Origin of the sequence: Roseburia sp. 1XD42-69 (genome assembly GCF_003612565.1) — a bacterium.
GTDB lineage: Bacteria > Bacillota > Clostridia > Lachnospirales > Lachnospiraceae > Roseburia_B.
Map to the genome: position 1 here is coordinate 1 of NZ_RAZG01000023.1, position 57,671 is coordinate 57,671.

A 57,671-nucleotide genomic window follows, 5' to 3' on the forward strand; every position below is an offset into this window, starting at 1 on the left:
AAATACTCTTACATATCTAATTCTTATCAGGAAAGTCTAAAGTTCATAGACACAAGATTTTTTACAGCCTCTTTGGAATTATGCTTTTTTATACGTTTTTAAATGTAGCAGTTTGGAGAATGCTTTTGCATTCCCTTTTCGGTCTAGTTCCACATATTGCGGCTTCTTCTTAATTTGTAAGCTCCATACCTCCTGCCCCCCTTAAAAGCAGGCTCTCCGCCAAATCCAGCCGGATTTTTATCTCATTCTCCGGCATTTTCCGGTAGATAGCAGCCTTTTTATTGTCTGTTTCCAATATTGGGCAGTAGTAGGCTGCACTTTCCTCTTTTTGGGCATCAAAAAGTGCAAAAAACAAAAACGGCATATCCGTCTCATACATCCTGATTACTGCCAATGCTTCCTTTGAAACTAAAAAGAATGGCTCTGTCATAATATCCGGATAACAGACATCCATCCCTGTTTTCATATCCAAAAGAACAAAACGGGGCAATTCCTGATACTCGTTTCTGTTTAGCTTTCTCACATCAATTTTTCCGTACCAGTTTTCAATCTGGGGCACGGGATTCCCATTTTGGGAAGTCAGGGTAAAATATTCCATCTCTTCGCTCCTGTTACAATTCATCTCTCATTTACACGGTAAAGTATTTCTCCTTCTCCTCTGTAATCCCCAAAAAAGACAAAGAAATCCTCTGTTTTGCTTAGCTGTAAAAATTCTTCCTCCTTTAAAATATCCTCCAGAAAATCTGTACAAAGTTTATAAACTGCCCCATGGCAGTATTCCCCACACATAAAACGCACTGCCGTCTCCTCGTCTCTGCAGAGCCTGGGAAATGTACCCTTAAGTATTTTCAAAAGGGAAGATATGTCTCTTTCAAAAAATTCCGGTAAACCTTCCGGCACCCACATAAGTTCCACTGCGTCCCTTGCCAGCCAGAATTCCTCTCCCAAAAGAACAATCCGATACGCATATGTCCGCCTTAAAATACTGGTATATAAACTGCAGATGCCAAGGCTTGCCGCCTCGTTTTCATAGTTTTCTTTCCACATCCTTGCTGCCTTTGCAAATGCCTCTGTCACAGATTTTTTATACCCTTCTGTATGATAGCTCTCTTCCAGACAAAGAATGCTCTCCCTAAAGATTTCCCTGTAAACCTCTTCTGCCTCTTTTAACAGTTCTTCTCTCCGTGCAAAAATATTTCCCATACATGCTACCTCCCCTCCACCATTTCTAAATTCAGCCACTCATCATAAAACATTCTGCCGGTGACCAGACAATAAATCAGCGATATCGGCCACAAAAAGAGAGACACCGCTTTTAAAATTGAGTGCACCAATATCATCCCAATTTCCGTCTTCTCTCCCACTGCAAAAAGACGGATACCCATGATTTTTTTCCCAACGCTGCTTCCCCAGAAAATAAGTTCCACAACAAAGAAATATCCAAAATAACAAAACATCCCATACATTCCTGTCAAGCTGATGCGTATATTAGTCTGTTTTCCCCCGGTAACTATCAATGTATAACCGGCAATCGCCAAAGCTGCAAACATCAGAATAAACATCAGAATCCCCACATCTATAAGCATTGCCACAATCCTTTTTCCTGCGTACTGCCCCTTTCTGTTTTCCTTTTCCGCAAAATGTATCACCCCCCTTTCTCCCCCAATCCCAAGCGGCCCGTCATAGGGCATTTTAGAGGTAATAAAATAGTAAAATACTGTCAGAAACCAAAGTTTTGCTGCAATTGTTTTGAAAAAGGAATGTTTTAAAATCCAATTATCCTCCAACTCCCCTGCAGATGCAAATCTGCATCCCACCATGTCCCTGCCAGGTGTGTTTCCCCGGGACAGACGGTCAAACAGGAAAGAATAGAAAAAATACGCAGAAAAAGAAATTACAAATTTTATTCCCCTAACCGTCATCCTAGACAGACTCTGTAAATCTGCCCCGTGTATCCCCTCTAATATTTCCCATATCCACCCGATAAGTATTTTACTTAATATGTAACAAATGATAAAATCAATTACTGCCGCCCAAAAACGCTTCATTTTCTACCTCCGATTATTATATGATTTTTTGGATTCATTTTACAAACAGTTACAACTTGCCACGGTCACCGCCGCCACTAATATAAAAACTATTTCACATATTGTAACCATTAGGTATTGATTGATTTCTTTCCATGATTCTTCATAAAAAAAAACCATATTAGAATTAGGAATGACAACAATCTTTATATTATCTTTATCCCGGTATTTTGATGCAAATTTTCCATATGTGCTAAGAGATCCCTTATGTATTTCTCCTTGATATTCATATTTTATATCCATAACATAACGTATTGGACCAATATCAGAAACCCTAAAATTTATTATGGTTGCCTCTGTTATCTCTTTTACCTCCTCTTTTATTTTCAATTTATAATGATTTCTTTCTACCCACTCAGAAAGTAATATCACAGTTAGTAACATTATCAAAACTGCAATTGTTACTTCTATATTATTATTAAAAAAAGCGACAATTATTTCTAATAATTTCATATATCTACCTCCTAGTATAATAATAGTGTAGTCAATCAAGATTACTTGGCTAATGAGTTTCTATAAATCAGATAACAGAAGAAGGTTTTCTTCCTTCATCAGATGTTATCCATAAATATTGATCATTTCTGACGGTTCCTGATAGACACGAGATAAAACATAAGGTATTATCCCTTAGGATAGGACAAAGAATGTATTCCCCCTTGGGAGGCTATTTTCGGCCAATACCTACAAGAAAGTCAATTAATCCATTCGACAGGATTTTATGTTTTAGCTGGTTGGGAGCCGAAAGGCTATACCCGAATAACACGTTAGGTTGTGTACCTGCCAAATTGGAAATAGATTCCTGTCAGAAAGGAGCTTTCGCTCATGTCAAACAAAATTATCTTTTATCTTGATGGAGGGTGTAATTAGGTTTGTGTCTTTGAGAATCTGTTTTCCTATGATTTCTGGTCATAGGCTATTGTTAGAATTTTCAGTATTTACAAGGCTTCGTGGGCTCTGGAATAAGGCTAAAAGCTATAGACACAAATTTAAGAACGCTACCTTTTATTTTCCTATTGACATTTATTGGCTGGACTTTGTATATTTGTAACCCACAATAACTAAACAACATCATCTTGAATGGAAAACTTCTGTTCGAAACAACTTCTTTTATCCCTCATAATTCACATCCTCTCTATACTTTCTTATTTTTTTGCACAAAAAAGCCTTTATTGATGATGTCCCTTCGGAACTTCCCCCCATCAAAGTCACAACCTGTTTGTAATACTACGTAGAAAACTCTGATTGCTTTACATGCAACTGCTATCTTGGCCTGCATTCCACCAAGTGGATTCTTCTTCCTGTTCCTGTAATAAAGGAACACATCCTGAAATGCTGGATTCCATTGCATAAGTGCACAGGCTGATTCATATATTGTCCTTCGTAGTTTTTTCTTTCCCTTTTACTGATTCTTGGCTGTCCTCTCTTCTTACCGGAACTCTTTTTGGCAATCTCCAGTCCTGCAAGCTTCTGTATCTGCTTAGGGTCAGTGAAATGTCCGATATCACCAACCTCTGCTATAAATCCGATCACAGTACTCATCCCTACTCCTTTAATGGCGAGCATTTTCTCCACATTTGCTACTTCTCTTACTTTTTCTTCCAGGTATTCATCCAGTCTTTTTAGCTGTTCTGCTTTCAAAATGCAGTCATTTACAAGTACCCAAATTTCAAGTCTTGCAGCCTCACCGGCTTCCAGTCCTACACTGTTCTGTGCAGCTTCTACCAGGGTTTGTGCCCTCTTGATTCCTGCCGCACGCACCTTTGCATCACACCATATCTGATTGATTCCTCCTGCTCCGATTTTTAGGTTGTCCCGTGGAAGCGGCGCCTCTTTCAGAAGCATTAGTCCACTAGTGGAATCCCAATCGGCATAACACTCAAAATACTCCAGGAAAACTTCTGAAGCCATCCCTGTATCTGATTCGACAGACGTACATGCTGTTTCATGATCTGGTCTCTGCAAACAGAAGCCTCACTAATCTCAACATACACACCACTTGGAAGATAAGATGTTGAATACCTTCCATCCTTCACAAGTAACGCAATCGTCTTAGAATCCTTAAGATCACTCTTTTCAGGACTGTTATCATCCAGTTCCTTACTTCTGTTGACTGTAAATGGATTGACTATCACAAGCTAAACTCCATGATCCTGTAAAACTTCTGAAAAGTAAGCCGGTAGCATCTGGTAGGCCCACAGCCGACAATCACCTTTTTCATTTCAGTCCTATTCATGAGTTCCTCTGTCCAACGAAGGAAAGTAAGGAATCCCATTCCCGTGTTGCTAAACTTAAACACTCTTCTTGAAAGTTCAAATCCTCTACAGTCAAATGCTCTACAGAAGTGAGTCTTCGATCCAACATCAACTCCTACAATTAAAGTGTCACTTGTTACTTGCTTTAGTCCGTCATTCTGTGTTAAATTCATTAAAGAAACCTCCAGTATTTATAAAGATGTTTTATTCATCCAGCCAAGATGAACACCTTTATTGTACTTCGAGGTTTTCTTTTATTCAATTAGCGTTATTTCTGAATTACAGGAATGTTCCTAACAATCTAATATTTTCTTGAAGGCTTGCGTTAAATTAATGTCAAATTGTATTCCCACTCCAAGACCTTGATTATAATTGTTCACACCAAAACTAAAAATCAAATCCCCATTTACTTCAGATATCCCCCATACACTTGAATCTGTATAAAATCCTTCTATTACTTGATCATTTAATATATCGTATTGATATTCAACTCCTTTACTCACTTCAAATTTTCCCAATGCAGCCGAACCTCCCATTCCTCCTCCAACAGTAAGAACACCATCTCCAATATTACCATTTACATAAATCTTTCCATCTACTCCTATTTTCTGTTCTCCGTCACCTATCATTAATCCAGCTTGTAAACCTATTTCTGGCGTCACCGTAATTATATTCCTGTGACTATCTGTTGGCTCTGGAACAGTAGGTCTATTCACGGGTTCTTCAACAGGCGATATGCTATTGGCCCACTCGGAGAATTCACTTAATGACAACTCACTGTCTTCTTGCGGCATAAAAAAGTTAAAGGGATTTTTAGGTTTGTCCTCCTGTGGCATAAGATAAGTCTCAATACAATTTTGAGGTTTCTCCCCATTTATGTCTACTAAATTTAAAGGCTTATTCCAACAATAAATATTTCTATTAAGTGAATATGGATACCATATATTTCCCCTTTCTACGTCTTCTGCCGTAAAACGCCCTAAATCCGGCCTATATTCCCTTGCATTTGCATAATATGTTCCACTTAAGTCATCATAATGATATCCGGTATAGCCAAATGGCTGAATTTTTCCCTGTCTAGTATAACGTTTGCCAAAAAGATTCATTTTATCAGATCTATACAACTCCCTTCCAAACTCATCATAACCATAAGATTCACCATTACCTGTTTTATGCAAAACACGTAACGGACTGCCTAATTCATCTTGCAGATAGTAATGAAGTGGTCTGTTTTCCTCTTCCATGACAACTACATTATTATCCCAATAAAATTTCTGCTTTCTTTCATCTGTTGAAATTTCTAATAGGTTTCGACATCTTTTGGTAAAATCTAACAAATAATTCTCCTCTACATTACCTGATTTCCGTCCCATCCTCTGTCCAAGAGCATTATAAAAATAAAATACTTCTCTGCCCGTATTATCCCATGCTTTTTCCAGACAATTCAACGCTCCGAAATGATAACCATAACACAATTCATCCTCTTGATATTCTCCAATCATGTTCCCGCGCCTGTCATAATTATAGCTCTTTTTTATACTACCATTCCTCAAAATAATCTCTTCTTCTCTTAACCGGTTCAATAAATCATAGGAATATATATTTTGTATATCCTGTTCGTAATCCTTCATTTCAGTACGATTGCCAAAAGAATCATACTGATAAGTACGAAGTAAAATTCCATCCTTCTCCACCTTAGTCAAACTCCCAAGATTATCATAAAAATAGGAATAGCTTCCACTTTCTTCAGGCAAACCTCTTCGTTCTTTAAAAATAGATGTTTTATTTCCAGAATAATCATATTTATACATGTATCTGTCGATAATTTCCCTACTATCCTCATGAACAAGTTCGCTAATCTGACCTAAATCATTATATGACCATTTAGTACAATATCCTCCTGAATTACGTTTCCAGATAAGCCTGTTTTCTTTGTCATACCCATATGTAATACATAGTACACTCCTTTCTTTTTCGCACTTTTCTAGTCTAGTAAGACGCATCATATTATCATAGTAATAATGCAGAATAGTTCCATCCGGGTAAATCATTTCCAAACGTTCACCTAACTTTCCCCATCTATAAGAAATTGTCTTCCCATTCTTATCCGTAATTCTTTCTGGCTGTCCCTGACGGTTTCTCTCAAAATTTGTTTCCCCCATCCAGTCTTTAATTCTTGATAAATGTCCTAGCGGAGTATAATCAAATTCTGCCCAATTTCCATTTCCATATATAACATTCCTTATCCTTCCATCAGGCCAGTAAGCATATGTTGTTTGAAATCCTTCCCTGTCTACTTTTTTTATTACTCGCCCAAGTGCATCATACTCATAAGTTTCTTCTGCTCCTAATGCATCCCTCACACACTCTATCTGCCCAAAAACATTCCTTACATAATCTTCGCCCCTATTTACCTCCCCAATTTTTCCATGTTGACACACATGAACCAACATATCCATTTCATCATAAATATATTCTGTCTTATTTCCCAAAGCATCTACAACTTCTTTCAGCATTCCACTAGAAGTATACGAATAACGAATCGTATTATCTAAAGCATCCGTCATAGAAGTTATATGACCAAGAGCATCGTAAGAATAGAATTTTTTCTGCCCCTCACTGTTTGTAACTAGAATCAACCTCCCCATCTCATCATATGCATATGATATACTGTATCTCCCATATGTTTTTCTACTTATTCTACCCAGGCGATCATATGCATACGTTATCTCCTTGCCAGTTGGATATATACTTTTTTCCAATCTTCCTCCAGGTAAATAAAAATGCTTTGTTACCCTTCCACCACCATCTGTTACCGTACAAAGTTTTCCTAAAGTATTATATTCATACCTAGTGATATTCCCTCTGATATCCGTCTGTTCTGTTAACTCTCCTGCATCATTATAACAGAAAGTTTGTCTGTTTCCTATTGGATCAGTTATGCAACAAAGCTTTCCTGTTACTCGATCATACTCATAACAGGTTTTACCTCCTATAGTATTTGTTACTGCTTTCACACGATTTAATTCGTCATACTCATAAAATATTTCTGACAATGTCTCTCTTCCATTCCCTGCACTAACATGCAACAAATTCCCTACAGAATCATATGAATACTTATAAACTGATTCTGGTTTTTCCGTATCCTCATCCTTAGTTATCTCCATTTTTATCATCCGGTTATTTTTATCGTATTGATAGGAGTATACCATTCCTGTAGGAAAAATCATTTTCTGCAAATTCCCCATCGTATCATACTTCCTTTTTGTTTCTCTTCCTTCTTTATCTTGAATTTTTTCCGGCATACCCATTATATTATACTCTATATTTATGATACCCCCATCAAAATCCTGAATTTGTATAGGTTTTCCTCTTTCATTATATATATATCTTTTAATACTTCCATCTGGATGAATAATTTTTATCAACTGATCTTTTTCATCATATTCATACTGTATTGGATTTCCTTCTTCATTAATAACTTTCTTAACCCTGTTTAAATCATCATAATCATATCTTACTTTCATCCCATAAGAATCTTTTGTACTTATTACGTTTCCTTTTTCATCATACCTTATATAAATACAGCTTTTATCAGACTGAGTTATTTGTATCGGCTGACCTTTTTCATTGTACAATATCTCCCTACTTCGCCCTAGTGCATCTTCTGTCTTTACCAAGCAGCCTTTTTTATCATAGGTATTCACTCTCTGTATTCTTCCTTCTATACTCTCCGTCAATAAATGGCCTTCCGCATCGTAAGTAAATATCCTTTGTCGTCCTAACGCATCTCGAATCTCAGTCATATTTCCTTTACCATCATAAAAATATCTAGTTTGATTTCCGTTCTTGTCAACAAAAAGAGTCCTCTGATTCCTATCGTTATAATTAAAAATTTCTTCCCCATCCTCATAAACAGTTCTTACATTACGTAAGCATTCATCACTTTCGTATATCATCATATTTCTATTTTGCTCTCGCATATATGTACAACCATTATTATATATAAGTTCTATAATTCCCCCATCCGGCAATTCCTGCTTTATTACACGATTTGCACTATCATATGTATTTTTTACTGATTGAGTCCCCATAGGTGTTTTAATGCTTTCCAGCTTTCCATTCTCATTATAAGAATATGTATAAGCAAAACCACAACTATTAACAAACTGATATAACTTACCATATCTGTACAGAAAATATATTTTTCTGCCTGCATGGTCACAAACGCTTATTATATGCCCTTCTGCATTATATATGTATGTATAGCTTCCACCGTTACTGCTTTTTACTAAAATAAGCTGTCCATTTTCATTGTAAGAGAAACGTTCTCGATTGCCGTTTTTATCTTCTTTCACTGACAGCCTTCCTGTCTCGTCAAATATATATTTCATTCCTTCATACGTGCGATAAATAAATATTTCTTTTTCTTTTATTAATTTGCCGGTATCGCCAAATACCGGTATATAAGTATTTCCTGTCGCAAGGCGATAAGGAATTTCTCTTCCATCCCCTAGACATACCTGTGCAAAATTTCTATTTTCCTGCCTGATATGCATCTCATAATTATGACGCCATCCTTCCCCAAGACTTCCTCCTTTTGTCTGATCCATAGAATTATAGAACATACGGAACTTCATCTCCATTATCCCTTTTATACCTAAATCTTCTTTCTCGCATATAAAATTTCCAATATTTACATTAATTGGCTCCCCTGCAAGTATCTGTATTAAGGTATTCGTACCAAGCCATCTTCCTATTATTTTCAAAAACGGCAAATTTCCCGCAGATTTTCTTTCTCCTATTCCGGGTTTCTGTCCTGATGAAATCGGATAAACAATCCCTCCTTTCGCACATATCAAAAAACTTTGCATCGTAATAGCATTCACATTATTCACTTTCTCTTCACCAAAAAAAGTATTCCCCGGCAAAGTTATCCATTCTTTGGTCAGACTAACACATCCGCGACAAATATGATCTTTCCTATTCATAACACACTTTCCAAACGAAGGAATATTTTCACCTGGTACGCAATCCGTTTTAATAGCTTTTCTTTTTTCATCACTTATATAAGCGCGTCCTTTTGGAATTTTAAGTTCCACAGTGCCACTCCCACTGATACATTTTAACTTCGCACCTTCCACCAAATAGTCTTTTCCCATAACTTATCCTTTCTCCTACTGCACCCTAAGCTCCCCGCCTGTGAAGGAAATCCCTTTATCCAATGTAATACTCGTCCCTTTCTGCTTCAACAAAACAGAGGATGTCCCCGCTGCAATAAGGGAACCCTTATCACTGGAAATTGTCACATCCTCCGCTGCTTCCAATACAACAGAGTGGGCGCTTACCAAATGTATCCCCTCCTTATCCGTCAGCTCAATCCTTGTTCCCTGATTATTGGTTATCACAATGCTGTTTGGGGTAAACCGGACTTCCTTTTGGTACTTAGTCTTAAGCACCTTAAAATCCGGGTCTTTCCTGTCCGGGCTCTCTGTCTCCGCATGGACGGAACTGTTGACAAAAGCCTCCCCTTCCTGTTTTCCCGGAATGGTAAGCCTTACCATATCTCCCGGTTCCGGCATACAGTACCATCCCGTTCCGTCCGGGGTGGAGTAGACAGTGGCATAGGGATAAAAAATATTAATTTCCTGCTGCTTATTTTCATCTGAGAGAATCTCTACCTGCACCTTATCCTCTTTCACTTCTTTTACCATGGCGTCCAAAGAACACCCAGCGGCATTTTTCAGCATATCGACAGGTACAGCCAGCCCCTTTTCCTGCATCAAATAATACTCATGGATCATTTCTCCTTTGATATATTTTGAGATAATTTTATAAATATAAAATTGTATTCCCTGAAACTCCATATAATCGCCAATCCTATAGTTTTCTCTTACCTGGAAAATAAAAGCCAGACAATCTGACTCGCTGATATCCAAAATTCCATTGCTCTTTTTCCGATAAAAACCAGCGAGGTCTTTCTGCATTTTATAATCCCAATTTTTTGAAAAATCAATCTTCTTCCCCCTGGGCAAACCGTAGAACAGGCGTGTTCCACGCATTTTTGATTCCGGCACAAGATATCTATTTTTCCTGCTGGAAAGCCTTTTAAAAAATTCCCAGTCTGTCTCCGCATACTGTAATACCAATTGTCCTGTTTTATCTTCCAGGGAACTCTCAAAAATAATATCAACCTCGTATTCCCCACAAATCTGCCGGAATATCTCCTTATACGTCATGTTTTGATTTTGAAAAGACCGCATATGTACCTCTCTGTCCAAAAGACAGCTTCCCGTGGTAATTTCCAAAGTCATTTTTTTCTGGTCATTGATTCTTTCTATGGAAAAATCTGTTACCAGACCCCAGAACAAAATTTCCGTATCACCTTTTTCTCCCACTGCCTCAATTTTTTCCCACACATCTCCCCTTAAAATCTTTAGGCATTCTTCCTCTTCATCATCACTGATATAACCCGTCATTGTCATTTTTCCGTGACAGTTTAATTCCTCTTCTTTCTTTATATCTAAGATTGTAAGAAATGAAATGGGTGCAGCTTTTACATTATATTCCCTCATCTGTATTTTCCTCCGTTCTTATAGTATGCAGCATTTGTAATATCCTGGAACGCCAAATCTGGTAATCCTGAAACAGACAGTAAAATGTACCCATAATCATATCCTTTCCCACTTGAAACAGAAAAAGAATATTGTAGATTCTCTCTCTTGCCGCAAAACTTTTATACTCCATCCAGTATGTTTTTCCTTCATTTCCATCACCATAGAAAACCGTGCGGCGGTCCCCCTGGTTAAGCAGCTCCTTTGCTCTTCTCCCCCAGTCTTCCGGTTCCCTGTCCCCTGCCCCGGATAGTATCTGAAATGTAATCCCTTCATTTCTTCCAGCCCTGGCAAATAAAACCGGCGGACGATTTTTAGACCAAAAAACGTTTTCCGCTTCCTCTTTCTCCATCCTGGAAAAATCCCGGGGAATCTGTATGGAAAATCCCATCTCAAAATCCGTATCTTCCCCCTGGAAAACTTCCTCCTCCATCTCCAAAAGCCTGTTTACCCTGAGAAAAAAACTGTCAAAATCCTCATTACAAATATCTCTCATCTTAATCCCTCCATTCTTTTCCCTGCTTTTTTTATGGTAGAAAATATGTACTTAAAGAGGGGACGCCATTTAAAATTATTCTCCACAGGATACGTTAAGGTAAACAGCATCATACGCTCCTCCAAAGAAAAAACTGCCTTTACATGTTCTTTCTCCAAATCTTCCATCGTTAAGAGAAACCACCCAATGGGAACTCCTGCCTCTTCCCAGAGATATTCCGGGGACGTTTTATATTCTGGAAAAGACTCTTCTGTCAGCTCCAAAATCTTTGAAATTCCCTCCCTCACTTCCGTTTCTTTTAAAGTTTTATCAAAATACTGCAGGGTAAATTGTATATCCTCCCGGATATCCTCCAAAATAATTTCCGGCCTCTCCTCGTAGGGATAAATTTCTTCTTTCCTCTGCTCCTCCATTTCCTCAACTCCCTCCGGCAGTTCCATGGAAAATTTTCCATCTTCCCATGTCCACAAAACCGTACTTACAGAATCCTGCACACATCCTTCCGTATCTCGGGAATATAACTTTTTTGTCTCCTTTCCCCTGTAAAATTTCTTCTCCATTGCCTGTCCTTTCCTACTTTTTAAAAGAAATATGAAATTCTTTCACGATACCTTTTCTTTTTTCCCACACTTCCTTGGCCCTTCCATCTTCCTTCTGAAAGGCTTTTCTTTCCAGCTCCCCTGCAGCCTGAATACGGCTGCTTAATTTATTGAGCTGGTTGATTTTTTCAATGGCAGGGCTTTTTCCCACGCCTCCAGTTTTTATGGTATTTTTCAAATCTCTCACCTTCCTTAATTACTTTTCTCCCGGTACAAAATCCACATGAATTCCCCTTATTTTTTGACTGAAATCTCCTGATAACTGCTGTGCAGGAGTGGAAGCTATAATATTTTTCTCGATTCCTTTTAAGCCATATGTCTCCTCCTTCTGCTTTTCCTCATGAAAAACAGGAAAATTTGTCCCCTCTTCCCCGGAAGTTTTTACCTCATTGGTGGCCCCGATGGAATCAAACCCATTGCACATATTGATGACCGTTGGCTCCAAATTGTCCCTTCTCACTATGGAAATCTCTTTTGGTGCCTTTATCACAAGATTCTTTCCCTGTATCCCTATCATGTCTCTGGCTGAAATCACAACATTTTTATTGCTGATTCCATTTACCCCGGTATCGTCACTTAGGGTAAGTTCCAAAGGGCTTTTTTGTTTCAGATCCCGAAAACCCATGCCCTTTTTCGTAAAATACATGCGCTTTGCCTGGGCTGTGGTAAAATACCGGTCTTCTGGTTTCATTTCCGGATTCCCCCTGCCGTTTCCGTGAACACCGTAAACGGCCTGGGCCCTTTTTCCCGAATCATCCTCCAACCGAATGTATACCTGTTCTCCAACTTCCGGCATACAGTACATCACATTTCCTGTCTCAGGGCGGAATGGATACCAGAAAGCTTTTTCTTTGGACTGATGTGCATCTATGTCAAATTTAACTTTCACCTCTTCCCCCCTTGTGTCCAAAACCCGGGCTGACAACAATCTTCCCCCATGGGATTTATTTTCATAGCGCCGGCGCACAATCTCTTTTTGGGAAATCACAGAATAATGGAAAATCAAAAGCCCTTCCTCTAAACTACAGCTTTTTTCCGCAATAGAATATATATATTCGTTAAGAGCAATCCTGTCTCCAATATCCCAGTTCTCATATCCTCTGATTCTGCGGCACAAATTTCCACTGGTTTTATCCCGCCAGACTTTTTCCCAGACAATCCCCCCCTTTGTTCCATCCTGAAATTTCTCTTCCGGCAGCCCAATATACACACGGGGCGTATCTCTTATTACATCCGGAATAATATCCGTATGCATATGGCTGGCCAGACGCCTTAAAAAATCCCAATCTGTTTCTTCCAACTGATACAGGGGAACGCCAATTTCTACGCCCTCTCCATTAAAATCCAACATGGATCGAGGCGTATCTCTTATCACTTGTTCCATAACTTCTTCATACTCTGCATGGATATCCTGAAATGTCCTGCTTTTCTTTGCCATATCAAAAAAAGCAGTGGCAGAAATCCCGTGCACTGACCCATGGTATCTGTCGCCCTCGTGTGATACCTGTACACTTTCTATCACTCCCTGAAACAAAATTTTATTCTCAATACTGACCTTTACCGGACTGCCGTTTAAATTCTGCAGTATAACCTTCTCCCCTATCTCCTCGGGCAAATCTCCCTCTGCCTCCATATGCCCGTGTTCTCCAGGCTTAATGTTCAATTGAAATCTTACGATGTCATTCAGTGGAAATGCGGTTTCCACTTTCAGATTTCCCTGTGTGTATGCTGGCATAAGTTTTCCTCCTGTGGAATTACCTTTTTATTTCAAAGAGTTGTCTTCTGTAATAAACTCCAGATAAATTACCGTTTCTGTAGGGTTTTTGCTCTGTTCATACTTTTATCTCCCTCATGCAAGTTTTTAACATCTGTCTTTTTCCGAAAAAACCGAAAAACTATATCACTGTTTCTCCTGGATAATTTCTAAAATGCTTTAAAATTGACAAATAATCATCTATCTTCCTTTCCCAATACCAGCAAACCACATTTAAGGGTATTTTATAAAAAGAACCATCCTCTCCCCTGACTTCACAAGTTTTGCTTTTATCATCCCACTCCCATTCTCCTCCACGCCGCCTGATTAACTGGTCTCCATATATCGCTGCCATTCCAAGAAGGAATTCCTCCACATCTTCAAATTTTTCATCTTTCTTCTCAAAAATCAGGCCGCACATGGTACGGATAAGTTTTGCTGTAAACTGTGTATTTTCCAGACCGTACATTTTTCTGTATGTCGTATTTAAAATTTCACGTTCTTGATACAATCGCTGATTCCTCTTACGTTTTTTTTGGATTTCCTGAATTTCTTCCGGGCTTCTTTTGCAGGCGCTGAATATCTTTTCTCCTTGCTCTTCTATGATTTTTTTGAATAAATGCAAAATCTGTTCCAACTCCTCCTCGCTTTGAAAATGCAGACTGCCACGAAGCATTCCTTTCTGGAACTTTGATTCTATCAGACTGCCCCCTTCTATATGCTCTCTTCCTATAAATGTCAGCCTGATATCCCAGCTGCCGTTATAATTATTAAATATGCTAATCCAGATGCTCTGCTTTATTTCATATTCACTTTCTTTTTTCTTCTCAAATACATAATCCGTTCCATTTCCATCCCGTGAAGCCCCTTTATAATAAAACCCCAGGTTCTCTGCTGCCTCTCCTATTATCTTTTTGATCATTTTTGCTCTGTTCATGTTATTATTCCTTATGCTCTTTTGGAATCTCCCTCACTTTTCAAAAAATGCTTCTACTGTAAATTCCAATTAAATAACTGTTTCTGTAGGATAATTTCTAAAATCATCTAATAAATAGAGATAATCATCCTTTTTCCTCTTCCAATACCCTTCCACCGTATACAATGGCATAATACAGTAAGAATACATTTCCATTCCTTTTACTATGCAGCTTTTGCTGTCATCTTTCCACATCCACTCTCCTCCACGCCTTCTGATTAACTGATCCCCATATATTGCAGCCATACCGAGAAGCAGTTCTTTCACATCTCCATAATTCGCATCCTTCTTCTCCATAAGCAAATCACTTATCCGGCGAATCAATTTGGCCGTAAACTTTGTATCTTCCATGCCGTATAGCTTTCTATAGGTTTCATTTAAAGTTTCATGCTCCTGATACAGCCTCCAATGCCTTTCATTCGTTTCCCGAACTTCATCTTCTGGCAATTTATTATCGTGAAATATTTTTTGTCCATTCTCCTCCAGGAAGTTTTGAAAAAGATATAGAATCTCCTTTAGTTCCTCCTCATCTTTAAAGTACCAACAATCTCCGGAAAAACCTTCCTTAAACTTCGATTTTATTAAATTGCAGCCTTCCACACGTTTTTTAGAATCAAGAGTCAGCCTAATGTCCCAACCTTCCATATAATGGTCAAATATTATAATCCAAATGGACTGATCTATTTCATAGTCACTTTCTTTTCTGCTCTTAAATGTATAATCTGTCACAGAGCCATTCCGTTCGCATCCTTTATAATAAAATCCCAATTTTTCTGCAGTTTCCCCAATTATTTTTTTTATCATTGTTTCTCTGTTCATATTTTTCTCCTTTTATCCATTCTTACAATCTATTGACGCAAACAACGGCAAAGCTACTGTGCCATGACTAGCAATCAATACTAATATCGTTATAATTATACCTAATGCTGCCCAACCAGCTCCTCCTTCCATAGAAACTTTGTCTAATACTTTTTCCCATACTTCTGATGCATAAAACACCTCACTATTTTTTTCCTGCGCCTTTTTCTTTTTATTTGATACACCCGGCTGATTCACATATCCCCAATAAATCATTCCTGGCTTAAAAAAATAATATGTATAATACCTAATATTTACACCTTGATGAATTTTGCTGGGAATTGTCCAACCATGGGGGTCAAACGTTGTTCCTCTTTTATTTATTGCAATTTCTTCATGGTTCCTTTTAGCAGTTTCTTCCAGTGCAAATATATACCCTTCTCTCTGCCCAACTCCATTTGTTTCTTTATCTAAATTGAGCACCTGAGAATTTGGCTTTAACTCATACACTTCACACTCCCCCTGACCATTATCCTCTAAAAAGAAATCAATGTACCCTATCCCCGAATCAGAATTAGGATAATTTTCTACTCTATGCTCTGTATCCCCAGGAAACCTTCTTTTAAATTCGGCTTGTAGTAATCGATGTGCCTCATCACCTTCTTTCACCGTATAATACCCCAACGGATCCCAATAACGCAGTGGATTACAATAACAATAAGAAAACCCATTCAAAGACTCCGGAATCCACAAACTTCCTCCAAAGGCATCCTTAGCCACAAATCTTCCCTCCATGGGCAGATATATTCCCTTGCTTGGGCAAAATAGTTCCCTGTAAAATAAGCTTCGTTCAATGCCTCACGTTCCCGATACATCTTCCAATGCCTTTCGTTTTCAGCCAAGATTTCCTCCAGCGGTCTTCTGATTTCACTAAATATTTTTTCACCTTTTTCTTCAATAATTCTTTTAAAAAGATATAGAATCTGTTCCAGTTCTTCCTCGTCTTTAAAATGCAGACAATCCCCAGAAAAACCTTCCTGGAATTCAGAATCTATCAGCCGATATGCTTCTATATGTTTCGTCCCAATAAATGTCATTCTAATATCCCATCCCCCTCTGTACCAATCAAATATAATAAACCAAATCCTCTGAGGCGTTTAATATTCGTTTTCCTTTTTTCGCAGAAAAACATAATCCGTACTACCTCCATCCCGTGAAGCCCCCTTATAATAAAAACCCAGGTTCTCTGCTGACTCTCCTATTATCTTTTTTATCATTTTTGCTCTGTTCATACTTTTATCTCCCTCATGCAAGTTTTTAACATCTGTCTTTTTCCGAAAAAACCGAAAAACTATATCACTGTTTCTCCTGGATAAATACTAAAGTCCCCTAAAATTGACAAATAATCATCTATCTTCCTTTCCCAATACCAGCAAACCACCATTAACGGTATTTTATATAAAGAACCGCTCTCCCCCCTAACTTCACAAGTTTTGTTTTTATCATCCCACACCCATTCTCCTCCACGCCGCCTGATTAACTGGTCTCCATATATCGCCGCCATTCCTAGTAGAAATTCCTCCACATCTTCAAATTTTTCATCTTTCTTCTCAAAAATCAGTCCGCACATGGTACGGATAAGTTTTGCTGTAAACTGTGTATTTTCCAAACCATACATTTTTCTGTATGTCGTATTTAAAGTGTGACGTTCCTGATACAGTCTCTGATGCATGTTTTGTTTTCTCTGGATTTCCATGATTTCTTCCGGGCTTCTTTTGCAGGCGCTGAATATCTTTTCTCCTTTCTCCTCAATGATTTTTTTGAATAAATGCAAAATCTGTTCCAACTCCTCCTCGCTTTGAAAATGCAGACTGCCATGAAGCATTCCTTTCTGGAACTTTGATTCTATCAGACTGCCCCCTTCTATATAATCTCTTCCTATAAAAGTCAGCCTGATATCCCAGCTACCGTTATAATTATTAAATATGCTAATCCAGATGCTCTGCTCCATTTCATATTCACTTTCTTTTTTCTTCTCAAATACATAATCCGTTCCATTTCCATCCCGAGAAGCCCCCGTATAATAAAATTCATATTTTTCTGCTATACTTCCGATTACTTTTTTTATTATTTTTGCTCTGCACATATTTTCCTCCTTTTATCCATTTTTACAATCTACTGACGCAAACAAAGGTAATGCTACTGTACCTTGGCTGGCAATAAATACCAATATAGCTACAATTAATCCTAATACTGCCCAACCAGCACCTCCTTCCATAGCTACTTTATCTATTACATTTTCCCATAATTCCGAAGCTTCAACCACTTCACCAATTTTTCCTTCACCTTCTTTTTTCTTCCTTCTATTTGATACACCTGGCTGATTCACATGCCCCCAATAAATCATTCCTGGCCTAACAAAGTAAAATGTATAATATCTGATATTTTTTGTACCCAAATGAATTTTACTCGGCATCGTCCAACCGTGAGGATCAAAAGTCTTACCTTTTTCATTAATATTTATTTCTTCTTTTTTATTATTAGCAGTTATCTGTAACGCCTCTATATACCCTTCTCTTTGACCAACTCCATTTGTTTCATCATCTAAATTAAATAATTGAGTGATTGGTTTTATCTCATACACTTCAGCCACACCTTGACCGTTATCCTTTAAATATAAATCTATCTTTCCTTTTCCTGAGTCAGAATTTGGATTATTTTGAACTGGATATTCTGCATATCCATTTGGAACCCTTCTCTTAAATTCATCTTGCAGCATATTATGAGCCTCCACCCCTTCCGCCGCCGTATAATACCCCAACGGATCCCAATAACGCAGTGGATTACAATAACAATAAGAAAACCCATTGAAAGACTCTGGAATCTCCAAACTTCCTCCAAAGGCATCCTTTGCCGCAAACCTTCCCTCCTTGGGCAGATATTCCCTTGCTTGGGCAAAATAGTTCCCTGTAAAAGAATCTTTGTAATATCCTGTAAATCCAAAGGGCAAAATGCCATCCCAGATTCCATCCTGCAAATTCCCAAACTCGTCATAATCATTGTTTTCTTCCATCTTGCCATTGCCGTAAAACAGACGAACCGGGGTAGCCATCTCATCCCTTAAGACAAACTGACAGAATTTGCCTCTGTCCACCCCCAAAAGCCCCTCATCCCACAAATAGTTTTTTATACATAGGTCTCTCCCTGCCTCCTCCCTCTTTTCCTGGAGCATATTGTGATATCCCCTGGTGAGGTCAGGAACATAATCCGTCCTGGTTACCACATCACCCCCGGCTTCCCTGGATATTCGTTTCTCTGCGCCTACCCGCTGTCCCATGCCGTTATAAAGATATTTTACCATAGTATCCCCTGACTGGTAACAAAAAACCCGGTTGGTCCCATCATATACATAAGCTGCAATTTTCTCCCCATTTTCAAAAAACTCTGTCAGATTCCCCCTTTTATCATAGGCATATTCCCTGTCCACACTGCCTTGTACAGAAATGAGCTGATTTAAGGGATTATACGTATACCGGCTCTCTTCCCCCTCCTGCTCCATGGATGTCCTGTTTCCAAAAACATCATATGTATAACTTCGTATCCGTCTCCCGTCCTTTTCCACTTCCGTCAAACGGTTACAGGAATCATAAGAATATCCATACCATCCCCCGGACTCTGGGATTCCCTGCCGCATTTTCTTCATAGATGCCCTGTTTCCGGCGGGGTCGTAGGAAAACTCCCACATATCCAGCACGTCCCTGTAATCTGAGTTTACAATTTTTGTAATTCTCCCGGCAGGGTCATATTCATATTCTGTCTTAACATTTCCCGGAAACTCCTTTTTCCTCAGGCGTCCGTTTTTATCATAGCTGTACGTTACCTGGCTATCTTCGGTATGTACTTCTCCCAGACGCATGTTTTTATCATACTTATATTCCACCCGCTTCCCTCCGGGATAAGTAACCGCAGTTTTTTCTCCCATGGTTCCATACTCGAATTCCACCTTTTGGTTTTTATAGTCAGTAACGCTGACTGCCCTTCCAAATTTGTCCGGATTTATAAAGGTTGTGCCCAGCCAGTCTTTTATCTTGACCAGATATCCCAGGGCATTGTACTCATACTCCACCCGTTTTTCCCCTGCATAATCCACGCTCTTTAAATTTCCCGACGCATCATAGGCAAAACTGGTTTCATAGCCCTCCCCGTCTTTCTGATATATGGTCCTTCCATAACAGTCATACTGAAAGGTTACCTGATTTCCCAGGGCATCCGTTAATACAGAAAGATTTCCTCCCGCATCACGTTCAAAAAGCGTGGCTTTATCTTTCTGTTTTATGGACGTAAGCCTGCCCATGCAGTCGTAATCATATATAGACTTTCCTCCATCCGGCTCCAGGACAGAGCAGATTTTTCCCATTGGAGAATATTCAAATTTTCTTATATTTCCGTTTCCGTCTCGGACTTTTATCATATTCCCCACAGAGTCATACTGATAGGCAATGCTTTCTCCCAGGTTACTGGTGATTTCTGTCACACGGTCCAGAGGGTCATAGGCATAGAATAAAGTGTACCCTCCCTGGTCCGTCCTCTCCGTCACATTTCCATTTCCGTCATAGCAAAATTCTTCCCAGGTTCCGTCAGGAAAGCTTACTTTTTTTAAATTCCCGCCGGGATAATATTCATACTCTGTCCTAAGGCCGTTTCCCTCTGTTACGGATAAAGGCCTCCCTATGGCATTATAGCTGGTAACCCTGCAGTTTCCGTAAATATCCTTATGCTCTGTGATTCTGCCAAGAGCATCATAAACCATCTCTTCTGTCAGATCCCCCGGATGTATAATTTTCGTAATCTGTCCCCGCCAATTATATTCATAACAGGTTTTGACGCCGTCCGATTCCGTTTTCTCAGTTATTCTGTTTAATGCATCATAGGTAAAGGATGTAACCGCACCGTCGTCATACATAATACTTGTACGGTTGCCATTTGCATCATACTCATATTTTGTCACACAGCCACACGCATCCTTATATTCTGTGACCCGGTTATTTTTGTCATAGACGTAACTCTCTTTGGAACCGTCGGGTGATATCTTCTCTGTCAAATTCCCCATATGGTCATATGCATATTTTGTAACATTCCCCTCTTTATCTGTCACCGCTTCCGCTTTATTGGAAAGACCGTATTGGACAGATACCCCTTTGCCGTCATAATCTGTAACTTCAACAATTTTCCCGTTAAAATCCCGGCGGAACATTTTTTTATCCCCAAGGGTATTTTCACTGCATACCATATCATTGTGATTATCATAGGAAAACCTGGTGGGATTTCCATTGCCGTCCCACGCCGCCGTCACTCTGTTTAACTGGTCATATTCATATGCATAGTTTCCCTGGGCAGATGACACTTCCGTAATGTTCCCCTTTTTATCATACGCAATTAAAAGTTCCGAATCATCTTCCAGCGTAATTTTTACGGGACGGGAATATGGGTCATAACAGAACTTTTTTACATTTCCCCCGGCATCTCTTGTCTCTGTGAGCAGTCCATTTTTATCATAAATATTTTTTAAGACAGTTCCCTCAGGAGTCTTTTTATATAAAAGCGGGTTCTTTTCATCATAGGCCATACTTACGGTATTTCCCATAGAATCCCGCATCTCCGTAAGATTTCCTTTTTCATCATAGAGATAAGACGTCTCATTCCCCAATTTATCCACACAACGTGACCTAAGATTTTTGTCATTATATTCGTAAATTTCTTCTCCGTCCTCATAGATTGTTTTTACGTTTCGCAGCCGCTCATCGCTTTCATACACCACCATGCTTCCATTGGGCTGCATAAGGTATGTTTTCCGGTTATCGCTGTCATATTCTATTTCTGTGACGCCGCCGTCCGGCATAGTCTGTTTTACCACCCGGTTTAAACTGTCATACTCATTTTTTAATGCCTGGATGCCATCCGGCCGTAAAATGCTCTCCAGTTTTCCATTTTCATTATAAAAATAGGTAAAAAGAAAACCGCAGGAATTTATTAACTGATATAATTTTCCATACCTATAGAAAATTACCGTTTTCCGCCCTGAATGGTCTTTTACCCGTATTAATCTCCCTTCCCCGTTGTATTCATAAAACAGCTTTCCCCCATTGCCTCCGTGAACTTCAGTTAACTGCCCTTTTGCATTATAAATATAATCGTCCTGATTTCCTTCCCTGTCTCTCTTTTTTAGCAGCTTCCCTTCTATGTCAAAAATATACTCTGTACTGTCTCTGTCACAATAGCGGTATCCCTCCGGCTCCCCTGCCAGCAATCCCCCGTCTCCAAAAAGAGGCAAATATGCTTCCCCTATTGTCTTGCGGTAAGGAATTATTCTCCCCTCCCCGGTACAAAGGTTTACCAGTCCGGTTTCGCTGTCTTCCTGTACCCTCCACTCCTGGTTATGCCTCCATCCTTCCCCTAAAACCTCTGCATTTCCTATGTCAAATGCATTATAAAAGATACGAAAAGAAAGTGTGGTTCTTCCCGGAATTACCAGATCTTCTTTTTCATAAATATAATTTCCTGTATTCATATTAATAGGATCTCCGCCAAATGCATTGCATTGGAGATTTTTCCCCAATGCCCACAAAAGCGCTCTCTGAAACCGATTTAAAAATGCCTTTATATCTATTTTATCATCATATCCCTGACCGGATGTCAGCGGCAGAATCAGCCCGCCTTTTTTACATATCAGAACACAGTCCATCGTGAGGGCTTCCTCTCCGTTTATCTTTTCTGATTTTTTCAATGATACTGCCGTATTCTGCCATTGCTCTGCCAAATCCATAAACCCTTCGCATGTATGGGTGGCGGTGTTTAATTTACACTCCCCAAAGTAAGGAATATTTTTACATTCTTTGCAGTCTTTGCAATTTGCCTTTTCCTTTTTCCCACTGGTACACACTTTTTTTCTTGCCACTTTTAAATGAGAAAGTTCGCTCCCACAGATGCATATCAGTTTTGCTCCTCTAACCAGATAATCTTTGCCCATATTCTCTCCCTGCCTTCCCCTTTCCCTTTTGGGTAAAAAATCCCATTCTTTATACTATACAATTCTCTTTCTATTTTTCAATAGATTTGTCACGAGATACAGTTTTTCGTCACGAGATACAATCTTTTTAAATTCTTCCCAAAAATATCAGAGAGCCTGGGCATAACTGCTGCCCAGGCTCTCTGGCATCTTGGGGAACCTCCCTCTTGATGTAATGAATTACCTGAAATAATTTCCCTATTTTTTCTGAAAAGAAACCTTCACCACGAAGAGGTCCGCATCCACCTCCCAGGAAAATTCCCCGCCGCAGGCTTCTGTAAAACTCTGGGCAATAGAGAGTCCCAATCCGCTGCCCCCGTCTGTGCGGCTTTTATCTCCCCGCACAAAGCGTTCCGTGAAGTCCTTATTTTTTTCAAGCTCTAAACTGGAAGTGTTTTTCACACTGGCTGTCACCCTGGTGCCTTCCTCATATAATGCCACATATACTCTGGAACCTTCCAGGGAATATTTTATGGCGTTTTGGAACAAATTCTGGAATACCCGGTACATCCGCTGGCCGTCCGCCGTAATCATAGCCGGGGAATCCGGTATTTCTGTGCGGAAGACCACCGGGCTTTTCTTTATCTCCTCCTCCATGTCCGCCATGGTCTGCCTTAAAAGTTTTCCAAAATCCAGCTCTTCCATATGCATGGGCAATTCTCCCGAGGCGGCTTTGCTCACGGCAAACACATCCATCACCATATTTTTTAACCTCTGGGATTTCTCGTCTAAAATCTTTATATAATCCTTTATATGCTCCGGCAGTCCCTCCTCCTGTTTTAAAAACTGCACATAGCTGATAATGGATGTCAAAGGCGTTTTGATATCGTGGGACACATTGGCGATAAGCTCCACTTTCATCCGCTGGCTTTTCATCTGCTCCTCCACCGCCTGAGCCATACCGTGGCGGATATCTTCCAGCTCATTCATGACCCCTTCCAAGTCATGCCCTGCAAACTGTCCCCCGGTTTCCATATAATTTCCGTCCCGTATCTCGCTGACACACTGGGAAAGTGTTTCCATATCCCTTGCCGTCTCCATATTTTTTCCGGTAAAAAGATATACTGCCCCCAGAAAACACACAGAGCCCAAAATGACCAGGACAAAGGCAAGAATCCACCCATTTCTATATCTCAAAATCTCACTTAAAATTACCATTCCCGCCGCAAAAATACTGTAAATTCCTGCTATTAGAAAAATCCCCCTGTTTCTCTTTGCCATTTTCCGGGGAAGGGGTTGTTTTATATATGCGGCGGAAAACGTGTGGCAAAGTTTTTGGGCAAGCCCCCGTTTCCAAATGATTTTATTGTACTTAAAATCATTCCATAACAGGTAAATGCCCCAGAAGAAAAGAAGCCAGTATACGGGGTTGATATTGGCCATGACTTCCTTTGCCAGCATGGGCATTTCCTCTGCCACATATGCGTATTCCACCCCGGCTTCCTGCAGATCCTTCCACTCCTGCCAAAATCCGTATTCATTACCATACCGCACCACAGGCATCCAAAAAGCGCCAAGAAAAATCAGCAATAAGAGTACTTTTACCTCTACCCAGATTTTCCCCTGGAAAACAGCAAGGCTCTTTTCCGCCTCCCTTTTGCTCTTTCTAAAAAGAAAAGACAAAAGCAGCAGAAACAATCCCAAAGCCCCGTATAAAAAATCCTGCATCAAAAAGCTGCGCCTTGCATAAAAATTGCTGTACAGCCAATACAGGGAATTATCAAGCTGTTTGGAACCGGATGTCTGATAAGAACTTTCCGTATACATGACAGGCCCATCCGCCACAGCTATACACACCGTAACATTTTTCACATTTTCATCCGTAGGATAATTCCGGTAACCCGGGACATACCAGTCGCTGTCATCCCGGTAATACCCGTCCCCATAGACGTCAATTTCTCTCCCATCCATGGTTATCCTTACTTTTTCCCCGTCAAAATACAGGAAAAAGCCGTACCCTTCCGGCCCGCCGTCTTTTTCCGATAAATCTGCGTTAGCGTAAAGTTCTTTCCCGTCCACCCTTATTTTATAGAGCAGGTTTTTGTCCCCCTTGATTTTGTCATGATACTTGTCTGCCAGTTCCTTTTTCTGTTCTTCTGTCAAGGGCTTTTGAGCATCACTTCCCACATACGTCGCCTCATTATATGTTCCGTAACCGAAATAATTATTCAGGTACTCTTCATATTCCCGGCTGCCCATCCCGGCTTCCGCTGCAGCGGCCTCATTTGCAGTTTCTTCCACAACATCAGCGCTGGCATCCGCATACTTGAAGGTTTCATACACGGTTCCGTAATCCCCGTCGTACATCCACAATACATCTGCAATATCTGTCCCCCCCGCCGCCATAACCAGGAAATTATTGAGACGGTTTGCCACATACTCCCGAAATTTTGCGCTGTTCCTGTAATCCTTCTCAAAAATCTTCCCCGGCTCATAGATTTTTACCCCGTAAGGCTTATTTTTCCAAATCTCCACTGCGCTTCCCAGGGTTAATGACACCCCCAGAAAGAATACCATAAAACTAATTGCCTTTTTCCTGTTTTTCCATTTTGTATCCAATGCCCCACACCACCTTTAAATATTCTGGCTCTTTCGGATTCAGTTCCATTTTCTCCCGGATGCGCCTGATGTGTACCATCACCGTATTTTCAGAGGAAAAAGCTTCTTCCCCCCACACCCTGCGGTAAATTTCTTCCGCCGGAAAGACACGTCCCAGGTTTCTCATAAAAAGCTCCACGATTTTCGTCTCCGTGGCGGTAAGCTTCACCGGCTCGCCGTCTGCATAGAGAACCTTCTCATCCGCCCGGTACAAAAGACGGCCGTTTTTCATCTCATCAGACCTGTTTTGGGTATGGATATCCCCAAGGCTTGTGTATCTCCTGAGATGGCTTTTCACCCGGGCCTTAAGTTCCTGGGGATTATAGGGTTTCGCCACATAATCATCGGCCCCCATGGAAAGCCCCAAAACCTTATCGCTGTCCTCGCTTTTTGCACTAAGGACGATAATGGGTATGTTCTGTTTTTCCCGTATGCGCATCACTGCGGACAACCCGTCCAGCTTTGGCATCATGACGTCAATTAACACCAGCCGGACTTCCCTGATGGAGAGAATATCCAAAGCCTGCAGCCCGTCGTAGGCTTTTAAGACCTCATATCCGTCCCCCTCCAGCAGAATACTGATTGCCTTTACAATATCTCTGTCGTCATCCACAACTAATACACACTCTCCCATGTTCTCTCCCATGCCTTTCCATCCCATATGGATTATTTTGAAACTGTACCCTTACAGCAGATACCGCTGTATTTGAGCTGATAATAGGATATAATTATTTTTTTACAACTTCCGGGGCAAGTTTCTTACAAATTTCTTAAATTCCTCCGCCATTTTTCAGCATCACAGACAAAATAAACACCTTGCCCTCCACTTTAAAATCCATTGTCCCCTGGTATTTTTCCGCCGTGCTTTTGATATTGAAAAGCCCTAACCCGTGGGTTTTCTTATCCTCTTTATCTGTCAGTGGAAATTCCTCCTGATAGTTTCTTATCAATTTTCCATCGAAACTGTTTTCCACTTTTAGAATCAGCAGATTCCCCTTCTCCATAGAACACAGACGGATAAAAGCATCCGCTTGGGGCTCTTTTTCTTTCAGTTTCCTGCATGCCTGGATGGCATTATCCAGACTGTTTCCCAAAATAACACCGATATCGTAACTTTGGATTTTTAGCTCACGGATAAACAAAAGATTGTCCGCATCCATGTTTAAATCAGGAACCGCCCTTACAGCCTCGTAATATTTCATATTAAGCAGAATGTCCACCACAGTATTCCCCGTCTGAAATCGGCTTTCCAGCTGTGAAAGACTCCTGTTTAACCCGGAAAGATAAGCCTTCAGCTCCTCTTTTTCCTCTGCCCCCTCCCCTGCTAATCCCTGAATAATGGAAAAGGTATTCTTCATGTCATGTTTCATCCCCCGAATGCCGGAATATATGCGCTCCATTTCCTCCATGTGCTCCTGAAGGCTTTCCACCTGTTTTTCCAAAATCGTTCTGCCGCTCTTTTCCCTTTGTAAATAAATCATGTCCTGAAACAGCTTCACCCCGCACAAAATAGAAAGCAGTGACAAAAGCAAAATAGCCGGGAGCACAAAAATAAGTATGGGGTATCTCTTGTATAAAAGTTCTGGTATATCATCTCTTACAGTCACAATAATAATGCGCAAAAGCACACAGACCATTAAGCCCACCACCGCCGGGATCAGGATAAACAAAAGCTCTGTCCTTGTCATACTGTAATCCTTTTCCCGGAAGTCTCCTACAATCCTTTTTATGAAACCATATAAAATCAGGGCCATCAAGAGATATTCGAAAAGCCATTCCGCCATGATTCCGATATTAACGGCTATGCCAAATGCCTGGCCGGATGTGAGTATCCCTTTCCCCGCACAAAAGTTCCAAAACCCAAGCAGTTTCTCACCCAATTCACCGAAGAGAATCGCTACCGTATAACGGCTGATATCCGAAGCCGCCAAAAAAGCACCGGCCAGAAAAAGCGTAACCGGGCAAAAACCTTTATAAAAACCCAGGGCAACAGCAAAAAGAAAGCCAAGAGACAACGCCAGTTTTCCCACTGAAATCCCATAATCCCAGGGATCTGAGGATTCCCCCCAAACCAGCGCTGCCCGGAACAATGCATACAGCAGCGCAACACAAAAACCTGTGCGCCTCTTATCCCCCAATCTGCTTTTAAGAAAACTTCCGTAAAAATACTGCAGGCAGTACCCCTGGAACAGGATACCTGCAGCCATAAAAACCGCACTTACCGCCCTATACACAATAAACACCTCCACTTTGCAGATACCACATATAGGCTTTCACAAATTCACCGTATTTTTTCTTGGCCAGATACACCCTGGCCCCGTTGGTAAGGGTGATGCTGTCCTTGCCATACTCCGCAATATAGGCAAGGTTCACAATATATCCCCGGTGGCAGCGGTAAAACTCCTCCCCCAGCTGTGCGCTTAATTCCTCCATAACTGCGTAAATCTCTATGTCTTCCTCCGCCCCGGCAGTGTGTATCCCCACCTTTTTTCCCCGGCTCTCAATGTACAAAATATCAGACTGGTCTAAGGTGAGGTTTTTGGCTTTCACAAAGAGTATTTTCCTTTCTTTCCTTTTCCCTGCTTCCGCCAAAGCCCTCTCAAGCACTTCCCCGAACTTCTTTTCATCCAAAGGCTTTAAAAGGTATTGGAATGCATACAGGTCAAGGGCATCAAAGACATACTCCTTCATCCCCGTAATGAAAATGAGAAGTATGTCTTTTTGTTTTTCCTTCAGATTTTTTGCCGTCTCAATGCCGTTTAGGCCTTCCATCCGGATATCGAGAAAAATAATGTCAAAGCGAATATTGGATTGAACCAATTCCTCCCCTGATGCAAAGGACATAAGACGGCATCCCGGGCTCTGTTTATTTATCAGGCTGCAGATATGTTGTCTGATCACCTTTTCATCATCCACTACGGCTATATTCAAAATTTGTCACCTCATATCCTGCGATTTACTTCTTATATCGGCTAGATATTTTTATTTCTTAATTTTGTGGAACGAAAAGGCTGTTTTTTTTGAACCAAATCTTATCCCCGGTTTTTACTGCTGACGAATATCCACATACCCAAGTTTCAGGGAAGTCTCCGTAAATTCACACCCTCCGGTGGTATCAAAGCTTAAATACATGTTTCCCAGTTCCTCCTCCGTCACAACCCAGGCCATATGCACAGTTGCCGTCTCACCGGGTTTGATGCTCTCAATATAGTTGTTGTGCCTCTCTCCTCCATGGACATCATAGTAAACCATCTCCCGGAACGCAGACATGCCGCGGTTCACAGCCATCTCCCATTCGTCTGTCTCTTTCGGCATTTCCTCTGTGACAATCTGCATCTGTCCCTCTGCTTCATAAATGGGCACCATATCCCCTAAAAACAGGACGTCTTTCATTTCCTCCTTCCCTGTATTGGTATATTCCACAGTGGCGTATACCAGCTTTTGGGGCACTTCCCTGGATTTCACTTCCTGGCTTAAAGCATCCATATCCCCCGCCTTCACATAGGAGATGACAGCCGGGCGAAGCTTTCCGTTTCCATCCGTTTCCTTGCGAAAATCTTCATCCAAAAGAGATGCATCCAGAAGGCTGAAATCATCCGCAATTTTCACATCGGAAACTTTCACGGTCAGTCCTTCCTCATTAGCGGGAAAACTCTCCCCCACAGAGTGGGTATTTTTCATTTCCTCTTTGGCCACGGAGGTAATTGTCTTACATCCTTCCCCTTCCCCTGACTCTTTCATAGACTCCTCATAACTGCTCCAATTCTGGGCAGTTACAACTCCATCTCCATTGGCATCCTCTGTGGGAACCAGCTTCACATTCTCCGCAATTTTTAATGCCTCCTCCTTGCTCACATCGGATGCCGCATACATTTCCATCACATAGTGCACGTCTGTAAATTCCACGTAAATTCGCTGGTTAAAGGAAATATCATCCTGGTACAGATTGGGATATTCCAGGTATACCCCCGAATGCCCATTGGCCGTAAATTCTTCGCTGGAAAGCACATCCCCATGCTGCACCTCAAATTTGTCATCCCCGGTATTCATGCGGTAAAACACCATAGAAATTCCGCCTTTATTCAAAGCATCGGAAAAACTGTATTTTCCCTGCTCTGTCTCCACCATGCCCTCCGGCAGATATCCAATTTCCATTTTCACGTTGGGAATCACAGGATTCTCCTCTTTGGCATTTTCCTGTGCCGTAATATCCACGCTGACCCCGTGTTCCCCAATCTTTTCCTGCCGCATCTCATATATTCTCACCCCTGCAAATACCGTGGTCCCGCAAAGCATTACTGCCGCTGCAGAAGCCGCAGCGATTTTTCCAAAGGCAAATCTTCTTTTCCTTCCCTGCTGTTTCACTTTTACCTGCTTTTCTACTTCCCGCTCTATCATATCTCTCATCTCCTCCGGCATCTTTGGAAAATCATATTTTAAATTTTCATACTGCATACATTGTCCTCCGTTTCATATCTGATCCATATACATTTAAATTACCGTCTGCTCCAGTTCGCTGCGCATCCTCCGTCTTGCCCTGGCAAGGCGGTTTTTTACAGCGCTTTCCGTAATTTTCAGTATCTCTGCCGTTTCCTTTACGCTGTACCCCTCCAGATAATACAAAACGATGCACATCCGAATATCCTCCGGCAGCCGTTTTACCGCCTCATAAAGGTCTGAGTAATCTTCTTTCTCCCCCGGAATTTCCTGGCACTGGTAATCCTCCAGCGGCACCACGCGTTTTTCCCTGCGCATGAAACTGTAGCACTCATTCATCAATATCCTGATTAGCCAGGTTTTTGCATAGGAATCCTGACGCAGAGTATGTAACTTTGTGAAGGCTTTCACAATGGTTTCCTGTATTGCATCCCAACAGTCCGCATCACTGTCAAGCAGTGTCTTTGCCACATGGTACAAAGTATCCTCAGAGGCAATAATTAGTTGTCCTAACTCTTCTTTTTTCATAATGTCCTTTCTGCCGGCCAGCTTTTTGTATTTACACTAATTAGACGTTGGAAAATTAGAAATGGTCTCTGAAAAAATAAATTTTTATAAATCTTACTCCTCTGTGTCAGCTAATACAAACCCAATCACAACCTTTGTCCCTTCCCCCTCCCGGGAATAGACACTAAGGCTGTGCCCCAGTTTTTTTCGTATACGGTTTACAAGATAAAGCCCAATCCCTGTGGAGCGCCTGTGGGCATGGCCGTTATATCCGGTATAGCCTTTCTCGCAGATTCTTGGCAAATCCTCTTCCCGTATGCCGATGCCCGTGTCCGCAATCACAAGAAATATATGCTTTGTCCCCTCCTTTTTCACAGAGATATTTATTTTTCCCTTTGAGGTGTATTTTATGGCATTGGATAAAATCTGCTCCGTCACAAACTGCAGCCATTTTTTATCCGACAAAACCACCTCAGAGGTCCCCTCATACTCTAAACTGATTTTTTTGTGGACAAACATCCGGGCATATTTGCGCACGGAACTTCGGATGACTTCGTCTAATTTTACGGGAGCCACCACAAAGTCCGTGGTCTCCGATTCCAGCCTGGCATAGGAAAGAACCATCTCCACGTACTGTTCAATAAAAAACAATTCCCTTAACTCCTCTTCCATTTCCCCCACAGGGCCCTTCTCCTGCAAAAGCAGCTTTAATGCGGAAATAGGCGTTTTGATCTGATGCACCCACATGGCATAATACTCCCGCATCTCCCTTTGCATCTCCAATGCACCATTTTCCTGACGGAGCTTTTCCTCAAACAAAATAGAAAGCAGTTTCTGATATTCCTGCTCTAAAATATCCTGGGGATTTTCCATGCGCTCTAAGGAAAAAGCCACGGAATATTCCATCTCCAAAAGTTTCCGGTAACGCTTCCATCTGCCGATTCCGTCCGCAAAAAATACAAGAACCAGAAGAAAAACTCCCAGAAAAACTGCATAACACACTTCTTCCCAGGGATTCCCGTTCATAACCATCAGTGTAAACAGTATGCCCTCACAGAGAAGAAATGACAAAATCCATTTTATATTACTCTTTACATAAGAAATAAAAAAATTCATCCCAAACGATACCCGATCCCTTTCTTTGTGAAAATAAAATCGGAAAGGCCCATGGCGGAAAGCTTTTTCCTGAGACGGTTTATATTCACAGACAGGGTATTCTCGTCCACATAACTGTCGCTTTCCCAGAGTTTTGTCATCAAAACATCCCTTGTCACCACTTTATCTTTATTCTCCATAAGCACCTGCAAAATCCGAAGTTCATTTTTTGTAAGTTCCATTTTCTCCTCCTGATATATAAGAGTGGCCTCCGACAGATTTAAGATTGCCCCCCGGTGCTCTATCACAATGCCCTGCCCTAAAAAATCGTAACTGCGCCTTAATATTGCCTGTATTTTTGCCGTGAGCACCTCCAAATCAAAGGGCTTTGGAATAAAATCATCCCCTCCCATATTCACCGCCATCACAATATTTAAATTATCCGAGGCGGAGGAGAGAAAGATAACCGGCACTTTGGAAATCTTTCGTATCTCCTGGCACCAGTGATATCCGTTATAAAAAGGGAGCTTAATATCCATCAGCACAAGCTGGGGAGCAAAATTTAAAAATTCCCCAAGCACATTGGAAAAATCCAGGGCAAGGGCCGTCTCATAATCCCAGCTCTCCAAATGCCTTTTTACGGTCTTTGCAATTATCTCATCATCTTCTACGATAAAAATCCGATACATACCCGTTTTCCTTTCTTAATCATTTATATGGGAAGAAATATGGAGAATACGGAGCCTTCTTTTGGTTTTGAACTGACCTTGATATACCCTCCCTGGGCCGATATAATCTGTCTGGCAAGAAACAGCCCTATGCCTGTGCCATTTTCTTCCTTCACTTCCTCTCCCCGGTAAAAGCGGCCGAAAACTTTTGTGGTTTCCTCCTCTTTGATTCCGATTCCCGTATCCCTCACATCGATACTTACAAACATTTCATAGGGCTTTACTGAAACTTCCACAAAACCCGAATTTGTATATTTTATGGCATTATCCACAATATTCCCCAATGCCTCCCCTGTCCATTTTTCATCAAACACCGCCCCAAAGGTAACGGAGTGCACATGAAACTTAAGCCCTTTTTTCTCCGCTATGGGCTGGTATTGCTTATAAATGTCGGAAAGCATGGCAGAAAGTAAATGAGGGCCAGGATTTACGGCAAGAATCCCTGTCTCAAGCCTGGAAAGTTTTACAAGATTTGTAATAAGAAAACTGAGTTTTTCCGCCTGATTGCGGATTTGCAGGGCACCCTTAAGGCACTCACCCTGCAAATCCTCCTCCAAAAGCAGCTCCGAATATAAAAGAAGGTTGGAAATCGGCGTTCTTGTCTGATGTGAAATATCAGAAATCAGGGTTTTTATCTTGTCTTTTTCCACTGCAAGATTTTTTACGGAAACTTCGCTTGCTGCCAGATATTCCCCAAGGCGGTTTTCAAGACGTGAAAGTTTTGTCTCGTCAAATACTTCCTCCTTAAAAGTGCCCTCTATGGCGTCATCCAGCATTTTTTCCATCCGGTGTATCATTTGAAAGTTGCGGCGTTTCCACCACAGAACCAGCAAAACCGACGCAAAAAAACATAAAAAAGATATATAAAACATCCACCTGTCCATTTACTCTCTCCACACATAACCAATGCCATAAATTGTCTTAATATAATCCTCACCGGAAATCTTATCCCGCAGCCGCTTTATGCACACGGACAGGGCGTTCTCATCCACATACTCCGCCCCGTCTGTCCAGAGCCGGTCAATGAGTACTTCCCTGGAAAGAGTGATCCCCCTGTTCTCCACCAGAAGTTTCAAAAGCCTCTGCTCCTGTTTGCTAAGCTCCACCTTTTCTTTTTTCACATAAAATTCCATCTGATGGAAATCAAAAATATAATCATCTATCACAGCTTTTAATCCGCTGTTTCCATTTTCCAGCCTGCGGAGCTGTGCATTGACCCTGGCCCTAAGGACGGCAAGGGAAAACGGCTTTGTGATGTAATCCTCCGCCCCAAGTTCCAGCCCCGTGACAATATCTGTCTCCAAATCATTCACGGTTAAAAGAATCACCTGGACATTTCCCGTCTCCTTTATCTCTTTTAAAAAATCAAATCCGCTTCCGTCGGGAAGATTCACGTCTAAAAGAACCATGGTACAAACATTTTCCTTAAGATATGCCCGGGCTTCTCTTAAAGTCCCCCGGTATTCCGTTAAAATTTCTTTGGATGACAAGGCCCTGCACAGTCCCTGGGCCAGCGCCAAGTCATCCTCCACAATTAAAATATGGTACATGTATTTTTCTCTCCTGAACCGATTTCAACAATTCTATTCTTCTACAACATTTTATAATAAATAAAACAATTATACAAGAAAAGAACCGCCGTAAAACTATTTGCATTCCTGCAAATAATCCTATGGCAGTCCATTTTTTTCAATCCTTAGAATCTCTTTATTTTCTTCGTGGTATTTTTTTCAAATTCCGTCTCTCTCACTTTCAGTTTATACACACGCTTGTAAAGGGGCGCCCCTTCATTGTAGGTGTCCACAATTTTTTGGAGAGCGGCGGTGATATCCTTGATTTTTTTCTTCTGCGCGTACTCATAATCCGGGAAAATCTCAGCTTCAATCACACCTTCACTGTCCCGCACCAAAACTTCCTGAACCAAACGGTCCTCCCCCAGTGCATTTTCAATCTCCTCCGGGGAAACATTTTCTCCGTTTTTGGTGATAATCAGGTTTTTCTTCCTGCCTGTGAGGAATACAAAATTGTCCTCATCCACATAGCCCAAATCTCCGGTTTTCAGCCAGCCGTCCTCCAAAGCTGCTGCTGTTTCCTCCGGCATTTTGTAGTATCCCTGCATAACGCTTGTGCCTTTTACCCACAGTTCTCCCTCCACGGTTTTTGCCTCGCAGTTTGGCATCAGTTTTCCCACGGAGCCCACCTTGCTCTCCCAGCTTAAATTGGTGCTGATCACCGGGGAGCACTCGGTCATGCCGTAGCCCTGCAAAATTTCGATTCCGTACTTGTGGAATACATCCAGGTAAGCAGGATTTAAATAGGCCCCGCCGCTGCACACGGTATGGAACTGTTTTCCAAAGACTTTGGCCCTTACCAAAGGCGCGGGAATCCAGGAAACCTCCTCTAATTTCTTTGCAAAAGTCTCAATCATCAAAGGAACCATAAGAATCATATTGGGCTCAAAAAGGGTGATATTTTTTGCAATCCGAAGGAGGGAATCATTGATGCAGATTACGCTTCCCAAGGAAATGCCTTTTAAAATATCCATAGCAAGGCAGTATGCGTGGTGGATGGGAAGCACGGACAAGATCACAGTGCCGGTTTCTATTTTCATGTCCAGGCAGGTGGCATTTTCCGCCATATTCCGGTGGGTCAGCATAACCCCTTTGCTCTTTCCCGTTGTGCCGGAAGTAAACATAATGGTGGCAAGCTGCTGTGGCTTTGGCTCATAGGAAAATCCCGGCTGCTGCTTTCCGATTAAATCCCACATGTCATGGCACTCTACATCTCCCTGGGGAGAGAGGGCTTTCTCCATACCGATATAATGTTTTAAATTGGGGCAGGAAGCCATTGCCGCAAGGGCCGCTTCCTCTTTGGATTTGTCATACACTAAAGTGGTCACATCCGCCCGGTTGATTAAATCACATAATTCCTCCACAGGAAGCAGGGCATCCAAAGGCACTGCCACGCTGCCGCTGTTTACCGTTCCAAAATAGGCGGTAAGCCAGGAGTAGGAATTAGGGCCTAATATGGCAATATGTTTTTCCTGCTCCGAGAGAGCCGCCAATGCTGCGGAAAAACATTCCGTGTCATTTTTAAACTCCGTGTAGGTCTTTGCCTCCACCACCGTCTCTTTTTTTCCGCCCTTTGACGCTTTTGCCTTATAGCGGATAGCGTCTTTCGGCCCGAACTGTGCCTCGGAGGAGACTAAAAGTTCCCGTATTGTACTGCTCTTTGTCTGCATACGCTCCATTCCTTTCTACTGTGAAATTTTTTCCAAATAATCCACAGCTTCCTGTACCGTGCGGATGTTTGCCGCCTCCTCCTGCTCTAACTCTACATCAAACTCCTCTTCCACCTCTCCCAGCATACTCATAAAGTCAAAAGAGGTAAATCCCAAATCCTCCATAAACCGGGATTCCGGCTTAATATTTTCCCTGGAAACTTCCACATAATTTACAATAATATCAGCTAATTTTTCAAACATAATACCCTCCTGATTCTACACAAGTTTTAAGATTTCATCAATTTTTAAATAGGAATTTTCAATCCCCTTAAACATAATCTTACAAATATAGTAATAAAAGTATTCCAGCTCTTCCCTTGTGTGGGCCGCAAGCTGATGCTCAAAGCTGAAATCCAATCCATTGTCATCCGGCCGGTGCATAACCGTTAAGTAAACCCCATGGGCGCAGACCCCGTTGCAGTACCATTTCGTTTTGTACTTTATATCCCCAAGCTGGCTTAACCCTTTTTCCCTTAAAGATGCGGGCTGATAAGTCAGGGAAATCGGCTCATAGGTATTTCCCGGCTTATTGGGGTAAAGCTTACTCCTGTGGGCAAAATATTCCGTGGGATTAAAATTTACATGGCGGAATGTCTCGTTCTGCTTATTTCTGATTTCTATAATTCCTTCCAAAAAAGTTTTATTCCTGTCTATCACTGTGCGAAATGGGAAAGAGTGAATCCTTGTGCCCCCGGACTTTTTCTCAGAGAGGGTTGCCCTTCTGGCATATGCCACATTCATGGAAACATCGTCGCAGTCGTTTACCTTCTGGAGATAGGTGCGGATTCCCATTAAAAGCAGGCACTGGAGGGAAATATGCTGCTCCTCGCAGAATTTCATAAGCCGCTTGGTAGGCTCTTCCTCCAAATGAAAAATATCGATAGCGGATTCCATCTGGCCTGTGGCGGAAGGAGCCGCCCTTAAATTGGGATTGTTTTCCCGCTTTCTCGCAGCCTCCAGTTTTTCTTTGCCGCTAAGGCCGTTATAGATGGGCTCGGAACCCTCAATCAAGTCATAAAAATATTTCCTGTCTTTCTCCTGAGCCCTGCTGCCGTTTTCGTAAGCCAAATCTTTCTCCACCTGGGCTATGTAGGAACTTAAGTCAGAGGGATATGCAATTCCCTCATATTTTGCATTACAGTATATCTCAATAATATCTTTTAAAAATGCAATGAGGGACTGGGCGTCCACCAGACGGTGGTCTCCCATGAAAAATACCCCCTGGTATCCGTCGGGAAGTTTGATAATCTTGATTTTATTCATGGGGGCATCCTCTTGTTGGAAGGGAACCCTTGTCCATGCGGTCATTTCAGCCTCCGCCTCCTCCATGGTTTTTCTCGTAAAGTCCACATACTCAATTTCCCGTTCTTCTTTTTCCACCACATACTGATACCACTTCTCTTCTTTTTGGTCATAGGCAAACCTTACCCTGGCGGATTCGCATCTTTCATAGGCTTTATAAATCGCCCTCCTAAGCTCTTCCACATCCAGCTCCGTCTCAATGGTAAGGCTTGTTCCAATGTTTAAAATTTCTTTCTTGGGACATCGGTCCGCATAAAAGAAATGAAATCTCTGCGCCACTGTCAGGGGATAGGTCTGGTATCCTTTTCTTGTCTTCATATTGATAACCTCTCTTCTCTATTTATTCACAAAGTCAAAAAACTCTGTCAATGCCTTCTCATAACCCTCCGTATCCATGTAATAACTCTCTGCATGGGACGCCCCCTCCACAATAAACTTCTTCTTGCGGGATGCGCAGTTCTCATACAATTCCTCACACATCTCATAGGGCACAAATGTATCTTTGGAACCGTGGATAAACAAAACGGGAACTTTTGCCCTGGCAACTTCCCGTCTGGAATTGCACTCGTCCATGCCGTAACCTGCATACTTTTTATTTATGGCATCCGCCGCAGGTATAATGGGAAATGAAGGCATATGGTACATGGATTTTAAAGCATGGGTAAACACCTCTTTCGCCGAGGTAAAGGCACAGTCTGATATAATTCCCTTTACCTGGGAGGGAAGCGCAAGGCCGCTGGCCATAAGCACCGTAGCCCCTCCCATGGAAATGCCGTGGAGAAAAATTTCCACATCCTGCCCCTCTTTTTCCAAAACCCAGTAAATCCACTTTAAGGCGTCTTCCCTGTCCAGACATCCAAACCCAATATATTTTCCCTCGCTGGCCCCGTGAGCCCTGGCGTCGGGAATTAACATCCCAAATCCCCGTTTTAAATAGTAATCCGAAAGCCCCTGGAAATTGCTGATGCCCTCCCCGGTATAGCCGTGGAAACAAATCACAACCCGCTTTTTCCCGGATTCTTCTTTTGGCAGGAAATAGGTGGCCTTTAACTTTAAGTCGTCAAAGGACTGAATGGAAACCTCCTCGTGGGGATACTCCATCATGGCAATTCGCCGCTCCCGCATAAGAGGAATATATTTGGACCAGTCCGTGCCGGACATTTTCATAGTCCGCTCTGTCTTGGCGTTGTTCCGCTTCATGGTCCTGTTGTAAAAATAAAGGGTAATCCCTGCTTCCGCTGCGCAGAGAAGCCCTGCCGCCCCTGTAAGCGCTTTTAATTTTTTCATTTTCTCTTCCTCTCAATAATCTCCTTAAACTGGAGAGCCTTATCAATATTTCCCTCTACCTTAAGCTTATGCATGGTAAAAGCCATTATGGGGTCAAGCTTTCCGCTTGCAATTTTATTTAAAACTTCAGGTTTACAGGTAAAAGCCGCATCCCTGTCGTAATACTCATAGGGTTCAATGAAAAGCTTTCCCTCTTTCGCCTCAACGTAAAAACTTCCTCCGGCCTCCTCATCTTCAATATTAAACTGAAATGCAAGATGTTCTGTGATATCGCTGATATCCGTGCCGTCAAACTTCTGCTTAAACTCATAAAAAAAATCTGCAAATGTCATGGTAACCTCCCTGATTTTCGACCATAGGTCGAATTGTTCTACAACAAAGATACCACATATTTCGACCAGCGGTCAACTATGTTTTTTTCCAAATATGTACAAATTTTAAGGAAGTTTTTTGTGAACATTTAACGGATTGATGGTTTTCAGATAACGTGCTAAAATGTATAATACTTTAGAAAGGACTAAAAACATGCCGGACTCCAAAAAATATGACAAAATTTTAGATGCATTACAGCAATTATTAAAAGACAAAAAAATGCAGAATATCTCTGTCAGTGAAATCGCCAGGGCTGCCGAGATGGGCAAGGGAAGCATCTACTACTACTTCCCCTCCAAAGAAGCCATTTTAAACTCCCTGATTGAGCGGAGCTACGAACAGCCCATAAAGACGGCGAAAACTCTGGCCAGGCAGACGGAAATCCCCCCTTTTACCAGGATGGCTATGATTTTCCAGGCCTGCCGAAACGCCTCCGCCACATTCCTGGTCCAGAGCAAAAGCTCCGGGGACACCAGCATGGAGGAACACGCTTTACTAATTCAAAAATACTCCAGACATATTATTACGGAACTAAAACCGGAGCTTACCACCATCATTGAACAGGGCATCAGTCGGGGAGAAATCGATTTTTCCTACCCGGCAGCTTTAGCTGAAATCGTGCTTATTGTCCTGGTGGTAAAACTGTCCAACGCTTTTGTGCCCTGTGAAATGGAAGAGACAGAGGAAACCCTAAAGGGCATGATTTCCCTGTTAGAAAAAGGAACCGGCATACCCTCCGGCTCCTTAGAATATCTCTCGTATCCATCTTAGGAACAATCAACACTTCTTTCTTTTCTGCACAGGGGGCAGCCATTTAACCCTTGGCTGCCCCCTTTAAAAATCAAATCAGCTTTTCTGAACTTTCACATATTTTCTTCTTCCCACCCAAAATAAAACCAGGCTTAAAACAAAATACAATATCGGAGCAAACCCCAGGTTGGTAATAGAAATCCCCAAAAACTGAAACAGCCTGCCGTCATAAAACTCCCCGGTTCCAAGAATGCCTGTGGGGATAAAATGCCACAGCCAGGAGAGGATACGGAATCGCTTAGGGATGTATATAAAAGAGGTGAGCATCATAAGCCCCACCACCACTGACATAGCGGCAAGATTGTTATTTAACCCCAGGGATAAAACCATAGCAAACATGCTCTCCAATACCCCGATGAAAACAGTAATCCCAAACATAATAAGGACTGCCTGCCCAATAGTAATGGGATAAGGGCTGTACACAATGTCCTGCTGCAAAATGGCATGAAACCCCTCCGTCCCCAAGAAGTAAAATTGAAAGGCGAAAGAAATCACATACAAAACGAACGCCCCCAAAAAGCCGAACAGCATCCCTACAACAGCTTTTGCCAGATAGACAGGATTTTTCCCGTTTTTTGCACATAAAATCAGGTTACTTGTCTTTAATCTGCTCTCCTCCGCAAAAATTCCCGACAAACATACCGCCAAAAGCATTACAAGGAGCATCCCTGTCCCCACGCATTGGTTATTTAAGATCGTTTCCCAGGCCATGGCATAGTGATAGGTAAATGGCGTCTCTATGTTTTCCATCTTTTTTTCCCAGTATGCTATCTCTTTTTCTGAAAGGAGCTGGCTTTTGAAAGAAGTTTTTATATTGTCTTTCCAAACCCCATACAACTCCTCCCCTGTGAATTCCCTGCTCTCCTCCCCAGACATAGCCCTTACCATAGAATGAATTTCAGCATATTTATCCCGGGGAGAATACTCTGCGTAAAATTGCCGCATCTCCTCCAACATAGCATCGTCTACTTTTCTGCCCTCCAAAGCCTTGGCATCCTCTTTGTCATCCATTAATTTTTCATACCCTGACCGGCCGCCGGTCTGAATCACGTTTCCATCCTCATCGCTTCTATAGCTTGTATAGTACTGCATTAGAAAAGAAAGATTCATAAAAACCTGCAAAAGGATTACCACAAGGATTGCAATTCTTACCAGTTTTTTCTGTAAAAGTTTTTTCCATTCATATTTTACCAGTATGCCAAAATGATTCATTCCTCTCCCCCCTCAAACTGCTTTAAATAAAATTGCTCCAAATCCCCTTTTTCCTCGCCCCAGGGGCCTCTGTAAATAAGCTGCCCCCTTTTCATCATAAGAATATTCCCTGCAACATGTTCAATATCAGATACGATATGGGTGGACAAAAGCACGATGTGTTTTTTCCCATACTCCTGTATCACCTCTCGAAAACGCACACGCTCTTTTGGATCTAACCCGGCGGTGGGCTCGTCTAAAACCAGGATATCCGGGTCATTTAAAAGGGCCTGGGCAATTCCAAGTCTCTGGCGCATCCCCCCGGAATAGGTTTTTATCTTATTCCCCGCCGCTTCTTTTAACGCCGTCATCTCAATAAGCTCCTTTGCCTTTTCTCCTGCCCGGCGTTTAGGAAGGCCTTTTAATGCCGCCATATACAGGAGAAAATCTTTTCCCGTAAAGTCAGGGTAATATCCAAAGTCCTGGGGCAGATACCCTAAAACACTCCGATACCCTTCCGTGGCAGCTTCCATGCCGTCAAAGGAAATACTTCCCCCTGTGGGGGCCAAAATCCCGCAAATCATCCGCATAAACGTTGTCTTTCCCGCCCCGTTTTCCCCCAAAAGCCCGTGGACGCCCCGCCCAAGGGTTAAAGAAATCCGGTCCACCGCAATCTTACTGCCGTATTGTTTTGTCACTCTGTCTATCTTTAATTCCATACGAACTCCTCCGTCTGCCTGAAAAATAAAATTGTCTCCTTTACCGTAAAAATCATAACGAAAAGACCTGCAAGCCCCCAAAACTTCACCATAGATCTGCTGTACAGGGGATACATCTGGTTTGCCACAGCCACAAGAAGACTGACAAAAGCAGGCACCCCCAAAGAGATGTACAAAACTTCCCTTCCCCGGAATCTCCGAAGCAGGGAAAGCCCCAGGGAAACCGTTAAAAAATAGGGCACTAAAACATACATCAAATCCTTTGGTCCAGGGAAAAATCCTTGGGGTATGCACAAAAAAAGCAATAGTAAAATCACGCCGTGGAAGAGCCCCAGGACGCCCAGCCTGGCCAGCATCAGGCTTTTTAAGGAAAATCTCGTGGCGTATTCCAGTTCCTCCATACCGTATATTTTTGACCTGCCGCTCTCCGTCAAAAACGTCAGGGCTAGAAAAGGGATCAGGGCAGAGATCACCCAAACCGTCTCCCTGTCTAAGTTTCTGCCAAGCATTGTCCCCAGAAAAAAGATTCCGGCGGAAAAAAGCCACATCCATTTTTTTATATACAAAAGCTGCTGCCACATAAACTGCCCCATAGAGAGATAACAGGTGTCAAACTGTTTTAAAAATTCCTGTTTTCCAAGAGGCTCAGGGGCTTCATATAATTTGATAAACTCCTGTTTTATCTGTTTTTTCTTCCATCTCATATACCTATTTTTCCAACTCCCTTCTCAATATTTTAAGAGCTTTTTGATATTTCCGGTAAACCGCATACCTGGAAAGGTGATACATCTCCCCAATGACGGCAAAGGATTCCTGGTTCACAAAGCGGAAAAACAAAACTTCCCGGGAAACATCGTCTAATTTTTCCATTGCAAGCCTAAGGGCCCCTGCATTTACGATATCATCCTCCGGCCCCTTGTTCTGTAACACTTCCTCCTCCTTCACATCCTCAAGAAACATATATTTCTTTTTCCGGAATTCATCGGTACAGAGGTTTTTTGCTATGGTATACATTACCTTCATGGGATGCTCCCCCTCCTGGTACTCTTTTTTCCCGAAAAAGCGGAGGAAGGTTTCCTGGGTGATATCCTCTGCCATTTCTCTTTGCTTAAGCTTATAATAACAGTACCGGTATATTCTGTCATATTGTTCTTCATAGTCCATGGACAAAGAAAACCTCCTTTCACAATGTATAACGGATATCATAAGAGATTTGTGCGGATTTTTCAAATTTATAAATTACATCTTTATTTGAGATTGGCGCAATGGTCTAATATTTGTAACCGCACCAAACTTACAGACCAGGGATGTGACGGAGCCCCGGATTGGATTATTAAGATTGTCTCTCCCTGCAACCCGGAAAATGATTACATCAAAAAACTGAACCTATACAAAAATGCGGGTGTCAGAAAATACTGGATTGTTGACCCGATGTGCAAACGGGTCATCGTGTACCAACTGGCTGAATCCCGGTTTGAGATGGATACTTTTTCTTTTAAGGATAAAGTCAAAGTTAATCTTTATCATGACCTGTACATTGATTTTTCAAATCTCGAACTGTAGAAAAAATATTTATTTATAAAACGACCCCCAAAGAGTTACACCTCCTTGGGGGCCGCTTTGTGCCCAATGGACACATATGCTTTCTCTGCTAATATTTCGTATTCTCTTAGCACTTTCCTGCCTTGTGGGCTTCCTCAATGGAAACTGCCACAGCCACAGTAGCGCCAACCATAGGATTATTTCCCATTCCGATTAATCCCATCATCTCTACATGGGCCGGTACGGAAGAGGATCCTGCAAACTGTGCGTCAGAGTGCATACGTCCCATAGTATCTGTCATACCGTAGGATGCCGGGCCTGCAGCCATGTTATCCGGGTGAAGGGTACGTCCTGTACCGCCGCCGGATGCCACGGAGAAGTATTTCTTGCCCTGCTCGATACACTCTTTCTTGTATGTACCTGCAACGGGATGCTGGAAACGTGTGGGGTTGGTGGAATTACCTGTGATAGATACGCCAACATTCTCCATATGCATAATTGCAACGCCTTCCTGAACATCGTCTGCACCGTAACATTTTACAGTTGCGCGGAGTCCGTCAGAGTATGCTTTCTCATATACTACGTTGACCTTTGCCTCTTTGTAGTCATATTTTGTCTCCACAAATGTAAATCCGTTGATACGGGAAATAATCTGTGCAGCGTCTTTTCCAAGTCCGTTTAAGATAACACGAAGGGGTTTCTGGCGTACTTTGTTTGCTTTCTCGGCAATACCGATTGCGCCCTCAGCGGCTGCAAAGGACTCATGTCCTGCCAGGAAACAGAAACACTCTGTCTCTTCCTCCAACAACATTTTTCCAAGATTGCCATGTCCAAGACCTACTTTTCTGTGGTCTGCAACAGAGCCGGGAATACAGAATGCCTGAAGGCCCTCGCCGATGGCTGCAGCAGCGTCAGCAGCTTTTACAGCGCCTTTTTTAATTGCGATGGCTGCACCTACCGTATATGCCCAGCAAGCGTTCTCAAAACAGATAGGCTGGATTTTCTTTACCTGCTCGTATACGTCAAGTCCAGCATCTTTTGTAATTTTTTCAGCTTCTTCTACAGAGCTGATACCATAGCTGTTCAGCACAGCATTAATCTGGTCAATTCTTCTTTCATATGATTCAAATAAAGCCATTGTATTCGTATCTCCTTTCTTACTCTACTCTAGGATCGATGATTTTAGCGGCATCCGCTACACGGCCGTACTGTCCTTTTGCCTTCTCCCAAGCAGTGTTGGGGTCATCGCCTTTTTTGATAAAATCTGTCATCTTCCCAAGAGAAACGAACTGATATCCAATAACTTCGTTATCAGCGTCCAATGCGATTCCTGTTACATAGCCTTCCGCCATCTCCAGATAACGCACACCTTTTTCTTTGGTTGCATACATTGTACCAACCTGGGAACGAAGTCCTTTTCCCAAATCCTCAAGACCTGCGCCTACAGCCAGTCCGTCATCGGAGAATGCACTCTGGGTACGTCCGTAAACGATCTGTAAGAATAATTCCCTCATAGCTGTGTTAATTGCGTCACAAACCAGGTCAGTATTTAATGCTTCAAGGATTGTCTTGCCCTGTAAAATCTCTGCTGCCATAGCTGCGGAATGAGTCATTCCGGAACATCCGATGGTCTCTACCAGCGCCTCTTCAATCACACCGTTCTTTACATTTAAAGATAATTTGCAGGCACCCTGCTGTGGAGCACACCAGCCTACTCCATGTGTAAAACCAGAAATGTCTTCAATTTTTTTAGAGTGGATCCATTTTCCTTCTTCAGGAATTGGAGCTGGATCATGTTTTGCGCCTTTTGCTACCGGGCACATGTTTTCAACTTCCTTCGTGTAAATCATTAATAAGACTCCTTTCGACTAAATAATCCTTTTTGCAGGTGCAGATCACGCTGTATCCTCTGCACGCTGTCTATATTTTCGCATATTTTCACACTTTCGTAAAGTACTTTTTGTACAATCTTTCCAAGACTTTCTGAGGAAGCGCTGATTTCATCTATCCTTTCCCTAACTTCATCCTAAACTTAATGTTTCAGAGCAATTTCCCCCTTCTTTTTGTAGATGGAATCTGCCGGAACCACCCCCCGCACCATGGACAGGGGATACACATTAGTGTTTCTGCCGATGACCGTGCCGGGATTTAAAACCGAATTGCACCCCACTTCCACATAGTCCCCCAGCATAGCTCCAAATTTCTTTAAACCTGTTTTTATTTCTTCTTTCCCATCTTTCACACTCACTAACGTCTTATCCGACTTTACGTTTGAGGTGATTGAGCCTGCACCCATATGAGACTTAAATCCCAATATAGAATCTCCCACATAATTATAGTGTGGAACCTGTACGGAATTAAAAATTATCACATTTTTTAACTCCGTGGAATTGCCCACCACGGAACCCTTCCCTACAATAGCGCTGCCCCGGATAAAGGCGCAGTGGCGGATTTCCGCATCCTCATCAATAATTAAAGGGCCATTTAAACATGCGGTGGGAGCCACTTTTGCACTTTTCGCCACCCAGATATCTTCCCCCCGCTTTTCATAGACGCCAGAGTCTAATGCAGGGCCAATTTTCCGGATAAAATCGCTGATAAATTTTAATGCCTCCCAGGGATAGGTGACGGAGGCAAGAAGCTCCTTTGCCATAGTCTCATTTAAATCATACAAACTGCTGACTTTGCACTGTTCCATATCATTCTCCTTTTATTATATCATTTTTTAACTGTTTTCTTTGTCTTATAAAACTGTGCCGCCCTGTCAAAGCTCCCCTGAAGCTGATACTGGTTGTTCAGTCCCAGCACACCCCTGGTACGGCTCTTGACAAAATCCGTAAGCTTTTTCATATATTCCTCCGTAGTAATGCTGCCCTCAGACACATAGGTGAGGCCCTTTTCCCAGCTTGCCGTTAATTCTGGATTTAATAAAGATTTAATGGACGCATTTACCACATCAAATATCATCTCCCCCATAAGGGTGGGGGTTATAATCTGTGTCTTTTTGTTTAGGGCCAGATACTTGTTATTCACCAGCTTTTTTAAAATCTCCGCCCGGGTGGCGCTGGTGCCGATGCCGCTGCCCTTAATCTGGGCCCGAAGCTCCTCATCCTCAATAAGCTGTCCCGCATTTTCCATGGCAAGGATCATAGAGCCGGAATTGTAGCGTTTCGGCGGGGAGGTTTCCCCCTCCTTAATCTCATACTCTTCCCGCTCCAGGATATCTTTCTTTTTTAAGGCACTGATATGCTCTAATAACTTCCTGTCACAGAGAGAATCTTTTTCCTCCCCTTCCCTATCCCCGGAAGATTTTTCCCCCTGCTTTTTTTTCTGGAAAGAGTAATGCATAATTTTTAAGTACCCTTCCTCAGAGAGCACCTTAAAACTTGCAAAAAACTGTTCCAGGGGCTGTTCTTTTCCTTCCAAACCAGCCCCTCCCTCCTGGAAAGAACCTGTAACGGAAACAGCAAGGGAAACCTTCTGGTAAACTGCCGGAGGGTAAAAGACGGACAAAAATCTTCTTACGATGACTTCGTAGACATTTACCGCCCTCTGATTTAGGGATTTCATTGCCCCAAATCCCTGGCCAGTAGGGATAATGGCATAGTGGTCCGTAATCTGTTTATCGTTGACATAACGGGTTTTTGCTATATTTTTGTAAGAGCCCTTCTGCAAAATCTCCTCCGCAAACATGGCGATACCGGGGATATTTTTTAACCCCCCGATATTTTTGTGAATTTCCTTTGCCACTGCCGTGGACATTACCCTGGCATCAGTCCTTGGGTAAGTCACCAGTTTTTTCTCATACAGCTCCTGAACCGTAGCAAGGGTTTCATCCGGGCTGATTTTAAAAAGCCTGGAGCAGTCGTTCTGAAGCTCCGCCAGATTATATAAAAGAGGGGGATTTTTCGTCTCCTTCTTTTTCTCCACCTTATCCACAGCCAGGGGCAGGGTTTCCAGGGATTCCACAAGTCTTTGTGCTTCCTCTTTTTGTAAAAATCCGTTTTCCTTGTAAAGTTTGGGTGAATCAGCATACCTGGAACGGGGATTTACCCGCCATTCCGCCTCTATGGTCTTTCCCTTTAAATTGATTTTTGCAAGCACGCGGTAAAAGGGAGTTTTTACAAACTCCCTGATTTCTCTTTCCCTGCGGACAATCATTCCAAGCACACATGTCATCACCCTGCCCACGGAAATCACCACATAATCTTTATGCAGGTAATTTGCAATGGCATTGCCGTACTTTAAAGACAAAAGCCGTGAGAAATTGATTCCCATGAGATAGTCCTCTTTTGCCCGGAGGTAGGCGCTTGCGGCAAGATTGTCATAGGCGGACAAATCTTTTGCTTCTTTTATGCCCCGCAAAATCTCCTCCTCTGTCTGGGAATCAATCCACACACGCTTTCTGTTTTTTCCTTTTACCCCTGCCATCTGCTCCACCAAACGGTAGATGTACTCTCCTTCCCTCCCGGAGTCGGTGCACACATAGATGGTGTCAATATCCTCCCTGTGAAGAAGGGATTTCACAATTTTATACTGATTAGCAGCGCTGCCAATCACCTCATACTTAAATTCTTCCGGGATAAAAGGCAGGGTGGAAAGGCTCCACTTTTTATACTTCATATCATAGGCTTCCGGATAGCTCATAGTCACCAAATGCCCCACACACCAGGTCACTACTGCCCCCTCCCCCTCCCGGTATCCGTTAAAACTTCGCATTTCCATCTTAAGGGCCTTGGCAAATTCCTGGGCTACACTGGGCTTTTCCGCTATATATAATGATTTGGGCATACCTTATCCTTTCCTATAATTCCGTCATATCAATGAGCACAAACCGGCTGTCCTCTTTGGATTTTTTGACTAATGCCTCATCAAATTCCTTGGCGGAAAACAAAAAGTACTGTTTTGCCTTGATTCTTGCCTGGGCCATCATCTCTTCCAGATTCTGATACCGCTCAAAAGTCATCTTCTCCTCCGACCAGTTGCAAAGCCCCACAATATTCTCCCGAATCTCATTTTGGGCAATAATATCAATATTTCCCTGTTTCCCAATCCATGTCCCGATTTTCTTTATCTTTATGGGCAATTTGCCAACCTGGTTTAAAAGCCCCATGTACTCTACACAAACTTGGATAAAATACCGGTTTAAATATTCTTCCAGCCCCTTTGCAATATGCTTGTTATAAAAAGCGGAAGGACTTAAGGCCACAAGCTCTGAGCGGTAGGGGAAAACAAACTTAAACCAAAAATTAATAAAAGTGTCTTTTATCTGGTAAATCCCTTTCTGGGCGTTATCCCACCCCCCTGTCTCAAAGGAGACCACTTTCTCGATAACCTCCAGCTCCATAAGGTTCTTTAAGTAAACGCTAATCTTAGCCCTGGAAAACCCCGTGCTGTTATAAAGATCATTTAACTTCCGATTTCCCCCTGCAATAGCCACAAGTATGGTATTGTAAACGGAAAGCTCCCTTATCTCCGTGCTGATATACCGCTCCGCCTCCCCGTAGAGAGCCCCCTCCGGTGAGAGAATCTGGCGGCAGATGTTCTCTTTTGTTGATTTTTCTGCATCCCAGTGTCTTAAATATCCGGGAATCCCCCCTAAAATACCATATAGCTCCACACTCTGGCTCACAGAGTAATCCGGGAAAGCCCGCACCACGTCTAAAAAGTTCCAGTCCAAAAGTTTATGTACACAGTCAATTTGTCCGTAGAGCTGTTTTAAATTGTCCTTCAGCTTTTCCTCAATCCACACCATGGCAGAACTGCACAAAAGAATCATGACATCCGCAGAACTAAACTGCTTTTCTTTTAATTTTACCAGGCTTTCAAAAAATGTTTCATCATTTTTTAAGATAAGCTGGAATTCATCCACCACAAAAATAAACTTCCTGCCCGTACTCCGGGCCATCTGGCTGAAACACCCCTCATAGTCCTGCTCCTTTAGGACGCTTGGGAATTGGGCGGAAATCCCTTCCACAAACATTTTTTTCTGCCAATCCGAAGATACCTTGGATGCCTGATAATAGAAGAACCTTTTATCCCGCAAAAACTGCCTTACATACAAGTGCTGGTCACAGCCTTCCCTGCCGTAAAATACAACAATCTGGCTTCCGGGCTTTTTGTACTCTTCCTCTAATTTCTTGTAATCCGTGGTTCTTAATGTCATACGCTCCTCCTGTGTTTCCACTGGCCCATCGAAAAATCAGACCGCTGAATTATCCTTAGAAAATGTAATTTTAATTATAACACACCTTAATTTTTATTCAACAATTTCGTAAAATTTTATAAGAAAAAAGGCATATCACCGAAAAATGACATGCCTTTTTGTATTTTTCACTAAAGATTTATTTTTTTTCAATGTATCCCTGGGCTTTTAAAAGCTCTGCACAAAGGACTGCTCCCCCTGCTGCCCCCCGGAGGGTATTATGGCTTAACCCTACAAACTTCCAGTCGTACACCGTGTCTTCCCTTAAGCGTCCCACGCTGATTCCCATGCCGTGCTCAAAATCCACATCCACGGTAACCTGGGGCCTGTTGTCCTCGGTTAAGTACTGGATAAACTGCTTGGGAGCGCTGGGGAGATTTAATTCCTGGGGGAGTCCCTTAAAACTCTCCAAAGCGGAAATCAACTGCTCTTTGGTGGGTTTCTTCTTAAACTTTACAAATACTGCCGCCGTGTGTCCGTTTAACACGGGGACACGGATACACTGGCAGGTAATCACCGGGCTCTTTGCAGGCTCAATTACCCCGTTTTTAATTTCACCCCAAATGCGCAGAGGCTCTTTTTCACTTTTCTCCTCCTCACCTCCGATATAGGGGATAATATTCCCCAGCATTTCCGGCCAGTCATTCCAGTTCTTCCCTGCCCCGGAAATTGCCTGGTAAGTGGTTGCAACCACCTCATAGGGCTCAAATTCTTTCCAAGCAGTTAAGACGGGAGCGTAACTTTGGATGGAGCAGTTTGGCTTCACCGCAACAAATCCCCGTTTTGTCCCCAGACGTTTTCTCTGGAATTCGATCACCTTCATGTGCTCCGGGTTAATCTCCGGAACCACCATAGGCACATCCTTTGTCCATCTGTGTGCACTGTTATTTGAGACTACAGGCGTCTCTGTCTTAGCGTAATCTTCCTCAATTCTTTTAATCTCATCTTTCGACATATCCACGGCGGAAAAGACAAAATCCACCTCTGAGGCCACCTGCTCCACCTCATTTACATTTTTTACCACAATATCCTTTACCCCTTTTGGCATGGGAGTGTCTAATTTCCACCTGTCCCCCACTGCCTGGGCATATGTTTTTCCGGCGCTTCTGGGACTTGCCGCAATGGTAGTCACTTCAAACCAGGGATGGTTCTCAAGGATAGAGATAAATCTCTGCCCCACCATACCCGTTCCGCCTAAAATACCTACTTTTAATTTCTCACTCATAATTTTACTCTCCTCAGTTTCTTTAAATTTATTATCAATAGGCGATGGCCTATTACTCCTTAAGATATGCCCTCTCGATCTCAATTACTTTATCCATGGCAGCCCGGCCGGGCGCCCCCATGGTAAGCCGCTTATCCACGCATGTCTCCATGGAAATGGCATCAAAAATGTCCTCTTCAAATACAGGGGAAAATTCCTTTAACTCCTCCAAACTCATATCGTCTATGGCAATCCCCTTGTCTATGCAGTACAGGACAATCCTGCCGATAATCCCATGGGCATCCCGGAAAGGTATGCCGTGGTTTACCAGATAATCCGCTGCGTCCGTGGCATTGGTAAACCCGCCCATGGCGCTTTTCCTCATGGTTTCTTTTTTAAACTTCATAGTGGAAATCATTCCCTCAAACAGGGCAAGGCAGCCTTTCACCGTGTCAATGGCATCAAAGGTCAGCTCTTTGTCCTCCTGCATGTCTTTGTTGTAGGCTAAGGGAATCCCTTTCATGGTAGTTAAAATAGACAAAAGGGCACCGTACACCCGTCCGGTTTTCCCCCGGATTAACTCAGCGATATCGGGATTTTTCTTCTGGGGCATAATGCTGCTCCCGGTGCTGTAGGAATCGTCAATCTCCACAAACTGGTACTCATTGCTGTTCCAGATAATAATCTCCTCACAAAAACGGCTTAAGTGCATCATAATCGTAGCAGCCGCCGCCAGGTACTCAATAAGATAATCCCTGTCAGATACCCCGTCCATGCTGTTTAGGGTGGGACCGTAAAATTTTAAAAGCTCCGCCGTGTATTCCCTGTCCAGGGGATAGGTGGTTCCTGCCAGAGCCCCGGAACCAAGGGGGCAGTAATTCATCCTCTCGTGGATATCAAAAAGCCTCTGCCTGTCCCGCTTAAACATTTCAAAATAAGCTCCCATGTGATGAGCCAAAGTGATGGGCTGGGCTTTCTGCAGATGGGTAAATCCCGGCATAATGGTATCGGTATTCTTCTCCATTATAAAAAGAATGGATGTTAACAATTTTTTTAAAAGTTCGTCTGTCTCCTTTACCTCTTCCCGGATATAAAGGCGCATATCCACAGCCACCTGGTCATTTCTGCTCCTTCCCGTATGGAGTTTCTTCCCTAAATCCCCCAGGCGCTCCGTAAGTTCCGCCTCCACAAAACTGTGGATATCCTCGTAGGATTCGCTGATTAAAAACCTGCCGGACTCCACGTCATCCTCTATTTCCCCTAAGGCGGCGCAAATCTTTCCCGCCTCCTCATCCGTTAAAATTCCCTGTTTTCCCAGCATAGTCACATGGGCTTTGCTGCCCTCAATATCCTGTTTAAAAAATTTCCGGTCAAATGAAATGGAGGCGTTAAAGTTATAAACCAGCTTGTCTGTCTCCTTGGTGAAACGTCCTCCCCACAACTGTGCCATATGCTTTATCTCCCTTCTTTTTGTGCTTCTCTCTCCTGCTTTGAAAATATACACCCGCAGTAATCCTGGCGGTACATGCCAAACTCCGCCGATAATTCCACGGAACGCTTGTAGCCGTTCCTCTTCTTAAAATCGGAGCTAAGATAAGAAACCCCGATCTCCCTGGAAAGCTCCTCCCCGATTTCATTGAGCTTGTCTGCATTTTTCAGGGGGCTTATGGATAATGTGGTGGTAAAATAATCGGCATGGATTTTTTTTGCCATGAAAGCGGTTTTCCTAAGCCTCAGGCGAAAACACCTGCTGCACCGCTCCCCGCCTTCCTTTGTCCCTTCCAGTCCCCGCACCGCTTCATAGAAACATTCCTTCTCAAAATCCCCGGGGATAAAATCCACCGGATACCTTGCCTCAAACTCCTGGATAAAACGTTTTTGTTCCTCCACCCTCTTTTCATACTCCGAATCGGGATAGATATTGGGATTGTAATAAAATACGGTAATGGAAAAATACTGTGACAGATATTCTATCACATAGGAACTACAGGGTGCACAGCAGCTGTGGAGCAAAAGCTTCGGCACCCTGTGATTTTTCTCTATTTCCTGGATTTTCTGTTCCAGCTCCCTCTGGTAATTTCTCCTGTTCATCCCAATCATCCTTGTCAAATCTAAACCTATATAATTTATTTTACCCCAAGTGTCAAAAAATAGCAACCGACATAAACTACAATTATAGGAGGAAGGCAAATGCGAAGCATTTTTTTGGATGCCTTCCGACGACTTGCCGCCGAACAAAGTGAGGGGGCGTTACATTTATAGGAGGCGGGAAAATTTATGGAATATTTAATCTCATGTCAGCATATGTTTTATACCTATCATACCCTGCAGGGAGAAACTCCCGCTTTGTGTGATATTGATTTTCAGGTAAAACCTGGAGAATTTCTGTCTATTGTAGGCCCTTCCGGCTGCGGCAAATCCACCCTTTTATCCCTTTTGTGCGGTTTGCTGAAACCGGAATCCGGGAAAATCTTATTAAACGGACAAAATGTCACCGGAAATTGCAGCATTGGATATATGCTGCAGCACGACCATCTTTTTGAGTGGCGCACCGTAAAGAAAAATATATTGCTGGGACTGGAAATTCAAAAGAAAATCAATAAAGAAACTTTAGAGGAAGCGGATGAACTGTTAAAAACCTACGGGCTTTACGATTTTAAAGATGCAAAGCCCTCCCAACTCTCTGGGGGAATGCGTCAAAGGGCGGCCCTTATCCGCACCCTTCTTCTGCACCCGGATCTGCTTCTCTTAGATGAGCCCTTTTCCGCTTTGGATTACCAGACCAGGCTTACGGTGTCGGATGATATTGGGAGCATTATCCGAAAAAGCGGCAAAACAGCCATTTTAGTGACCCATGACCTGTCTGAGGCGGTAAGCCTTGGAGACCGGGTCCTAGTGCTGACTCCGCTGCCTGCCGGCATAAAGGCCATCATACCTATCCATTTTCCACCGGAACTTTCTCCCCTGCAGCGAAGAAATACAAACGAATTTAAAGACTATTTTAATTTAATCTGGAAGGAGCTGAATTTAAATGAACCCTAATACCCTGTCTGCTGCCCAGATTGCATTCTTACAAGCCCACAAAAGAAGGAAAATCAGAATCCATCTGTACAGAATCAGTATATTAATTCTTTTTTTATTTTTGTGGGAATTTTCAACCTATAAAGGGTGGATAGACGACTTCATTTTCAGCAGCCCCAGCAAGCTGGTGTTATGCTGCTATCATATGATACTGGAAAACCAATTATTCTACCATATTGGAATTACACTGTTTGAAACCATTGTCAGCTTCCTGCTGGTAATGCTTTTCTCTCTTGTTTTTACCATCTTACTGTGGTTCAGCAAAAGCCTGACAGAGACATTAGACCCTTACCTGGTAGTTTTAAACAGCCTTCCCAAATCCGCTTTAGCCCCGCTTTTAATCGTGTGGCTGGGTGCAAATTATAAGACAATTATATTAACCGGAATATCCGTTGCCATCTTTGGAACAATATTAAATCTTTATATAGGTTTTCAGGGAGTAGACCCGGAAAAAATAAAACTGATCCGGACATTAGGCGGAAATTCCAGACAGGTGCTGCTGAAAGTTATTCTGCCTGCCAACCTAGGCAATATCATAGGGCTTATGAAGGTGAACATCGGTCTCTGCCTGGTGGGAGTTATAATCGGGGAGTTTATCTCCTCCAAATGCGGCCTGGGCTATCTGATTATTTACGGAAGCCAGGTATTCAAACTTGACTGGGTAATTCTGTCTATACTGATACTCTGCTGTATTGCAGTTCTTTTGTACAGCCTGATTGGAGTTTTGGAGCGGAGACAAAAACACAATATGTAATTCTGTGGATAAAACTACGGAAACTCAAGAGAAAAAGTACTTGAAAAAGTTACACATCAAAAAGCAACCTTATTCTTGGTCAGAATTTGAGCGGTTGCTTTTTTGATGTCTAAAATACTTTATCAAGCAGAATTTCCGGCTTCCAATCCTTATCACACCCCAGAGTAACCGCCAGGGAAAATCCGGACACAGGGAGAATGCAGGAAAGGCTTTCCCGCCCCCAGGGTTTTAAAACTCTGCTTTTCCCATATAATATCCCTTTATCCTCCGTCCCGGCAGGAGCCAGGCCATCCCCCAGGGAAAAACAAACCTGATTTAAGGGCATCCGAATCCCCTGTCCTGTCATCTTTACATAACTCTCCTTTAACGTCCACAGATGAAAAAAACGCCGCATCTGCTCCTCTTTTAACCATTCCCCCTCAATGGGGCCGATATAAGCCTTTTCCTCATCATCCATACATTTTTTTACCGTAAGGGCTTTCACCCTGCGGCTTCCCTCAATATCCACCCCTACAGGAACCTTTGAAAGGGCCGCAGCTATACCGTAATTGCAATGGCTGATGTTAAAAAAACGTCCTTCTAAAGCATATATGGGCTTTCCCTGCTCTTCCCGCATCACCTTATCCCGCAAAAATGCTTCCCCGAAAAAATCCGGGAAAGCATAATCTAATATCTTCCCTGAAATATCTTTCTGCTCCTTAAGGGATAATTTTTCCCCGGGATTTTTGGAAAAGCCACCCCCTATTTTAGATACAGGGTTATGAATGTAATAGTATACTTTACAGTCCGCTGATGTATTTTTCAATTTTTTTCTCCTTTTGGAAATTAATAGTTGCTATTTCAGGGAAAAGCGTATATAATATATAAGAGTGCAATGCCGATATGGCTCAGTTGGTAGAGCAACGCATTCGTAATGCGTAGGTCGTCGGTTCGAGTCCGACTATCGGCTTAAAAAAAGGAATCTCATGTGAGATTCCTTTTTTCTTAGCTTTCTGATTAGTAAGCAATCTGATCTTTGTATTTGTGATATAAAGACTTAATGGTCTCTTTGTCACTGTCGCTGACACTGCTCTTCACGTAGTTCTTAAGGCCTGATGCATCCCCGTTTTTCACGTAGGAAGCCACGTTTGCCACATTTTCTTTCGTGAGATTGCTGTCTATAAGCCCCCGGCATGTGTCTTTATCTTCCTCGCTCATGCTGTCATAGATATTTTTAGCCATCTGTGCAGCATCTGCAGCCACATCGGAATCAGAGTGAATAACAGACTCCAGGACATTTTCAATTAAAGCGTCCTGCACTTTTTCTTCTGCCTTTGCCACTACATAATCCTTAGTAAAGAAAATCCCCACGCCTAAAACCAAAACAACTGTCAGCACGATTGCCAGGGCCTTCCAGCCATTTCTCTTTCTTTTTTCTCGTCTTGCCATAATAATCACTCCTCTTTTTTATATTTCTCCCCAATCTTAATGCCTTTTTCTATGTAAGTCAACTCTATTTCGCATTTTTAAAAAATTTTTAAGATTATTGTTGCATTTTCGCAAAAAAGATGATATGTTTATTTCACACATTTTTCATGTGTATATCTTTTTTCTGTTGATTCATGACGTAATCCCCTTCTCACAAGGAGACATTCTATGGACTATACTACTTTCAAGCTACAGGTTACCCGTATGTTACAGGAGCATTTTAAATCCCATGCAAAAATTTTCATACAGCCCCTTACAAAAAATAACAACGTTCTAATAGACGGACTGATTATTCAGGAAAATTCTGTCAATATTTCTCCCACCCTGCATCTTCCCTCTTACTACGAAGATTATGAAAAAGGGGATTCCATGGAGAAAATTGTAAAACATATCCTGGAAGACTACGAAAAGCGCAAGCCCAGGCAAAATCTGGAACTGTCTTTTTTTACCCAGTATGACCTGGCCAAATACCACATTATTTTTAAAGTGATTCACTATGAATCCAATCGAGAACTGTTAAAGAAAGCACCCCATTTCCGTTTTCTTGACCTTGCAGTGGTATTTTCCTGCCTGCTCTTAAACACTTCCGCCGGAAATGCCACAATTCTGATTTTAAACAATCATATGGAGTACTGGAAGGTTACAAAAGAACAGCTTTTTGCATCGGCAAAAACCAACACACCTGCCCTTTTGCCTTTTCAGATTCATCCGGTAGAGGAAATTTTGAATAAAATGATGCCTGGAATGGTTCCGCCGGAATTGAAAGACACGGTTCCCCTGTATGCTATGTCCAATTCATCCAACCTCCACGGGGCATCCGCTATGCTTTATCCGGAATATATTCAGGAATTTGCCGTGGAAAAAGAATGTGACTTCTATATTCTCCCCAGCAGTATCCATGAAATATTGCTGATGCCCGCAGAAGAAGGCATAAATCCACAGGATTTAACCCTTATGATATGTGATGTTAACCGTAAACATGTCCAAAAAGACGAAATTCTCTCTTACCATCCCTACTACTATTCCCGTGAAAAACAAGAGATTACTATGCTATGATTCTGAGAGCATACGGTAGAGCTCCCTGTATTCCGCCACCGAGCTTTTCCATGAGAAATCCGCCTCCATGCCCCGTGCCATAAGCTTTTCCCACTCTTCTTTCTGGTGATAGAACATATCCATTGCCAAAAGCACTGCATCCTTCATCTCATGGGCATTATAGTTTGCGAAAGAGAATCCGGTGCCGGTGTCCAGATACTTATTGTAAGGGGTTACCGTGTCCCTTAACCCCCCTGTCTCCCGAACAATGGGCACCGTTCCATACCGCAGGCTGATAAGCTGACAGAGACCGCAGGGCTCGGTCAGAGAAGGCATCAAAAATCCATCGCAGGCTGCATAAATTTTGTGTGCCAGTTCTTCCGAGTATCCGATTGTGGCAGACAGACGCTGGGGGTTATGGTATGAGAAATAGCGGAACATATTCTGATATCTCTCCTCCCCGCTTCCCAGCACTACCATCTGAAGGTTTTCCCGCTGCAGCAATTCCTCTAAGACACATGCCACCAAATCAAATCCCTTTTGGTCTGACATGCGGGATATCATACCCAGCAAAAAAACATCCTCGTCCACCGGAAGCCCCAGTTTCTTCTGAAGAGCAGCCTTCTGTTTTGCCTTTTGCTGAACGGCATTTTCCTTATCGTAGTGATAAGAAATGTAGGTATCCTTTCCAGGATGGAATACATCATAATCCAGTCCGTTCATAATACCGAAAAGCTTGTAGGAATATTTGCGCAGAACCCCGTCTAAACCAGCCCCGCCCTCCTGGGTCATAATTTCCATGGCATAGGATTTGCTCACGGTAGTCACTGCGTCTGCAAACACAATGGCGCCTTTCATATAATTGGATTCCCCATAAGCTTCCAGGTACTTTGTGGTAAAGAGGTATTCTGGAAGCCCTGTGGCATCCTGGACGCTGTTAAGTCTCCAACGTCCCTGGAACAGGATATTGTGGATGGAAAACACCGTCTTTATATGCTGATAAAACTCTATATTTCCATAGAGCGTTTCCATATAAACCGGAATTAACGCCGCCTGCCAGTCATGGCAATGCACAATATCGGGAACAAAGTCCAGCTTTTGCAAAGATTCCACCACTGCCTTTGAAAAATATGCAAACTTTTCCACATCCTCATGGATGGGACCATAGGGACTTGGCCCTGCAAAGTAGAACTCATTATCCACAAAATAATAGTGGATTCCCTTGTATTCTGTCTCATAAAGTCCTACATACTGCTGTCTCCAGCCCAATTTGACATAAAACTTAGCTATCAGTTTTAATTTGTCTTTCCATTTTTCTTCCATGCAGGCATATTTCGGCAGAATCACCCTTACATCATACGCATCCTTGTCAAAATATCCCGGCAGGGAACCGACTACATCTGCAAGACCTCC

The 57,671-nt window shown here is 42.3% G+C and carries 55 protein-coding genes and 1 tRNA gene (1 of these 56 running past the window's edge); 6 read left to right on the forward strand and 50 right to left on the reverse strand.

Annotated elements, in window-relative coordinates; genetic code table 11:
- Positions 1-169: 169 nt before the first annotated feature.
- The 35 genes from D7Y06_RS12465 to D7Y06_RS12630 all read right to left on the reverse strand — a co-directional run bounded on the left by D7Y06_RS12465 (position 170) and on the right by D7Y06_RS12630 (position 38,210).
- Complete coding sequence (locus D7Y06_RS12465; RefSeq protein WP_120408168.1) at positions 170-598, reverse strand: hypothetical protein; 429 nt, start codon at positions 596-598, stop codon at positions 170-172.
- Between the two features lie 20 nt (positions 599-618).
- Positions 619-1,203 (reverse strand): hypothetical protein, encoded by a 585-nt coding sequence (locus D7Y06_RS12470; RefSeq protein WP_120408119.1) that lies wholly within the window; start codon positions 1,201-1,203, stop codon positions 619-621.
- A 5-nt stretch (positions 1,204-1,208) separates the two neighbouring features.
- Complete coding sequence (locus D7Y06_RS12475; protein WP_120408120.1) at positions 1,209-2,048, reverse strand: RDD family protein; 840 nt, start codon at positions 2,046-2,048, stop codon at positions 1,209-1,211.
- Between the two features lie 39 nt (positions 2,049-2,087).
- Complete coding sequence (locus tag D7Y06_RS12480) at positions 2,088-2,540, reverse strand: hypothetical protein (protein ID WP_120408121.1); 453 nt, start codon at positions 2,538-2,540, stop codon at positions 2,088-2,090.
- 807 nt (positions 2,541-3,347) lie between these two features.
- Positions 3,348-3,995 (reverse strand): transposase, encoded by a 648-nt coding sequence (locus D7Y06_RS12485; protein ID WP_120408122.1) that lies wholly within the window; start codon positions 3,993-3,995, stop codon positions 3,348-3,350.
- Positions 3,929-4,219: an IS110 family transposase gene (locus D7Y06_RS28580; RefSeq protein ID WP_120408123.1), complete on the reverse strand. Its 291-nt coding sequence runs from the start codon at positions 4,217-4,219 to the stop codon at positions 3,929-3,931. Before D7Y06_RS28580 ends, D7Y06_RS12485 begins: the two co-directional genes overlap by 67 nt.
- Entirely contained in the window at positions 4,216-4,512 is a 297-nt protein-coding gene (locus tag D7Y06_RS12495) for a hypothetical protein (RefSeq protein ID WP_120408124.1), read from the reverse strand. Before D7Y06_RS12495 ends, D7Y06_RS28580 begins: the two co-directional genes overlap by 4 nt.
- Before the next feature lie 120 nt (positions 4,513-4,632).
- Positions 4,633-9,501, reverse strand: coding sequence for a DUF6531 domain-containing protein (locus D7Y06_RS12500; RefSeq protein WP_120408125.1), 4,869 nt, complete (start codon positions 9,499-9,501; stop codon positions 4,633-4,635).
- Positions 9,502-9,516: 15 nt separating this feature from the next.
- Entirely contained in the window at positions 9,517-10,914 is a 1,398-nt protein-coding gene (locus D7Y06_RS12505) for a contractile injection system protein, VgrG/Pvc8 family (RefSeq protein ID WP_120408126.1), read from the reverse strand.
- Positions 10,901-11,449, reverse strand: coding sequence for a hypothetical protein (locus D7Y06_RS12510; protein ID WP_120408127.1), 549 nt, complete (start codon positions 11,447-11,449; stop codon positions 10,901-10,903). Before D7Y06_RS12510 ends, D7Y06_RS12505 begins: the two co-directional genes overlap by 14 nt.
- The gene (locus D7Y06_RS12515; RefSeq protein WP_120408128.1) at positions 11,446-12,009 is read right to left on the reverse strand and encodes a hypothetical protein; all 564 of its coding nucleotides are present in this window, start codon (positions 12,007-12,009) and stop codon (positions 11,446-11,448) included. Before D7Y06_RS12515 ends, D7Y06_RS12510 begins: the two co-directional genes overlap by 4 nt.
- Positions 12,010-12,022: 13 nt before the next feature.
- Complete coding sequence (locus D7Y06_RS12520) at positions 12,023-12,226, reverse strand: hypothetical protein (protein WP_120408129.1); 204 nt, start codon at positions 12,224-12,226, stop codon at positions 12,023-12,025.
- 18 nt (positions 12,227-12,244) lie between these two features.
- Complete coding sequence (locus D7Y06_RS12525; RefSeq protein WP_120408130.1) at positions 12,245-13,783, reverse strand: hypothetical protein; 1,539 nt, start codon at positions 13,781-13,783, stop codon at positions 12,245-12,247.
- Between the two features lie 160 nt (positions 13,784-13,943).
- Positions 13,944-14,738 (reverse strand): hypothetical protein, encoded by a 795-nt coding sequence (locus D7Y06_RS12530; RefSeq protein ID WP_120408131.1) that lies wholly within the window; start codon positions 14,736-14,738, stop codon positions 13,944-13,946.
- A 69-nt stretch (positions 14,739-14,807) separates the two neighbouring features.
- Positions 14,808-15,596 carry a hypothetical protein gene (locus D7Y06_RS12535; protein ID WP_120408132.1) on the reverse strand — a complete coding sequence of 263 codons (789 nt, stop codon included), beginning with the start codon at positions 15,594-15,596 and terminating at the stop codon, positions 14,808-14,810.
- A gap of 12 nt (positions 15,597-15,608) precedes the next feature.
- Positions 15,609-16,355 (reverse strand): hypothetical protein, encoded by a 747-nt coding sequence (locus D7Y06_RS12540; protein ID WP_147415659.1) that lies wholly within the window; start codon positions 16,353-16,355, stop codon positions 15,609-15,611.
- Positions 16,307-16,672 carry a hypothetical protein gene (locus tag D7Y06_RS12545; RefSeq protein WP_120408134.1) on the reverse strand — a complete coding sequence of 122 codons (366 nt, stop codon included), beginning with the start codon at positions 16,670-16,672 and terminating at the stop codon, positions 16,307-16,309. The genes D7Y06_RS12540 and D7Y06_RS12545 overlap by 49 nt, the downstream gene beginning before the upstream one ends.
- A 60-nt stretch (positions 16,673-16,732) precedes the next feature.
- Positions 16,733-16,867, reverse strand: coding sequence for a hypothetical protein (locus D7Y06_RS27650; RefSeq protein WP_256387222.1), 135 nt, complete (start codon positions 16,865-16,867; stop codon positions 16,733-16,735).
- A gap of 59 nt (positions 16,868-16,926) precedes the next feature.
- Complete coding sequence (locus tag D7Y06_RS12550) at positions 16,927-17,721, reverse strand: hypothetical protein (RefSeq protein WP_120408135.1); 795 nt, start codon at positions 17,719-17,721, stop codon at positions 16,927-16,929.
- A gap of 12 nt (positions 17,722-17,733) precedes the next feature.
- The gene (locus tag D7Y06_RS12555; RefSeq protein WP_120408136.1) at positions 17,734-22,602 is read right to left on the reverse strand and encodes a DUF6531 domain-containing protein; all 4,869 of its coding nucleotides are present in this window, start codon (positions 22,600-22,602) and stop codon (positions 17,734-17,736) included.
- Between the two features lie 237 nt (positions 22,603-22,839).
- Complete coding sequence (locus D7Y06_RS12560; protein WP_243119310.1) at positions 22,840-25,200, reverse strand: sensor histidine kinase; 2,361 nt, start codon at positions 25,198-25,200, stop codon at positions 22,840-22,842.
- A complete protein-coding gene (locus tag D7Y06_RS12565) occupies positions 25,163-25,873 on the reverse strand; it encodes a response regulator transcription factor (RefSeq protein WP_120408170.1) in 711 nt (236 codons plus the stop codon). Before D7Y06_RS12565 ends, D7Y06_RS12560 begins: the two co-directional genes overlap by 38 nt.
- A gap of 136 nt (positions 25,874-26,009) precedes the next feature.
- Positions 26,010-27,473: an ATP-binding protein gene (locus D7Y06_RS12570; RefSeq protein ID WP_243119312.1), complete on the reverse strand. Its 1,464-nt coding sequence runs from the start codon at positions 27,471-27,473 to the stop codon at positions 26,010-26,012.
- Positions 27,466-28,170, reverse strand: coding sequence for a LytR/AlgR family response regulator transcription factor (locus D7Y06_RS12575; protein WP_120408137.1), 705 nt, complete (start codon positions 28,168-28,170; stop codon positions 27,466-27,468). The genes D7Y06_RS12570 and D7Y06_RS12575 overlap by 8 nt, the downstream gene beginning before the upstream one ends.
- 114 nt (positions 28,171-28,284) lie before the next feature.
- The gene (locus D7Y06_RS12580) at positions 28,285-29,694 is read right to left on the reverse strand and encodes a DUF4367 domain-containing protein (RefSeq protein ID WP_120408138.1); all 1,410 of its coding nucleotides are present in this window, start codon (positions 29,692-29,694) and stop codon (positions 28,285-28,287) included.
- Between the two features lie 36 nt (positions 29,695-29,730).
- The gene (locus D7Y06_RS12585; RefSeq protein WP_120408139.1) at positions 29,731-30,204 is read right to left on the reverse strand and encodes an RNA polymerase sigma factor; all 474 of its coding nucleotides are present in this window, start codon (positions 30,202-30,204) and stop codon (positions 29,731-29,733) included.
- A 93-nt stretch (positions 30,205-30,297) separates the two neighbouring features.
- Complete coding sequence (locus D7Y06_RS12590) at positions 30,298-31,299, reverse strand: sensor histidine kinase (protein WP_120408140.1); 1,002 nt, start codon at positions 31,297-31,299, stop codon at positions 30,298-30,300.
- On the reverse strand, positions 31,296-31,967 hold the full coding sequence (locus tag D7Y06_RS12595) for a response regulator transcription factor (RefSeq protein ID WP_120408141.1): 672 nt from the start codon (positions 31,965-31,967) through the stop codon (positions 31,296-31,298). Before D7Y06_RS12595 ends, D7Y06_RS12590 begins: the two co-directional genes overlap by 4 nt.
- Before the next feature lie 23 nt (positions 31,968-31,990).
- Positions 31,991-32,890 (reverse strand): sensor histidine kinase, encoded by a 900-nt coding sequence (locus D7Y06_RS12600; RefSeq protein WP_120408142.1) that lies wholly within the window; start codon positions 32,888-32,890, stop codon positions 31,991-31,993.
- On the reverse strand, positions 32,891-33,556 hold the full coding sequence (locus D7Y06_RS12605; protein ID WP_120408143.1) for a response regulator transcription factor: 666 nt from the start codon (positions 33,554-33,556) through the stop codon (positions 32,891-32,893). It lies immediately after the preceding gene.
- Between the two features lie 146 nt (positions 33,557-33,702).
- Positions 33,703-35,247, reverse strand: a complete 1,545-nt coding sequence (locus D7Y06_RS12610) for an AMP-binding protein (RefSeq protein ID WP_120408144.1) — start codon at positions 35,245-35,247, stop codon at positions 33,703-33,705.
- 15 nt (positions 35,248-35,262) lie between these two features.
- Positions 35,263-35,490 carry an acyl carrier protein gene (locus D7Y06_RS12615; protein ID WP_120408145.1) on the reverse strand — a complete coding sequence of 76 codons (228 nt, stop codon included), beginning with the start codon at positions 35,488-35,490 and terminating at the stop codon, positions 35,263-35,265.
- Between the two features lie 15 nt (positions 35,491-35,505).
- Complete coding sequence (locus D7Y06_RS12620) at positions 35,506-36,909, reverse strand: condensation domain-containing protein (protein WP_120408146.1); 1,404 nt, start codon at positions 36,907-36,909, stop codon at positions 35,506-35,508.
- 18 nt (positions 36,910-36,927) lie between these two features.
- Positions 36,928-37,878 (reverse strand): alpha/beta hydrolase, encoded by a 951-nt coding sequence (locus tag D7Y06_RS12625; RefSeq protein ID WP_120408147.1) that lies wholly within the window; start codon positions 37,876-37,878, stop codon positions 36,928-36,930.
- Positions 37,875-38,210 (reverse strand): SCP2 sterol-binding domain-containing protein, encoded by a 336-nt coding sequence (locus D7Y06_RS12630; protein ID WP_120408148.1) that lies wholly within the window; start codon positions 38,208-38,210, stop codon positions 37,875-37,877. The genes D7Y06_RS12625 and D7Y06_RS12630 overlap by 4 nt, the downstream gene beginning before the upstream one ends.
- 193 nt (positions 38,211-38,403) lie before the next feature.
- Between D7Y06_RS12630 and D7Y06_RS12635 the strand changes: the two genes are divergently transcribed.
- On the forward strand, positions 38,404-39,021 hold the full coding sequence (locus D7Y06_RS12635; protein ID WP_120408149.1) for a TetR/AcrR family transcriptional regulator: 618 nt from the start codon (positions 38,404-38,406) through the stop codon (positions 39,019-39,021).
- 75 nt (positions 39,022-39,096) lie between these two features.
- Here D7Y06_RS12635 and D7Y06_RS12640 read toward each other — a convergent pair whose 3' ends face one another.
- Genes D7Y06_RS12640 through D7Y06_RS12655 form a run of 4 tightly spaced genes read right to left on the reverse strand, consistent with a single transcriptional unit; the run spans position 39,097 to position 42,134 of the window.
- Complete coding sequence (locus D7Y06_RS12640) at positions 39,097-40,272, reverse strand: ABC transporter permease subunit (RefSeq protein WP_120408150.1); 1,176 nt, start codon at positions 40,270-40,272, stop codon at positions 39,097-39,099.
- On the reverse strand, positions 40,269-40,970 hold the full coding sequence (locus D7Y06_RS12645; protein ID WP_120408151.1) for an ABC transporter ATP-binding protein: 702 nt from the start codon (positions 40,968-40,970) through the stop codon (positions 40,269-40,271). Before D7Y06_RS12645 ends, D7Y06_RS12640 begins: the two co-directional genes overlap by 4 nt.
- Positions 40,961-41,674, reverse strand: coding sequence for a hypothetical protein (locus D7Y06_RS12650; protein ID WP_120408152.1), 714 nt, complete (start codon positions 41,672-41,674; stop codon positions 40,961-40,963). The genes D7Y06_RS12645 and D7Y06_RS12650 overlap by 10 nt, the downstream gene beginning before the upstream one ends.
- A 4-nt stretch (positions 41,675-41,678) precedes the next feature.
- Positions 41,679-42,134, reverse strand: a complete 456-nt coding sequence (locus tag D7Y06_RS12655) for an RNA polymerase sigma factor (RefSeq protein WP_158591365.1) — start codon at positions 42,132-42,134, stop codon at positions 41,679-41,681.
- 51 nt (positions 42,135-42,185) lie between these two features.
- Between D7Y06_RS12655 and D7Y06_RS12660 the strand changes: the two genes are divergently transcribed.
- Positions 42,186-42,533 carry a Uma2 family endonuclease gene (locus D7Y06_RS12660; protein WP_243119313.1) on the forward strand — a complete coding sequence of 116 codons (348 nt, stop codon included), beginning with the start codon at positions 42,186-42,188 and terminating at the stop codon, positions 42,531-42,533.
- 106 nt (positions 42,534-42,639) lie between these two features.
- Here the strand turns inward: D7Y06_RS12660 and D7Y06_RS12665 are convergent, their stop codons facing one another.
- From D7Y06_RS12665 to D7Y06_RS12700, 8 genes are all read right to left on the reverse strand, one after another.
- Positions 42,640-43,650 carry a GGGtGRT protein gene (locus D7Y06_RS12665; protein WP_120408154.1) on the reverse strand — a complete coding sequence of 337 codons (1,011 nt, stop codon included), beginning with the start codon at positions 43,648-43,650 and terminating at the stop codon, positions 42,640-42,642.
- A gap of 19 nt (positions 43,651-43,669) precedes the next feature.
- Complete coding sequence (locus D7Y06_RS12670; protein ID WP_120408155.1) at positions 43,670-44,362, reverse strand: iron-sulfur cluster assembly scaffold protein; 693 nt, start codon at positions 44,360-44,362, stop codon at positions 43,670-43,672.
- Positions 44,363-44,544: 182 nt separating this feature from the next.
- On the reverse strand, positions 44,545-45,210 hold the full coding sequence (locus D7Y06_RS12675; protein WP_120408156.1) for a UDP-N-acetylglucosamine pyrophosphorylase: 666 nt from the start codon (positions 45,208-45,210) through the stop codon (positions 44,545-44,547).
- Between the two features lie 20 nt (positions 45,211-45,230).
- Complete coding sequence (locus tag D7Y06_RS12680) at positions 45,231-47,303, reverse strand: DNA topoisomerase (protein WP_120408157.1); 2,073 nt, start codon at positions 47,301-47,303, stop codon at positions 45,231-45,233.
- A gap of 13 nt (positions 47,304-47,316) precedes the next feature.
- On the reverse strand, positions 47,317-48,678 hold the full coding sequence (locus D7Y06_RS12685; RefSeq protein ID WP_120408158.1) for an ATP-binding protein: 1,362 nt from the start codon (positions 48,676-48,678) through the stop codon (positions 47,317-47,319).
- A gap of 178 nt (positions 48,679-48,856) precedes the next feature.
- A complete protein-coding gene (gene asd, locus D7Y06_RS12690; protein WP_120408159.1) occupies positions 48,857-49,942 on the reverse strand; it encodes an aspartate-semialdehyde dehydrogenase in 1,086 nt (361 codons plus the stop codon).
- Between the two features lie 52 nt (positions 49,943-49,994).
- Positions 49,995-51,371: an argininosuccinate lyase gene (argH, locus tag D7Y06_RS12695; protein WP_120408160.1), complete on the reverse strand. Its 1,377-nt coding sequence runs from the start codon at positions 51,369-51,371 to the stop codon at positions 49,995-49,997.
- A 5-nt stretch (positions 51,372-51,376) separates the two neighbouring features.
- On the reverse strand, positions 51,377-52,021 hold the full coding sequence (locus tag D7Y06_RS12700) for an epoxyqueuosine reductase QueH (RefSeq protein ID WP_334294999.1): 645 nt from the start codon (positions 52,019-52,021) through the stop codon (positions 51,377-51,379).
- 177 nt (positions 52,022-52,198) lie between these two features.
- On the opposite strand from D7Y06_RS12700, the gene D7Y06_RS12705 reads away from it, so the two are divergent.
- Both D7Y06_RS12705 and D7Y06_RS12710 read left to right on the forward strand, forming a co-directional pair.
- On the forward strand, positions 52,199-52,963 hold the full coding sequence (locus tag D7Y06_RS12705) for an ABC transporter ATP-binding protein (RefSeq protein WP_120408162.1): 765 nt from the start codon (positions 52,199-52,201) through the stop codon (positions 52,961-52,963).
- Positions 52,953-53,756 carry an ABC transporter permease gene (locus tag D7Y06_RS12710; RefSeq protein ID WP_120408163.1) on the forward strand — a complete coding sequence of 268 codons (804 nt, stop codon included), beginning with the start codon at positions 52,953-52,955 and terminating at the stop codon, positions 53,754-53,756. Before D7Y06_RS12705 ends, D7Y06_RS12710 begins: the two co-directional genes overlap by 11 nt.
- 109 nt (positions 53,757-53,865) lie before the next feature.
- On the opposite strand, the gene D7Y06_RS12715 is transcribed toward D7Y06_RS12710, so the two are convergent.
- Positions 53,866-54,561 (reverse strand): 4'-phosphopantetheinyl transferase family protein, encoded by a 696-nt coding sequence (locus D7Y06_RS12715; RefSeq protein ID WP_120408164.1) that lies wholly within the window; start codon positions 54,559-54,561, stop codon positions 53,866-53,868.
- A gap of 71 nt (positions 54,562-54,632) precedes the next feature.
- On the opposite strand from D7Y06_RS12715, the gene D7Y06_RS12720 reads away from it, so the two are divergent.
- Positions 54,633-54,705: transfer RNA gene (locus D7Y06_RS12720), tRNA-Thr, on the forward strand.
- A gap of 47 nt (positions 54,706-54,752) precedes the next feature.
- Here D7Y06_RS12720 and D7Y06_RS12725 read toward each other — a convergent pair.
- Entirely contained in the window at positions 54,753-55,184 is a 432-nt protein-coding gene (locus D7Y06_RS12725; RefSeq protein ID WP_120408165.1) for a hypothetical protein, read from the reverse strand.
- Between the two features lie 207 nt (positions 55,185-55,391).
- Here D7Y06_RS12725 and D7Y06_RS12730 point away from each other — a divergent pair, with 207 nt between their 5' ends.
- Positions 55,392-56,279 (forward strand): DUF5688 family protein, encoded by an 888-nt coding sequence (locus D7Y06_RS12730; protein WP_120408166.1) that lies wholly within the window; start codon positions 55,392-55,394, stop codon positions 56,277-56,279.
- Here the strand turns inward: D7Y06_RS12730 and glgA are convergent.
- On the reverse strand, positions 56,274-57,671 hold the 3' portion of the coding sequence (gene glgA / locus D7Y06_RS12735) for a glycogen synthase GlgA (protein ID WP_120408167.1). Its footprint extends 51 nt past the window's final position; the window shows 1,398 of its 1,449 coding nt (coding positions 52-1,449); its start codon lies beyond the right edge, outside the window; it ends in the stop codon at positions 56,274-56,276. The two genes, D7Y06_RS12730 and glgA, sit on opposite strands and share 6 nt — an antisense overlap.

Excerpts from the sequence above, each read along its gene's own strand:
- D7Y06_RS12610 (WP_120408144.1), bottom strand. The coding sequence starts at position 35,247 with ATGCAGACAAAGAGCAGTACAATACGGGAACTTTTAGTCTCCTCCGAG.
- D7Y06_RS12705 (WP_120408162.1), top strand. The coding sequence starts at position 52,199 with ATGGAATATTTAATCTCATGTCAGCATATGTTTTATACCTATCATACC.
- D7Y06_RS27650 (WP_256387222.1), bottom strand. The coding sequence starts at position 16,867 with ATGAACAGAGCAAAAATGATAAAAAAGATAATAGGAGAGTCAGCAGAG.
- D7Y06_RS12555 (WP_120408136.1), bottom strand. The coding sequence starts at position 22,602 with ATGGGCAAAGATTATCTGGTTAGAGGAGCAAAACTGATATGCATCTGT.
- D7Y06_RS12500 (WP_120408125.1), bottom strand. The coding sequence starts at position 9,501 with ATGGGAAAAGACTATTTGGTGGAAGGTGCGAAGTTAAAATGTATCAGT.
- D7Y06_RS12680 (WP_120408157.1), bottom strand. The coding sequence starts at position 47,303 with ATGCCCAAATCATTATATATAGCGGAAAAGCCCAGTGTAGCCCAGGAA.
- D7Y06_RS12495 (WP_120408124.1), bottom strand. The coding sequence starts at position 4,512 with ATGAATTTAACACAGAATGACGGACTAAAGCAAGTAACAAGTGACACT.
- D7Y06_RS12710 (WP_120408163.1), top strand. The coding sequence starts at position 52,953 with ATGAACCCTAATACCCTGTCTGCTGCCCAGATTGCATTCTTACAAGCC.
- D7Y06_RS12465 (WP_120408168.1), bottom strand. The coding sequence starts at position 598 with ATGGAATATTTTACCCTGACTTCCCAAAATGGGAATCCCGTGCCCCAG.
- D7Y06_RS12505 (WP_120408126.1), bottom strand. The coding sequence starts at position 10,914 with ATGAGGGAATATAATGTAAAAGCTGCACCCATTTCATTTCTTACAATC.
- D7Y06_RS12655 (WP_158591365.1), bottom strand. The coding sequence starts at position 42,134 with ATGGACTATGAAGAACAATATGACAGAATATACCGGTACTGTTATTAT.
- D7Y06_RS12535 (WP_120408132.1), bottom strand. The coding sequence starts at position 15,596 with ATGAACAGAGAAACAATGATAAAAAAAATAATTGGGGAAACTGCAGAA.
- D7Y06_RS12675 (WP_120408156.1), bottom strand. The coding sequence starts at position 45,210 with ATGGAACAGTGCAAAGTCAGCAGTTTGTATGATTTAAATGAGACTATG.
- D7Y06_RS12510 (WP_120408127.1), bottom strand. The coding sequence starts at position 11,449 with ATGAGAGATATTTGTAATGAGGATTTTGACAGTTTTTTTCTCAGGGTA.
- D7Y06_RS12470 (WP_120408119.1), bottom strand. The coding sequence starts at position 1,203 with ATGGGAAATATTTTTGCACGGAGAGAAGAACTGTTAAAAGAGGCAGAA.
- D7Y06_RS12595 (WP_120408141.1), bottom strand. The coding sequence starts at position 31,967 with ATGTATCGGATTTTTATCGTAGAAGATGATGAGATAATTGCAAAGACC.
- argH (WP_120408160.1), bottom strand. The coding sequence starts at position 51,371 with ATGGCACAGTTGTGGGGAGGACGTTTCACCAAGGAGACAGACAAGCTG.
- D7Y06_RS12640 (WP_120408150.1), bottom strand. The coding sequence starts at position 40,272 with ATGAATCATTTTGGCATACTGGTAAAATATGAATGGAAAAAACTTTTA.
- D7Y06_RS12685 (WP_120408158.1), bottom strand. The coding sequence starts at position 48,678 with ATGACATTAAGAACCACGGATTACAAGAAATTAGAGGAAGAGTACAAA.
- D7Y06_RS12525 (WP_120408130.1), bottom strand. The coding sequence starts at position 13,783 with ATGCCAGCATACACACAGGGAAATCTGAAAGTGGAAACCGCATTTCCA.
- asd (WP_120408159.1), bottom strand. The coding sequence starts at position 49,942 with ATGAGTGAGAAATTAAAAGTAGGTATTTTAGGCGGAACGGGTATGGTG.
- D7Y06_RS12580 (WP_120408138.1), bottom strand. The coding sequence starts at position 29,694 with ATGCAGTATGAAAATTTAAAATATGATTTTCCAAAGATGCCGGAGGAG.
- D7Y06_RS12630 (WP_120408148.1), bottom strand. The coding sequence starts at position 38,210 with ATGACATTTGCAGATTTTTTTTATGAGTTTAAGCAGAAGTTTGACGGC.
- D7Y06_RS12665 (WP_120408154.1), bottom strand. The coding sequence starts at position 43,650 with ATGGCTTTATTTGAATCATATGAAAGAAGAATTGACCAGATTAATGCT.
- D7Y06_RS12550 (WP_120408135.1), bottom strand. The coding sequence starts at position 17,721 with ATGTGCAGAGCAAAAATAATAAAAAAAGTAATCGGAAGTATAGCAGAA.
- D7Y06_RS12730 (WP_120408166.1), top strand. The coding sequence starts at position 55,392 with ATGGACTATACTACTTTCAAGCTACAGGTTACCCGTATGTTACAGGAG.
- D7Y06_RS12590 (WP_120408140.1), bottom strand. The coding sequence starts at position 31,299 with ATGAATTTTTTTATTTCTTATGTAAAGAGTAATATAAAATGGATTTTG.
- D7Y06_RS12600 (WP_120408142.1), bottom strand. The coding sequence starts at position 32,890 with ATGGACAGGTGGATGTTTTATATATCTTTTTTATGTTTTTTTGCGTCG.
- D7Y06_RS12515 (WP_120408128.1), bottom strand. The coding sequence starts at position 12,009 with ATGGAGAAGAAATTTTACAGGGGAAAGGAGACAAAAAAGTTATATTCC.
- D7Y06_RS12650 (WP_120408152.1), bottom strand. The coding sequence starts at position 41,674 with ATGAGATGGAAGAAAAAACAGATAAAACAGGAGTTTATCAAATTATAT.
- D7Y06_RS12485 (WP_120408122.1), bottom strand. The coding sequence starts at position 3,995 with ATGGCTTCAGAAGTTTTCCTGGAGTATTTTGAGTGTTATGCCGATTGG.
- D7Y06_RS12530 (WP_120408131.1), bottom strand. The coding sequence starts at position 14,738 with ATGAACAGAGCAAAAATGATCAAAAAGATAATAGGAGAGGCAGCAGAG.
- D7Y06_RS12475 (WP_120408120.1), bottom strand. The coding sequence starts at position 2,048 with ATGAAGCGTTTTTGGGCGGCAGTAATTGATTTTATCATTTGTTACATA.
- D7Y06_RS12585 (WP_120408139.1), bottom strand. The coding sequence starts at position 30,204 with ATGAAAAAAGAAGAGTTAGGACAACTAATTATTGCCTCTGAGGATACT.
- D7Y06_RS12635 (WP_120408149.1), top strand. The coding sequence starts at position 38,404 with ATGCCGGACTCCAAAAAATATGACAAAATTTTAGATGCATTACAGCAA.
- D7Y06_RS12620 (WP_120408146.1), bottom strand. The coding sequence starts at position 36,909 with ATGAAGACAAGAAAAGGATACCAGACCTATCCCCTGACAGTGGCGCAG.
- D7Y06_RS12625 (WP_120408147.1), bottom strand. The coding sequence starts at position 37,878 with ATGAAAAAATTAAAAGCGCTTACAGGGGCGGCAGGGCTTCTCTGCGCA.
- D7Y06_RS12700 (WP_334294999.1), bottom strand. The coding sequence starts at position 52,021 with ATGATTGGGATGAACAGGAGAAATTACCAGAGGGAGCTGGAACAGAAA.
- D7Y06_RS12545 (WP_120408134.1), bottom strand. The coding sequence starts at position 16,672 with ATGACATTTATTGGGACGAAACATATAGAAGCATATCGGCTGATAGAT.
- D7Y06_RS12670 (WP_120408155.1), bottom strand. The coding sequence starts at position 44,362 with ATGATTTACACGAAGGAAGTTGAAAACATGTGCCCGGTAGCAAAAGGC.
- D7Y06_RS12605 (WP_120408143.1), bottom strand. The coding sequence starts at position 33,556 with ATGTACCATATTTTAATTGTGGAGGATGACTTGGCGCTGGCCCAGGGA.
- D7Y06_RS12725 (WP_120408165.1), bottom strand. The coding sequence starts at position 55,184 with ATGGCAAGACGAGAAAAAAGAAAGAGAAATGGCTGGAAGGCCCTGGCA.
- D7Y06_RS12645 (WP_120408151.1), bottom strand. The coding sequence starts at position 40,970 with ATGGAATTAAAGATAGACAGAGTGACAAAACAATACGGCAGTAAGATT.
- D7Y06_RS12480 (WP_120408121.1), bottom strand. The coding sequence starts at position 2,540 with ATGAAATTATTAGAAATAATTGTCGCTTTTTTTAATAATAATATAGAA.
- D7Y06_RS12565 (WP_120408170.1), bottom strand. The coding sequence starts at position 25,873 with ATGGGAGAGTGTGTATTAGTTGTGGATGACGACAGAGATATTGTAAAG.
- D7Y06_RS12615 (WP_120408145.1), bottom strand. The coding sequence starts at position 35,490 with ATGTTTGAAAAATTAGCTGATATTATTGTAAATTATGTGGAAGTTTCC.